Raw genomic sequence first — 47,056 nt, forward strand, 5'->3', positions numbered from 1 at the left:
ACAGTAAAGAAGTTCGGTTTTTGATAGGGACTCGTAGTCCTCAAGGCTTTGTTCGAACTTTCTTTCACTCTTCACTATAATCTAAAAATAGAAAATAGAGGAGAACATCATTCGTCAATGATGTTCCCCTCTAATCTTAGTATGTTTTACTCGTTTATAATTTTCATCGAAGTATTTTCCGCTACGGATATCATCAGGCATGCCATCATATGGCGCTTCACTAATGACATCTTCATTGTCTATACCTGCATCACCCATATAAGTGATGGTAGCAAATTCAGGAACAAGTAATTTTGGATAAGTTTCATATTTTTCACGAGCTGCTTCCATTTCTGCGATATGTTCATTTTGGAAAGTAACAGTGATTTCTGGATGTTCTTCAACCCATTTAGGGAAAAAGATCATTCCGTGAAGTTTCTTTTCATTTGGCATAAAGTCTAATGCCACGTCTGTCCCTGTTGGTTCTGTCCAAGTAATTTTGAATACGCCATCTGTCAATTTAACGATATCAGCTTCTTGGTCTTTTACCCAACGACCTTTGACCATTCCGCCGTGGATACGGTAATCGACAGTATGGTCATTTTTTGCATACCATTCATATTCCCAACCGTTGTCATACGTATAAATAAAGTGAGTTCCAATAAAATCTTCCAATTCTTTAAATTCTTTCATGATTAAGCATCTCCCTCTAAATTAAAACATGTAATAAACTACATGTTTTTGATTACTCGTTTATGATAGAATGGATTTAAAGATTTGTCAAGGAGGAAAAACTGATGGCAAGAAAAAATACACTTCGCTATATTTTATTAGGGTTATTAAGTAAGAAGCAGATGACAGGATATGAATTGAATCAATCATTCAAAAATGAAATAGGAGAATTTTGGCAAGCAAAACATAGTCAGATTTATCCTGAGCTGGCAAAAATGGAAGAGCAAGGAATCATTCAACATCAAGTAGAGATCACAGGCGAAAAATTGGAAAAAAAAGTTTATGAATTAACAGAAGAAGGGAAGGAACAATTAGCAGAGTGGATTCATACACCGACCAATGAACTGCCGGTTAATCGAGACGAATTCGTTTTAAAATTGTATTTCGTCAAAGACGTGAATGATCCGGCATTAGTAGAAATTATCCAGCAGCAGCGTGATCTTCATGAAGAAAAACGCATTCATCTATTAGAGCGAAAAAAAACAATCTTTCCTACAGAAAAAGAAAAACATGAAAATTACGGACATTACTTGATTTTAGCGCATGCGATCAATCGGGAAACAGAATATGCAAGTTGGCTGACAGATGTATTGGAAGAAGAAAACAACCGAAAAAAATAAACTAAAAAATATCCGAACAGTGATGGATGCTTCCTTTCTATATGAAAGAAATGCAGATCACCGTTCGGATATTCTTATGTTCAAACAGGCTTTTTCTAAGTGTTATATGTATCATCTACTTTTTAAAAAGTCTGATGTTTAGGAGATTAGCGGAGCTTAGAGTTCTTTTAACAGCTGCTCGTAGTCAGCTTTTTCATCGACAGGAAGGAGTTTGTAAGACAATTCGTCTGTCTCGTTGTCATGAATGATGTACATCTTCGCATTCTCTTCTTTGAAGTTGCCAATTTGTAAAATCGTATAGCGTTCGTCGATCAATTCGATATCTTTGATTGCTTTTGAAAAAACTTTGCGGACATGATGCATTTTCTTTTGTCGGATTTCTGCCTTTTCTGCAGCTTTAGATAAGGTAAATCCGTCATCTAAGTATTTTTTGATCAGTTCTACTTTTATAACTGTAGGCAAACGATATTTTCTAGGACAATTCGCATCAGCTTCGATCGAACGAATGAATCCCTTTTGTTCCCAATACCTTAATTGACGTGGAGACACACCGACGATATCACTTAATTCACTGATGCCAACAACCAATTGATCGTTTTCCAACAAACGTTTAAGGGAAGCCCCAACCATTTTTGTCACTCCTTTTGTCCTCTTACTTTCCTTAATTATATCTGTATTAACTAATGTGTCAAGTAGGTTGACAAATGGCGGATTTAGGACTAAAGTATTCTAGTAGTTTCAGAAAAAATTCAGAAAGAAGGAGAAATATGAGTAACAACCAACCCGTAGATATTTACGGAAAACCATATAATCGGACACTTTTAGTTGTTGTCTTATTAATTGGTACATTTTGTACCGTTTTGAATCAGACCTTATTGACGACAGCTTTTCCTACATTGATGAAAGCTTTCGATATTTCAGCGTCTGATGTGCAATGGTTAACGACTGGTTTCTTGCTAGTCAACGGGATCATGATCCCAATAACAGCATGGCTGATCAATAAATTCAGTTCAAGAAATTTATATCTTTCTGCCATGACGATCTTTTTGATCGGAACGATTACTTGTTTTACAGCACCTAATTTTAGTACATTACTAATCGGTCGCTTGATCCAAGCTTGCGGTGTGGGAGTATCGATGCCATTATTGCAAAATATCATGTTGTCTATTTTCCCACCAGAAAAAAGAGGATCAGCAATGGGGATGTCAGGAATCGTTATTGGGCTTGCTCCTGCTTTAGGCCCTACATTATCTGGTTACATCATTGATAACTACCATTGGCGTGACTTGTTTGGTATGGTACTGCCAATCGTTGTTCTTGTCTTGGTTTTAGCATTCTTCCTAATGAAAAGTGTTATTCCACTGTCAAATCCTAGCATTGATATTTTATCAGCTATTTTGTCAACGATTGGATTCGGTAGTTTGCTTTACGGATTTTCTAGTGTAGGTGATGATGGCTGGGGAAGCTTGAAAGTAATTGGTTTCTTAGTCGTTGGTGTGATTTTCATCGCCTTGTTCTCATGGCGTCAATTACATTTGGAACATCCATTCTTGGAACTTCGCGTATTCAAATCATCTACATTTACGATTGCAGCTGTTTTAGCCGGTGTAACGAATATGGCGATGGTAGGGGCAGAAATGGTCGTGCCGTTGTATATCCAAAACATTCGCGGAGAATCAGCATTCCATTCTGGCTTGATGTTGTTGCCAGGTGCTTTGATCATGGGGGCTATGATGCCCGTTACGGGTGCGATTTTCGATAAATACGGCGCGAAACGTTTAGCCATTACAGGGATGTTCATTTTAACAGCCGCAACTGCACCATTTGCTTTCTTGACAAAAACGACTCCAGTTTTATATATCGTGATCCTTTATGCGATCCGTATGTTTGGGATCTCCATGGTCATGATGCCGGTAACGACTTCTGGTATGAATGCATTGCCAAATAACTTGATCAGTCACGGGACAGCGGTAAATAATACATTCCGTCAAATTGCAAGCTCGATCGGTACAGCTATTTTGATCAGTGTGTTGACGAATGTGACAAAAGCAAATATCCCAAGCAAATCTGTATTGGACAATACACCATTAGCTTATAAAGATCAGGCAATCAATGCCACACTGTCAGGTTACCATGCCGCGTTTATCGTAGCGATCATCTTTGGGATCCTTGGCTTTATTATTGCCTTTTTATTGAAGAAAAAAGAACCTGTTCTAACGAAAGCGGGGGATAATGCATGATTATTGGAGTTTTGATTGTCAGCTTGCTTGCTTTTGCTTTAACGAACGTGTTCGCTAAAAAAACATGGCAAACCTTTTTATCTTTGATTTTCGGACTAATCTTCGTCGCTTCACTAAGTTTGATCGTCGCTAATTTGTCCAATCACTTTGGAATGGAAAAAGTAACGGAAACGAAAACAGAAAAAATTGTTTCCAGTGCTGATTCCCAAGGAGCAGATATGCTTTTGTATAAAGCTTTAGGGAATGGAAAAGAAAAAGTGTATCTTTACCGAACGAATGAAAAACAAGAGAAACCAAAAGCAACTGGTACGGATAACGAAACAAATAAAGTAGAAAAGACGGACGGCGATGCTGAAAAAGTGACGAAAACTACTTATTGGGAATACAAAAACGACATGTATAAATTCTGGTTCAATATTGCTGATAACAATCACGAATATGACAGCCGAGTGAATACATTCAAAATCCCAGAGACATGGGTAGAATTAAGTACGGACCAAGCATCCAAGTTAGCTGAATTAGTGAAGAAACAGCAAAGTACGATGGAAAGTGAAGCAAAAGCTTATGTGCAAGACGGTATGGTAAAAGCAATGACTGAAAATCCGCAAATGAGCAAAGCAGAACAAGAACAACGTACGAAAGCCTTAACTGCTGAATTCCAACAACAAGCATTCGCGAAATTAGTGAAAGAAGCAAAAGGCGAATAATATTTTGAACATCGTGTAGGAGGTTGTGAAAAAGCTGCTCTGCATCAAGCAGTAAGAACAATCAGATAAAAATAGCACGCCATATTTTTCATCTGATTGGGCTTAGTGCCGTAGATGCAAGCTTTTGAACACCGTTTAAGGAAGAGGTTGTGAAATCAGTGTTTTGACCTGAGTATTAGAGAAAAAAACGGAAAAATAGTTCCTCATATTTTGCCGTTTTTTGAGCTAATGCCGAGGGTCAGCTGGTTGAACACCGTTTAAGGAAGAGGTTGTGAGCCTGCCGTTTCACTCTGAGTCACAAGGAGCAATTTCAAAAAACAGCTTCTCATGTTTGTTGAATATTGTGACTTGTGGCCGAGGAGTTGGCAGGAGAACACCGTTTATTCAAAAAAAGGGAACTGCGACAAGACTTTTGTCACAGTTCCTTCTTTTTTTGCTATGCTATACTAGATATAAAAAATAGGAGGAATAAAATGAGGAAAACTTATTCTTTTGAATCAAAAATCTATGCTTCCGAAGTCGGCAAGGGTGGCGCATATATTGTTTTTCCATATGATATAAGAGAAGAATTCGGTGCTGGAAGAGTGAAAGTCCAAGCAACTTTTGATAATGTGCCGTACGAAGGCAGTATCGTGAATATGGGAGTGAAAATTTAGATGGTTCGGTCTGCTATATCCTTGGACTACGAAAAGATATTCGTAAAAACATCGGAAAAGATATTGGTGATATCGTAGCAGTTACAGTGAAGCAAAAATAAAAACAAGAGGTTATGACAAAAGATGTGTCACAACCTCTTTGATAAACGGTGTTCAATCAGCTGACCCTCGGTATTCGCTCATAACGCTGATTTCACAACCTCTTCTTTCATAATGGTTTTTCACCATCTTTATAATAAACGGGTTCTTTGATATGGAAATCTGTTTTTTCCAACCAATCTAAAATCTTGTAACCTAACTCTTCTGACATCGGAAAAGAAGCGTTGATTTGTGCATTGGAGATATGGTCAACATGGATACCGGAAGTGATCGTACAGCTTCCTGGAACGGCATTTTTGATGACCACAGCTATTTTTTCGGCTAAGACATCGTCTTTGTGGAAACGACCATCGTGGCTAGGGAAACGTACAGTTTGGATCTCTGTATCACGAGAAAATGTAGTGACTGTTCCGATATGTGGTGTATCTCCGCCTGTTAAAGTAATCAATAAGTCTTTACCGATTACTTTAACAGCGGCTTGGATCGTGAAACCTAGTTTTGTTACTTCAACTATCGTTTCTTTTTCCATATTAATCACCTTGCCAACGTTTTGAATGTTCATTTACAATCCCAAATTGATCCAAAAGTTTCATTGTATGGTGATCAACAAGATCTTGGATCGTTTGAGGCTGATTATAAAAAGCAGGGATCGGTGGTATGATTTGCACACCTAGTCGTGCTAATTTAGTCAAGTTTTCCAAGTGAATGGCATTTAATGGCGTTTCACGAGGGACAATGACTAACTTTCGTTGCTCCTTCATTGTTACATCAGCAGCACGTGCAATCAGGTTGTCGCCTAAACCAACAGAGATACCTGCGACTGTTTTCATACTTGCCGGTACGATGATCATTCCATCGGTCAAAAATGATCCGCTGGCGACAGCAGCACCTAGATCTTTGTTTGAATAATGGTAATCAAACAGGCTTTCGAATTCATTTAGGGATAAGTCGGATTCCAGCTTTAAGTTCTGTTTTGCCCATGGACTGATGATTCCGTGTGTTTCTACCATCGGATATTCTTTTAGTTTCTTCACTAGGTTGATGGCATAAATGGTGCCCGAAGCGCCACTTACACCAATCACGATTTTTTTCTTCCGTTGTGCCAATTGTTCCATTTTCCGCACTCCTTTTTATGATGTCAAAACAGTTGCAGATCATTCATTATTTCAAATATTTTTCCCAATCTTCTACTTCTTGGAATTTTGCACGTACAAAATGTTCTTTCATATCGAAAGGAACTGTACCGTCAAAGATAGTTTTTGCACTCATCCCACGGAAACGAATAGAGCCAGGATTATATTCTGGTAATTCTGATGGGTCCAATGGATGGTTTCTCATTCCTGGGAGCACAATAATGTCTTTATCTCCTTGGAAACGAGTGTTGAAAGTCCAAACTACATCGTTCATGTCGAAAATATCAACATCTTCATCGACTAAAATGACTGTCTTCAATTCTTTGAAGGCTGATAAGGCAAGAATAGCTGCTTGGCGTTGAATACCTTCATCCGCTTCGTTTTCTTTACGAATCTGCATGATGGTCATCAATTTACCGCCACCTGCAGGAGGATTGTAGACATTTACTACTTTTCCTGGAATAGCTTTATCAACCAAGGCAAGAATACTTGCTTCTGTAGGAATACCGGCCATAGATACGTGTTCTTCACTTGGACCAATCGTTGTTTGCATGATTGGATTGTCTTTTCGATGAGTAACTGCTTTGACTTTTACTACTTGTACAGCTGGATTAGCATCCCCAGTATAACCAGGAAATTCTGGCATTGCTTTCCCTGAGTTCGTGTTGATATCTTCTTGCATTGTTTCATTTGGCATGATTTCTGCTTCAATGATGAATTCAGCACGAGCAATACCCACTTCATCGACTACTACACCATCAACGATTTGAATAGGTTCGTTACGCAAAGCTCCTGCACACCATAGTTCGTTGTAGCCAAGTGGAGTGGTAGGTGGTTCGAAAGTCGTACCAATGGCAATTGCTGGATCTAAACCAATATTGATAGTGATAGGCATTGGTTTATTCAATGCTTCAAATTGTTTTTGGAAGTGACCAATGTGGCGCCCACCAGGCATGATGTACATACCGATCGTATCTTTGTCTTCTAGGACCATACGATGGATCGTTACATCGCTCATTGTTTTTTCTGGATCTGATCCTAAGACTACACCCATCGTGATGTATGGACCTGCATCTTCAGGAGTATTTGTAGGTGCAGGCAAAATGTTGCGAATATCGAAGTCTGCATCGGTAGCTAGATGAACCACTTCTTGTGCTGGAGCGTCTGCTTTGTCTACTTTCACAGGTTTGATTGGATTTTCTACAGCGTCTTTCAAGAAACGGCCAAGTGTTCGATAATCATGGTGCAAAATTTCACCTACACGTTTACGACTAGCCATTGTCCCGATGTTCACACGTGTGCCGGGGAAACCTTTGATATTGTTGAAAGTCATAGCTGGTCCTTCTTGAGTCGGACGTTTTACTGTACCGCCAGCACCGATATAACGGTAAACACCAGATAATTCTGCTTCAGGATCGATTTCAATATCTGTTTCGTGATATTGACCTGGAAGTGTTTTTAGTTCTTCGATGACTTTTCTTAAATCATACGGTTGATCTGTCATGAAAAATTCCTCCTTAGTTGTCTTTACCTATCTATAGTAAAAGGTACAAAGGAGGAAAACAATTCAACTTGTTTGATAAAATATTCCTTAATGGAATGGATACGGTTTTTTGATAATAGAATAAATTATGATATACTTACAACAATAAGAAAGCGCATACTAAATCCTAATGGAAGGAAAGTGAAAAAAATGGAGGAGTCATTTCCTAAAGCAGTAAAAGTAGAAAATATAGCGAATATTTTGAAAGTTACATTTGAAAACGGGGAAGTAAAATACGTGAAATCTCATTGGACAGAAGAGATAACCGATGCCTTGCAATTTGGAAAAAAAGGAAGAGGAAAAAGAAAAAATCTTCTCGCTTTGTCTACTAATATGTGGATTGGGACTGAAGTAACGATTGAAGCAGATGGAACAGTATTCATAAATGGAAAAGACAAATATACACCGCAAGAACTGTGGCTCAAAGGGGAAAACCATATTCCAGAATTATAAATAGGCAAGAGGTTGTGACAGAAGTGGTCAGCTTCAAGAAATAAGAAGGAATGTACGAAAATTGCTTCTCAAATTTTTGTGACATTTCGGCTTATTTCCGAAGAAGCTACTTCAGGAACACCGTGAATCAGAGGTTGTGACCGAGGAGTTGGAAGGAGAACGCCGTTTATCGAGAGGTTATGAAAAGCTGTTTATTCAAAAAAAGGGTGGTGACAACAATTTTGTCACCACCCTTTGTAGTAATTGGAAAAAACGAATAGCTTTATTCTGCACGCAAAGCGATAGCAGCGTCTTTTTTCGCTGCCATTCGTGCAGGAAGATGACCGCCAAGCATCGTCAATACAGTAGAGACAATCACTAGAATGATCGCATGGACAGGATTTAGTTGCGCAACATTTTTTAGATCCGTCATGCTGTACAAGATGCTATTGATAGGGAATGTAGCTAGCCAGGCAATAAACACACCTAGTATCCCAGAAGAAATACCTAAAATACACGTTTCTGCGTCAAATACGCGAGTGATGTCTTTTTTCCGTGCACCTAAAGCTTTTAGTACACCGATTTCTTTTGTCCGTTCAATCACAGATGTATAAGTAATGATACTGATCATGATCATACTTGTTACTAAAGAGATCCCTGCAAAAGCAATGAGGACATAAGTGATAGCATCCATCAATCCGCCAGTCAGTTCAGTCATCGTTCCAGCTAAATCAGTATAAATGATTTTATCTTCATCTGATTTGCCTTTATTGTAATCATCTAAATAATCCAAGATTTTTTCTTTGTCTTCAAAATTGTTCGGATAAATCATGATACTTGAAGGCAAGCTGTCTCCGCCTAAATAACTAAGCAATGTTTGTTTGGCATTTTCGTCAACTTTTTCAGTAGTTAAGACATTTACATCACTGTCTTTTTGGGCTTTGACGATTTCTGATTCTTTGTTCTCATTGACGATTTGAGTCGTTAATTGATCACTATAAGCGATTCCTGGCGATAAGAGATTCATTGTAGAAGAAGACTTCACGCGTAGGATTCCTGAAATCTTCAATTCATCTGAAGAATTCTGGTACATCGAATCATAATCTGTATTAGGAATGAAATTCCCAGTTGGAAGTTTTGTATAGTAAGTATTGTTGTTTACTAACTTGAATGTTGTACCGACGATCTCATCGAAATCAAGTTTTTCGTCTTCCTTCACATCAAATCCAAGATTTTTCAATGCATTGATATTAGTATTATTGTTGCCGTCTACGATCAGCACGACATCTGTTGCTGAGGCTGGATAACTTCCGGCAAGTAAAGAATAATTGTCTTTTAAAAAGTTTTCTTTGCTAGTGTCAAGCTGTGTAGGGAAACTTGACACTCCCACACCTGTCATTGCTGACATCGTACTAGACAAGGAAAGAGATTCCGCATCAGGGTTTTGATTCGAGAAGCTGACAGGCTGTACTTTGCCATTTACATCACGTAAAAGATTGATTCCTGTTGTACGAGTAAACCCAATATTATTACTTAAATTAGGATCGATGTCTGTTACATAATCGACGTAGGTTTGATCGATCTTATTCGTATGCTGTGCTTTGTCTTCTTCGCTGACTTTTGCTGTGATCGTTTTGCTGTCTGGATACTCTGCTTTGCTTGCACCTAATCCAGCATCGTCACGGGTCTGGTTAGTCGTTACCTTAGAAATAGTGATCGGAAATTTCGCCATCGTTTCAGCTTGCGTGTTATCGATTTGCTTTTGGAAACCAGAAGAAAGGGAAAGGACGATCGCGATTCCGATGATCCCGATACTGGAAGCAAAGGAAGTCAAGAAAGTACGTCCTTTTTTTGTTCGGATATTGTTGAAAGAAAGCTTCAACGCTGTCCAAAAACTCATCTTCGTTCTGCGTAGGTTAAATTGATCATCTTTTGGTCGTTCGATGTGAGGATGGGAATCCGTTAAGATCTTACCATCAGAAAATTCAATGATCCGGTCTGCATATTGATTGGCCAGTTCAGGATTATGTGTGACCATGATCACTAATTTTTCTTTCGATAACTCTTGGATCAGTTCCATGATCTGGATACTTGTTTCTGTATCTAAAGCTCCGGTTGGCTCATCACACAAAAGGATATCTGGATCATTGGCTAGCGCTCGAGCGATTGCTACCCGCTGCATTTGTCCACCAGATAGCTGATTTGGCTTTTTGTGCATATGATCTGTCAAGCCGACCCGATGCAAGGCATCTTCTGCCCGTTTTCGTTTTTCGTCTTTAGAAACACCACTTAATGTCATCCCAAGTTCAACATTTTCAATAATGCCTAAATGACCAATCAAGTTATAACTTTGGAAAATGAACCCGATAGAATTGTTTCGGTAGGCATCCCAGTCGTTGTCTTTGAAGTCTTTAGTAGACTTTCCGTTGATCACCATATCACCGGAATCATAATTATCTAGTCCACCAATCACATTCAGCATAGTCGTTTTACCAGAACCACTAGGACCTAAAATCGCTACGAATTCTTTTTGTCTGAAAGCGACAGATACACCATCCAATGCTTTAGTGGTGGTTTCGCCGACTTTATAATATTTTTTTATATCTTTTAATTGAAGCATAATCACCCTTCTCCCGTATTGAAATATTCGGTATACTAATAAGTATATCAGAACAATGATCGTAGTATACAAAATAAATGTTAACTGAAGATGAACTGCAAGAAAAAATCTAGAAATTTTTCAAAAAACAGAGGGAGAACAATGAATCGTATTTTAATAGTAGAAGATGATCCGCAATTACAGTTGCTTTACCGTTCTGTGTTGGAACGAGCGGGCTTTTCAGTCATCACTGCACTGAATGGAGAGGATGCGCTGAAAAAACTAGAAGCGACACGTATAGAATTGATCATTACAGATATCATGATGCCGAAAATGGATGGCTATGACTTGCTAGACTCATTACGTAGCACCAGATTTGACACACCTGTTCTGATGATTACGGCAAAGGCCGATTTTGAGGATAAGAAACGCGGGTTCAAACTAGGAGCAGATGATTATATGACAAAACCCATCGATGTCAATGAGATGATCCTACGTGTGGAAGCATTGCTTCGACGTTCAAAAATCAATTACAGCAGTAGCTTGATGATTGGACAAACAAAATTAGAGCTGGATACTTATACAGTGTTACAAGATCAGCATTCGTTGATTCTGCCTCAAAAAGAATTTCTGCTTCTGTATAAATTACTGTCTTATCCCAACAAGATCTTCACTCGCCAACAGTTGATGGATGACATTTGGGGATTAGATACGAATACAGAAGAACGAACGATCGATGTACATATCAAACGTTTAAGGACCCGTTTTGAAAAGACGGAAGATTTTCAAATCATGACAGTACGGGGACTAGGCTATAAGGCGGTTATTTAAAGATGAAAAAAAAGCTATTTTCACAATTATGGATCTATTTTGCCAGTATTGTCTTCATTTCGATCTTAGTGACACTGCTGTGTTTTCTTGGTTTTATTTTCTTATTGTCTCGGCATTCTATCTCACCTGCTGAATCGGCTGGAAAACCAACGCTATACCCGTTATTCGTCTTTGCAGGGTTCAGTATGATCGTGGGTACAGGAATATCGATTTTTGTTGGGCGGCGTATTCTGCATCCAATCAGTGCACTAGGGACAAATATGAGTCTGGTAGCAACGGGAGATTTTTCGATTCGAATGGATGAGCAGCAGAAAGTAGCAGAAGTACAGCAACTGTATAAAGATTTCAATGTTATGGTCCAAGAACTCAATAGTATCGAAACATTGAGGAATGATTTTGTGTCCAGTGTATCCCATGAATTCAAAACACCATTAGCAACGATCCAAGGATATGTACAATTGTTACAAGCCCCAAATCTCTCTGACGAAGAACGCCAAATATTTTTATATCGGATTATCGAAAGTATCACGCAGCTTTCACAATTAACAGAGAACATCTTAAAATTGAACAAACTGGAAAACCAGCGTATCCAACTGGAAAAAAAAGAGTACCGATTAGATGAACAAATTCGAGAAGTAATCGTTTTTTTGCAGCCTAAATGGGAGAAAGAACAGCTAGAATTGGATATCGAACTGGCTGCAGTAAATTACACAGGCAATGAAGAGTTTTTGTACCAAGTGTGGTTGAATATCATGGATAACGCCATAAAGTACAATCAAGTCAATGGACAGATTCATATCAAACTATTTGAGACAGCCACAGAGATTGTACTGGAAGTGACCGATTCAGGTGTAGGAATGAATGAAGAGACCAGAGATCGAATGTTTGAAAAATTTTATCAAGGAGATACAAGCCGTCAAATTTCTGGGAATGGGCTAGGACTTTCACTGGTCAAAAAAATTCTAGAACTGCATGATGGTCGTATTGATTATAGCAGTATCGAAGGAGTAGGAACGACAGCAATGATACGGTTAAGTAAACAATAGGAAAAAGAATAACCCCCCCTAAAAATTCGATTGAAGGTTTTTAGGGGGGGAGTCGTTTTTTTGTGATGAGGGAAATGTTCTTACGGTTCTTTCGACATAAAATCGCTGCTTTCTTATTGAACTACGAGAAATGATAGATGTGTCATTGAAACAAGGATATGATGCAAAAAAGAGAGCGAAAGTCATGAGTCGCTCTCTTTTTTGGATGGATTGATAGACAGAAAATGAAGGGCCTAGTTCTCTTCTTGTTTCAAATACTCCCAAAATGTGTCTGAAGCCAAAGAATGTTCACCGATTTTACGCGTAAATGCGAGATAACTTTCTTTTGTTGGAGAGATGGGGAGGATCACAGTATTTTCTTTTAACAGATTTTTGACTGTTTTTTCCATAACAATAGCAATCCCCATGTCATTTGCAATCATATTGATGATCAAGTCGGTCCTAGATCCTTTATAAGAGATTCTCGGTTCAAATCCAGCTTCGCGACACAAGTCCAGCACAGGTTGATACAAGTTCGTAGTAGGGCCAAGAACCAAAAAATTCTCCTTTTTCAGTTCACTTAGATCCAATTTCTTTTTAGCAGCTAAAGGATGGGTTTTAGGCAGAACTGCTACAAAATCGTCTGTTTCAGTAGGTAGCCACTCAATCGAACTTGGTGGGGCCTGGAAGCTTCTGGCAAAGTGGATCGTATCACTATGTTCATTTGTATCGTCATAAGTCAGTTCGATACTTTCCACTTCTTTCAACTGGACCGTAAATTCAGGATGACGTTTCAAAAATTCGGTAATCTTGGAAAAGCCTTGGTAATTGATCATGGTTGGTATCGTTAAGATATTTAATGAAAGATTGTTTTCTTGCGTATAGGTTTCAAGCACTTCTTGCATGGCATGGTATTGTTCTACGACATTTTTTACATAAGGGAGCAACAAGCTTCCAGCTTCGGTCAACTCGATTTTTCTATGGGCACGTTCGAATAATTTTACGTCTAGTTCTGTTTCTAACGAAAGAATCTGTTTAGAAATGTTTCCTTGGGTGGTGAATTGTCGTTCAGCAGTTTTGGTGAAATTCATTGTTTCGGCTAAATCAAGAAAAACTTCAAATTTATGGATATCCATCATATTCCTCCTACTTATTCCAATAAAGAATACTTTAACACAAAAAATGAATTGGTGTAACCTACTCTGTCTGGTACAATCTTTCTTGCAGTGAAAGCAGTGATTGCAGAAAATTTTCTGTAATAATTTTCGCTTTATAGAGAAAGAGAGGAGTTTTTTTGATGCCAACTGGAGTTTTGATCAATGTAGGTTCCGTTTTGCTTGGCGGACTAATTGGCGGATTAGTAGGAAATAAACTAAGCGAACACTTTAAAGCGCAGCTGACGATGGTTTTTGGTGTGTGTTCAATGGGGATGGGTATCTATTCCATTGCGCCAATGAAAAATATGCCAGCTGTTATTTTTGCTTTGGTGATAGGAACAGCGATTGGACTGATTGTTCATTTAGGTAATGGGATTAACAAGGGCGCTGCGTTGATGCAAGTGCCTATTTCTAAAATCTTTCCTAGTGAAAAGCTTGGTATGACCCACGATGAATTTATCAGCACATTAGTGACGGTCATTGTTTTATTTTGTGCAAGTGGTACGGGGATTTATGGAAGCTTAGATTCTGGGATGACTGGAGATAGTACGATTTTGATTTCTAAATCTGTCCTTGATTTTTTCACAGCAGCAATTTTTGCATGTAATTTAGGATATGTCGTTTCCGTAGTAGCGATTCCCCAATTCATTATTTTTTATATCTTGTTCTTATTGGCAAAATTTATTTATCCATTGACTACACCAGATATGATCTTAGACTTTAAAGCTTGCGGTGGATTCTTGATGGTTGCTACCGGTTTTAGAATGATCAACGTGAAAATGTTCCCAGTAGCTGACATGATACCAGCAATGATCGTTATCATGCCACTAAGTTGGATGTGGACGAATTGGATCATGCCACTGTTATAATAATAATCAAAGAGAAGCCATTTTTTGCTGACTAAAAGGGATCAAACCTTTTAGTCAGTTTTTTTTGTATTTGACAAACTGATTTTGAAACTATATTATATGATGTATAATATAGATTGTAATAAAATATTACACTTGAGAATAGAAGGTGACGTAATGCACATCCAGATTCCAACTGTTCTTCTTGATGGCACTGTGTTAGCAGCATTAAGCAAAGAAGATATGTATGGTTATGCCTTAACAAAAATCGTACAAGAAAGTCTCTCAGTCAGTGAATCTACACTTTATCCGGTTTTGAGAAGATTGAAAAAAGAAGGGTATCTTGAGACCTATGATGAACCTTTTGAAGGTAGGAACCGTCGATATTACTCGTTGACACCAATAGGAAGTCGTCATTTAGAAGAAATTATTGATGAATGGATTGTTTTTCGAGATTCTTTAGACCGGTTATTGGAGGAGAGCACAAATGAATGATTATTTGAATGAAGTTGTGGATCATCTTCAAGAAATTCCTGAAGACGATCGTTTTGATTTGATCCAATATTATGAGGAATATTTTTTAGATTCCGGAAAAACATTAGATCAGGTCATTGATGAATATGGTACACCAAAGCAGTTTGCTTTAAAATTAAAAATCAGTTACTTTTCAGAAGAAGAACAAGCAGAAGACGAGTTAGTGAGGAGTCCAAAAAGACAAATGCGTCTGATTTGGTTAATCATTATCGGTTTATTTGCTTCTCCTGTCCTCATTCCACTAGCATTGGGGTTTATATTGGTTATTGGGGGACTATTGATTGCTTTGCTGGCGCTCATTTTTAGTATCTATGTTCTATGTATCAGTATCTTAGGTATTGGCTTATTCATGATCATCTCAGGAATCAGTGTGTTTGGTCAATCGATTCTGAGTGGGTTATTCTTTATCGGTGTTGGTCTGTTCGCCACGGGAAGCGCAGTATTTATTTCGCCACTGTTGCTGAAAGGAACAAAATGGCTTTTTTATGTCATGATGAACTTTGTTAAATGGATGGGACGGCGTTTTATTACAAAAAGAGATCTGCATTCAGCGGGCGCTTGAAGGAGGACAGATAAATGAGATTGAAACATTTTTTGATTACCGGTATTATCCTGATGGTTACTGGCGGACTCCTAGCAGGTGCAACTTATACATTAGGCGCTCAAAAGAGTCTGACTTGGGATGATGGCCCTCGATTGATCGATATGGTGACGGAGACGAAAAAAATCAAAGAGGCAAACAAAATCGTCATCCATGCAGAACATCAAACAGTGTCAGTCATACGCGGGTTGGATTTTGAGATAAAAACGACCTACGATAAGACAGAAAAGCCAGAAATAAAGGAGAAAAATGGTGTATTGACCGTGAATGCAGTCAAAAAATCAGAAGGTGCGATTATTAGTTTGGAAGACACCAGTGCACAAATCACTATTGTTGTCCCTGCAGATCAGGAATTATCTGAATTGACAATCGAAGGGAATAATAGTGCAATCGACATCAACGAAGTATCGATCAAAAAAGTAAATACTATGACACACGATGGTTGGGTATCATTCAATGAATTTACGGGAGGAACAATAACGGCGAAAGATGAATTAGGTTCTCTTCGTTTAGATGAAGTCAAGGTGGATAACTTGACCGTCATAGGAGAAAGCAGCAATTTACATCTAGAAGACAGTTTGGTCAGCAAAGAAGGAAACGTCACTCTAAACAATAGTAATTTATCTTTGCATGAGATGGAAAACAGTGGCTATACTCTCCAAACATCTGGTGAATCTCATATTGAAAAAGACTACCAGCCAATAACAAATACGTTGTTAGAGCAAGGACAGAAACGGCTGAAGATCACTGCCAAAGACACTTCGATCAATATCACGACAGATCAAGAAGACGATGAAACAGATTGATCTAGCAAACAACTGGATAGTTTAAGAAAAAACAGCAAAGATCGGAAGGATCTTTGCTGTTTTTCATCGCTTAACACACATAACTATAGTAAAATAAGTAAGAACATATCTATAAAGAAAACAGGGTGAAAAAGTATATGAAGGCAGAAGAAGGTCAAAGAGAAAAGTTAAAAATAGAAATGGAAAGATTACATACTTATATCACTCAACTAAGTCAAACCTTTTATGATCCAGATAAAGAAAAAGTGATGGTCAACTATCCGAACAATTCAGAAGGTCGTCAATTAGAGCAAGTGTACCATGAAGTTTTCAAACATTTATTGACGGTGAAGAAAGAACTGGACTATTATTCTTTACCGATTATCGATACAGGAATATTGAAGTATGATGGGGAGAAGGAACGATTTATCTTTAAATCTGTTCGGGAAGACTTGCCTCTTTCAGCAGGAATGGATCTAGAAATCTTGGTAGAAGACTATTTTACAGAAGAAAAACACTGGGTTCGAACAAGATTGGATTATTTGCCGCAAGCAGCCGGAGGAACACAAGCAAGCGGTTGGTACATCACTGAAGACAAAGATTTGGAACTAGAAGGTGCAATGGCGCGAATTCGAAAAAAGGATTAAAAAGCAACACTATATTTATTGAAGGATAAAGGAGCGCAGAAAGTAGAATGAGAGAAAAAAGAGCAATTTATATCAATGGTTATGCAGGAATCGTCAGTTTGGTCGTATTAGCTTTAGTTGGTTTATTTTTCTTCTATTTAGGCATGTGGCAAGCGAAAGTTTGGGCACTATTTTTAAGTATTTTTCTTTGGCTGATCGCGTTACTGTTGCTAAGTTCGGCAACTGTAGTCAGCCCTAATCAAGCAAAAGTGATTTTGTTTTTTGGACAATATTTAGGTACGATCCGGGAAAATGGCTTTTTCCTTACGATTCCTTTGGCACAAAAAATGACTGTTTCGTTGAAAGTTCGGAATTTCAACAGTTCTGTTTTAAAAGTCAATGATTTAGACGGAAATCCCATCGAAATCTCAGCAGTAGTCGTGTTTAAAGTCATTGATACAGCAAAGGCATTATTCGATGTAGCGTATTATCAAGATTTTGTAGAAATCCAAAGTGAGACAGCCATCCGGCATATCGCTAGCCAATATCCGTATGATACCTTCAATGATGATGATTTGACGCTTCGAGGAAACACTACGGCAGTGTCTGACGAGTTGAAAAAGGAGTTGCAAGAGCGTTTAGCAGTAGCAGGTGTCGAAGTAATCGAAACACGATTGAATCATTTAGCCTATGCAACAGAAATCGCCAGTGCCATGCTGCAACGTCAACAAGCAAGAGCTATTTTGTCTGCTCGACAAACCATTGTTGAAGGAGCTGTCACGATCACTCAAATGGCTTTGGAACAAATCGAAGAAGGACAAGAAATCAATTTCACCGATGATCGAAAAGTCCAATTAATCAATAATTTACTTGTCTCAATCATTACAGACAAAGGAACGCAACCCGTTATCAATACAGGCGATATGAAAGACCGTAAGTGATATAGTTTTTGTAAGATAGGAAGAAGGAGTTTAGGACGATTGTCTTAAACTCTTTTTTAGTTGTTCAATGAAAATGACAAAATTGAAAGAAGAATGATAGATGATTCGAAGGCATAATTGTTCGTTTTTTTCTATAATCAATATATAAAGTAAGAGAGAAGGGGAAAAAGTGAAAAAACTTCTGATCGGACTACTTGTTTTCATCGTTGTGGCACTTGCAGGGGTGAAAATCGCAGATTACGTAGTGATGGGCGGAGAAGAATACTATGTACAGATTACGACAGATGGTGCAAAAACAGTCTCCAAAGCAGACTCTGGACAAGAAATAGTCAACTATAGATATATCCTGCCTGGTTATACGAAAGAGGGTAAGGAAAAAGAACTAGATTTCAATGGGCAATTGACTCGACCGCTTCGTAAAGGAGCATATTTGAAAATCACCTGGAACAAAAAGAAAGGTGTCACTTCATATGAAGAAGTCGAAAAAAAAGATGTGCCGAAAACAGCACTAGAAAAACTAATTAAAGGGTAGGGAAAGAAATGAACAAAATAGTCGAAGTACAGAATGTAACAAAAGTATACGGGAAAAACAATGAGAAAAAGACGCAAGCATTAAGCGGCATCAGCTTCGATGTAGAAAAAGGTGAATTTATTGGCATCATGGGTGCTTCCGGTTCAGGTAAATCAACGCTTTTGAATATTTTATCCACATTAGACAAACCAACAGATGGACATATCCGAATCAATCAAAAAGATGTGACGACATTAAAAGGAAATCAACTAGCAGATTTTCGTGCGAATGAAATCGGCTTTATTTTCCAAGATTTCAATTTATTAGAAAGTTTGACAGCACAAGAAAATATCGCTGTTCCTCTTTCTTTACAAGGTGTCAGACCAAAAGAAATCAAGCAACGTGTCCAAAAAATTGCAGAACGTTTATCGATTGCTCATATTTTGGAAAGCTATCCTTCTGAGATTTCTGGTGGACAAAAACAACGAGTCGCTGCCGCACGTGCGTTGATCACACAACCAACGATTTTATTAGGGGATGAGCCTACAGGTGCGCTGGATTCTAAAAGTGCCCGTGATCTTTTAGATACGATGGACGAATTGAATACAAAAGATCATGTATCGATTCTTCTAGTGACACATGATCCGTTTTCTGCAAGTTATTGCCAACGTATTTTATTTATCAAGGATGGCGGTATCCATCAAGAAGTGAAACGTGGAGATCAAAGCCGGGATTCCTTCTATCGGGAAATACTATCTATTCTTGGAAACTTGGAACAGTAGGGGGAGATTGACTATGCTTTGGAAATTATCACTTACTGGGATCAAGAGCCGTTTAAGAGATTACTTGGTATTATTCTCAGGATTAGTTATGGCATCTGCTATTTTTTACATGTTTGAATCAATGGCGAGCAACGAAGCCTTTTTGAAAAGCAATACGGTCGTTGCTGCTACAGTTATCATTTTCCGACTAGGTTCTGTTTTACTAGGGATCATCACATTCGTTTATATTTTATACGCGAATTCCTTTTTGATGACGATGCGACAAAAAGACTATGCCATGTTTATGATGCTAGGAGCAAAAGGCAGAAAAATCGCACAGATGATTTTTTCTGAAACATTCGTAGTAGGGATCGCGGCTACCTTAGTAGGTTCAGCTGTCGGTGTAGGATTGACAAGTATCGTCCACCGATTATTAGTGGATCAGTTAGATATCAATATTTCGCATTTTACACCTTTTAGCATTCATGGGTTGTTGATCACCGTTTTGTTTTTTGCTATTTTGTTTTTATTAGCAGCTATTGTCAATGCTTTTTCGATTGTCAAAAAACCGATTTTAGCATTGATTCGTGCGGATCAGACACCAACAAGAATCAAGCAGCATAAATTCTTGTTCTTCCTTGAAGTAGTACTAGGGATTGCTTTTCTAGGCTGCGGTTATTATATGATGAAACATGTGGGGACCTATCAAGTTTTTGGTATGGGAGTAGCTCTAGTCACGATCGTATTAGGAACTTATTTCATTTTCCACTCTGTGATCATTTTCTTCTTATCATTACTAAAGAAATCAGAACAGATTTCATTGAAAAAATTGAACAATTTCACATTGTCACAGTTAAGTTTTCGTATTCGTGAATATACACAAATGCTCTCCATGGTTGCTATGCTGTTTGCTTTAGCACTTGGTGCTTTGACAGTAGGTCTAGGATTTAGAAATGAAATTTCGGAAATGACGGAAAATGCTGCTGGTTATGACCTAGTGATGAATAATCCTCGGGCAGAAGATCAGCAAAAAATCAAAGAACTATCACCAACACTTTCTGCTTCTTATACTCAAAAAGAAGATGCGGGAACGATTTACTATAATGCAAGTGAATTTGCGGCTCAACCATTGATCATGATAAAACATGAAGATGGGACACCGCCGAAAATCACGAAAGAAAAAGTTCCTGCTGAAAAAATGAATGAACTGACTGTACAAGATGAGCTTCGTGGCTATGAATTGCCTGAACAGCAAGAAAAAGAAATCAAGGTAGTCAGTCAATCGGAATTTGATCAACTGAGTTTGCCACAATCCACTTTACAGCTAGTTCAGGTCAAAGACTTCCAAGCAAACTTGGAACCAATCAAAGCACTTGCTACACAAAATAAAACGAACAATCCATCTTTGCAAAAAGTAGAGTACAGTAACCAGAAGTATGAAATGTATGAAGGATATAATAGTCTATTCTCTGGTTTTGAATTTATGGGATTCTTCTTAGGTTTAGCTTTCTTGACTATGCTTGCTAGCTGTTTGATGTTCAAGATCTTGTCAGGAAGCAAGAGTGACATCGCTCGTTATGAAATGCTTGAAAAGATAGGAACACGACGCGGATTGCTTAAACAATCGATCCGTAGAGAAGTAGGTGTGTTATTCTTAGCACCAGGAATCTTAGGTGTAGTCCATGTCTTATTCGGATTACAAATGTTTGGTCTATTCATGCAAAATCCATATAAAGATATTTGGGTGCCATTTACGATCTTCTTCGTATTGTATTTCATCTACTATGTACTGACGACATGGTTGTATACTGGAATCGTATTGAAAAAGAGGTTGTGACAGAAGTGATCAGCTTCAAGAAATTTCGGCTTATCTCCGAAGAAGCTACTTCTGGAACACCGTTTGTTCAGAAAGAGGGACTGTGACAAGTTTTTGTCACAGTCCCTCTTTCGTGATCTTTTATTAGAATATAGTAAATTTTTTCTCGTTACTCACGGAATAAGCTGTTAAGAAAACGGTTTCCATGTATACTGGAATCAGTACAAATGAAAGAAAAGAGGGTGCAAGGAACATGGAAATCAATGAACAAAATTTTGACGGAAACTATCACTTGATCACGATCACGAATCAAAATGGGACATCTTTGTCTGTCAGTGATCTAGGTGCACGAGTCGTCCATTTTCAAACAATGATCGATAATGAAAAACGAGAGTTGGTTCTAGGCTTTGATGAAGCAAAAGAATATCTGGAAAAAGATCCTTATATCGGAGCTTCAATCGGACGTATGGCTGGACGGATCACGGATGGCACATTCAAATTAGATGATGAAACATTCAAAGTAAAAACAGATCCAGATACTGGCCATTGTTTACATGGCGGTGCACCTAGCTTTGAAGCCAAGCAGTGGCATTATACAGTTATTAATGGTGAGAACGAAGCCTCAGTCATTTTCTATCAGACTAGTCCAGACATGGAAAATGGATTTCCTGGCACTTTAGACGTAGAAGTACGGTATACACTGACGAATGATGATACATGGCGAGTGACAGTCCAAGGGATCAGTGACCAGAAAACAGTATTCAATCCGACGAATCATGTTTATTTCAATTTAACTGGTGATCCAACACAGCCAATCGACGAACATACGCTTTGGTTGAACAGCCGATTATTCGCTACGCTCAATAAAGATACGACGCCTACAGGAGAAGTGATTTCAGTAAGCGGTACAGCATTTGACTTTCAACATCCTAAAAAATTAGGTGAGGTATTCGCCAGTGATTTTCGCCAATCAACGATGGTAGGCGGTATCGATCATCCATTTTTATTAAAAAAACAGGCTGATCTGCTAAATGCAGCGGAATTGACGAGCCCTGATGAAAAAGTATCAATCCAAGTAAAAACGGATGCTTCAGGAATTGTGATTTTTACCGCAAATTTTGGAGAAGATGGGCCAGAAATGCGTGGAAAAAAATTAGTAGATCATGGCGGTATCACATTTGAGACTCAAGAACTACCAGGAGCAGAGCGACTTGAAAGTTTTGGAGATGTCACTCTGGAACCTAACCAAGTACGCGAATTTGTAACGGAATACAAAATAAATAAATATAAAGAAATAGAATAAATTAAAAAAGGGAATGTGACACTGTCACACGCCCTTTTTTATTTATTCTATTTCTTTAAAGGCAGATCAAGCCAGAATGATTTGTCTAAACTTAACAAAGTTAGTACAGGAACAGTTGCAGCTTTAACTGTACGAGTAGTTGTTTCTGGTATCTGTCTTGCCGTGAACGTGTTCCACAAATCCCAGATTGAAGCGACACGGAAGATGGAAGAAGCATTGTTGACGCGTTTTATCGTTGAAAATTCTAATCCTGTGATTGGCACGCCATCTGTTGTCCATTTGATTGGCACATCGAATCGCTTAGACATATGGAGAATTTCAGTATTTGCTTCTTCAGTTGTTGTTGCTTCTTTTTTCGGTTCATCATATTTTGTCAGGTCGTACGCTTCGATGATCGCGTTCAATTTTTGTGAATATTGGCGATCTGTAGCATAACGTCCTTCCAAATATTTGGTTGCTTCTTTGTAGTCTTTTGTTTCTGACTTCCAAGTTGGTTTGTAGAAGTCAGGATTGCCAGTCAGTCCATTTTTGATCAAGTCGGCATAGTCTTCCAAACTTTCCTTGTAAGAAGGATACTTACGGAATTGGGCGCGGATTTGGTAGCTTTGTCCCGAACTATCTTGTTCAAGTGTATTGAAGGTCACGCTGCTTTCTTTATACGATCCTTTGATACCAAAAAGGTTATGATTTGGCTCGCTTGATAATAAGCTGTTTCCAGATCCACTTTCAAGGATAGCTTGAGCCATCATGACTGATGCGTAGATTCCTTCTTTTTGGCCGATTTCCTGTGCATCATCTGCAATCTTTTTCAGGAACTGATCAGTTGTTTGGTTTTGACTGAAATGGAACGAGCCATCTAATCCATCTAAAATAGATGAGCCGCCTGTCAGCGAACCTGAAGCAGCAGGTAAACCTGCTAAGTTTACTCGGACAGCAAAATCAGGCGTGAAATCTGAAATAGAAGTTACTCGAACTTTATCTCCTGGTTGGGGCGCATGGATAAATTGTCCGTTCCCAATATAGATACCTACATGGTGAGTAACACCGGAAGAAGGTCCCCAGAAGACGAGATCGCCAGGTTGGGCCTGACTTACTGGAATCTGCGTACCTGCATATTGCTGTTCGCCTGTCCAGCCACCGATATAATGACCGGTTGCTTTCATATATACGTAATAAGTCAAACCAGAACAGTCAAAAGTATTTGGACCTTTTGCTCCCCATACGTATGGTTTTCCAAGATGCTTGAATGCTTCTCGAACGATTGCTTGTTGGACATTTGTTTCATTTGTAGGCAATACAGCATCAATTGGTGATTTTACAACAAAATCAGAAGAAGCAGAAGATGGATTCTCTATACCGCTTTGATTTGCTGTATTTGGACGAGACGAAGCATTGTTCGTTCCGCCATTCGATGAACCATTGTTTGGATGATTTGGTTCTCTCTGAGTATTTCCATTGTTATTCGATCCAGATGGGTTTGTTTGATTCGAAGAATTCCCGCTGTTCGAATTATTGTTATTATTATTTGAATTATTTGAACCATTATTATTGTTGCTATTGTTGCTATTGTTGTTATTACCCTCATCTGGTTTATTTGGCGTTTCCGGATCTGGTGTACTAGGGACTTCTTCACTAGGATCAGTTGGTTCCTCTGTTGAAGTATCCGGTACAGGTTCAAATTCTGCAGTAATAGATAAATTGTTCGTACCTACTGTAAAAGTCTTTGCCTCATAGTTCACTTCTTTAGCACCATTCACAGCGACGGAAGCAATTTGTTCACCTTCAGCTGGCGTAATAGTGTAAGTCACCTTTGTTCCTGCTGATAAACCTTCTACCGTTCCGCTTTCTGTGATATTCAAAGGTTGCTGTTCAGCGGTATCCTCTGACGAAGCAGTTAGTTGGATCTTCCCTATCAAAGAAGGAGCAATCGTAAGGTTATATGTCTCGGCTGGTTTTTCATTTTCTGATGGATCAGCCGGATCAGTTGGTTCGGACGATTCTGTTGATGAGTCAGTTGTTCCGGTTGTGCCTTCTGTAGAAGAATCCGTAGTTTCGCTAGTAGATGAGCTGGAAGTAGACGTACCTGTTGAGACTGTTTGATCGGTTGTTTGATTATCTACAGCAAATACGGCATTAGTCGACAAAACAGTAGGAGCAATCAGCCAAGTAGCAGCTAGCAAACGCATCGTTTTTTTGTTTTTCATAATAAACTAGTCCTTTTCCTTTCATTGATTTTCTGTTTTATTCAGCATTCATAAGTTATTCGATTGAACAGATAATCGTGTCGAAAAGCTTTTTCTTTCCATGAATCTGCTTGTGTATTCTAAATAAAACAAGTTGTAAAAAAGCAACGAGCAGTCATTCGTTGTGGTTTGATGTTCATTTTATTGCATAAACCATCTTTGTTTGGGGATAAACAAGTGGGGATAAAAATGGTCATGCATATGTAAATTATACCAAAGATTGGAGAGCATCACAAAAAATTTATAAAAATAACGATCCTAAAAAAGAAAAAAACTGAAATATGTGATAAGCATCTCATACTTCAGCCTTTTTTCGTTCATTATTCGTAAGACATTAGGTCTTCATCAAACCCGCTAACAAGGGTGGTGATCATTGCTACGACTAGACTAACAGCCAATCCTGCTAAGTACCAGAAAAAAGTACCGGAAATAAAGGCTGGCAATGTGGTCAGACTACCAAATACAAAAGCGATCGCTTTCACTTGAGCAAATCCCATGACAGCTCCACCAGCAGCTGCACCGATGCAAGCAGCAACAAATGGTTTTTTCAATGGAATCGCGATTCCGTAAACAGTAGGCTCGGTCACTCCCGCAAGTAAAATCGAAGCGAAAGCAGAACCAGAAATCGAACGTGTTTTTGAACGTTTACTTCGGAGGAATACCCCTAAAGCTGCACCAGCCATTCCAAAATTAGCTGCTCCTGTCAACGGAACGATACGGTCGAACCCATAAGCTGAGATATTGCTGATCATGACAGGATTTACAGCCCATTGGATACCAAATATCACCAAAATGTTCCAGCCTCCAGCGATGATTGCTCCACTGATCGGTCCGTTAATATCCATCATCCAAGTAATTGCTGCAGCTAAACCTTCACCAAGATAAACACCGGCAGGTCCGAAGACCATTAATGTCAAAGGAACCGTGATGACTAATGAAAGTAAAGGTACAAATACTAATTGCATGTTTTCACGAATATATTTTTTAAGGAATCTTTCGACAAAAGAATAAAAGAAAATACCTAAAATCGCCGGCATGACAGTAGACGTGTACTGCATCAGCACTACAGGAATCCCCAGAAAATCAGTAGCTGCTTTACCACTATCTGAAAGTAAAGAGGTCAAATTTGGCTCAATCAGCGCTGCAGCAATGACAGCCGCGATATATCCATTCACTTTAAACGTTTTGGCGGCAGAAAAAGCGAGAAAGATTGGCAGAAAATAAAAGACAGCATTCGACGCAGCAGACAAAATATGATAAGTCCCGCTCGTTTCACTAAGCCAGCCAATCGTAGTCGCTAAAACAACCAGACCTTTTAATATACCAGAACCGGCAAATAGGGGAATGATTGGCGTAAAGATTTCCGATATCAAACCAAATAGTTTTTCGATCGGATTTAGCTTTTCTTTCGGAGCTGTATGATCAATTTGACGTGTCAATTCCTTATAAGCAGGAGCCAATCCCTGATCCATAATTACTTCTGCATATCTATCGAGTAAAATGAAATATTTGATGGAAGGGATTTGCTGCTTTAATTTTTCTACATTTGCTGCTGGCTGTTTTTGTAATTTGATACGAAGCCGAGTCGCACATGGGAGGACAGAATCAATATTGTCTTTTCCCCCTAACTGATCAATCAGCAGATGAATCTGTTCGGACAGTACCATCTGTTCAGGATTCATTGTCGTTTCCATTAGAAGACCACTCCACTCACTAAGATAATATTGGCATAAGGTGTCATCTCGCCTGTACGAATAAATGCATGGCAGTTATTCAAATCTTTTTTCATTTCTTCATGTGGGATAAAGCTAATCGGTGTATCTGGTAACAGTAATTTGATTTTTTCCAATATTTCCGGATTCATTGTCTTTATTTCTTCCGCCAATTCAATGGATTGTACTTCAAGTTCTTCTAAAACGTTTTCTAAAACAGATAAAAAACTTGGAAGTCCGTTTGAAACAGCTAAATCTATTTTTTCAGTACCAAAGGGAACAGGCATGCCTGCGTCCCCGATACTTAATTTGTCAAAGTGTCCCATTTGTGCGATTACTCGCGAAATATCTGAATTGATGACTTTTCCTTTTTTCATGTTTGTTTCTTCCTCTCGTTGTTAATTTATGACTGCTGATTGTTCTAAAGCTTCACGGTAAGGGATAGAAGGTTGCGCACCATAAGACTGTACGGCAATAGAAGAGGCTAGATTTCCATAAAGGATCGCTTCTTTCAAGTTACCAAGGTCTGGCTGAAGTGTGCTGCTCAATGCCCCAATAAATGTATCACCTGCGGCTGTCGTATCGACAGCATCTACTTTAAAAGCAGGGACGATACCGTGTTCTTTTTCTGTGTGGTAGAAAGCACCGGCACTGCCCAATGTAATGATTACTGTTCCAATGCCTAATTCATGCATTTTTTCAGCTGCTGCGACCAAACTGTCATGGTCTGTAACTCTGATTCCTGTAATAATTTCTGTTTCTGTCTCATTTGGTATAATGATATCTGTCTTTTCGAGTAGTTCAGTAGGAATGGTTTCTCTAGCTGGTGCAGGATTCAGGATCGTTGTTTTTCCTGCGTCTTTTGCAATAGAAAAAGCTAGGATCGTCGCATCTAAACTACTTTCGAATTGAGCAATAATAAAGTCACTGTTTGTAATCAATTCTTTGTTCTTTCGAACTTCTTGTTCATGGAAAGCATTATTTGCGCCTGCATGAATCAAGATACTGTTTTCTCCTGCGGCATCCACCATAATCATTGCTTGTCCGGTTGCGGCGCCCTCAATTTCAGCAATTCCAGATGTATCGATGTTTTCTTTCGTCAGTAGATCCAACAATTGCTGTCCTTCACTGTCAGTTCCAACACCTCCAATAAAAGATGTTCGTGCGCCTGAACGTTTGGCTGCCACTGCTTGGTTGGCGCCTTTGCCTCCGCCAGCGTGAAAAATCTCATGTGCATGCATCGTTTCTCCTGGTTTTGGCATTTTGGTTAAACGAAGGGTAGTGTCCATATTAATACTTCCAATTACTGTAACCGTGTTCATTTCACAAACCTCCAACTATCTCATTTATTTTGATGGGAAGAATTATTTTTTTAAAACGTTTTAGTAAAACGTTTTAATAGTTCGATAAAAATATAGCACACCTTGAAAGCTATTTCAAGGGTGCAGTCGAAAATCTTTTTTCTAGTCGTACAGGTAGCCGTTTTTCTTCCCACTCTTTTTCTGGGAATTGGATTCGATCTAACAATAATTGGGCAGATGTTTGCCCCAATTCGAAGATTGGTTGTGCGATTGTCGTCAGTTTTGGCTTGATATATTCGCACATATCTATATTATCATAGCCAATAATGCTATAGTCTTCTGGGATGCTTTTTCCAGCTTCCTCTAATCCGCGATATAATCCAAAAGCTAATTCATCATTTAAAGCAAACACACCAGTTGCAGCAGAATCAAGAAGTTTGGCTGTGATTTGGTAGCCGCCTTGTTTTGAGAACTGTGTAGGCAAGAGGATCAGTCGGTCATGAGGGATTTGGTAAACATCAAGAGCAGATTTAAACCCATCAATCCGAGCGTGGACATTTTCTGGCAGATTTTCAGGATAGACAAGGGCGATCGTTTGATGTCCTAGACTAAGTAGGTGCATACCTGCCAGATAACCACCGCGAAAATCGTCTGTTCGTACGGCATCACTAAATCCTTCAGATTTTTTTTGATCCAAAACAATGAAGGGCCGGCCTTGTTTTTTCAAATTTTCGTTGATTGCATTCGTAGAGACAGCAGAAGTCGCAATAATGAATCCATCCACACCTCGACGTGTGAGCTCGGCTAGGTACTCGATTTCTTTTTGATGATCAGAATCAGCATTACATAATATCGTGACGAAGTTCTGATTGTACAAGATATCTTCAATTCCTCGCATCAATGTACTGAAGAATGGATTCGTGATATCAGGAACGAGTACGCCAATCGTTTTCGTTTCCTTGGTAATCATTTGTCTAGCAAAATAATCAGGTTGATAGCCTAATTCTTCTTTAGCAGCTAAAACTTTCTGAACGGTTTTCGGACTGAATTTCTCCGTATTTCCATTTAATATCAAGGAGACAGTTGTGATTGAAACACCGGAAAGTTTAGCGACTTCTTTGATTGTGATCTTTTTTTTCACCATGTTCATACTCCTATCTAAATCCTGTGGTTATTTTCCCATGAAATCAAAAAGAAGTAAATGAAAATCACATACGCTAGTACCCTATTTGCTTTGTTGGATCGCTTCGATTATTTGTTTCGTTGAACGTACTCGTGCAGTTTTCGGAAATATCTTTTTTATGAACAATTGATGCGATTCTTTGTCGCGATCACTACAAGCATCTTCAGCAAGCACGACATGGTACCCGTGTTGAAAGGCATCTAATGCAGTAGCATATACACCGTTTGTTGTCGCTACACCGCTTAAAATGATGGTTTCGATTCCACGACGGCGAAGTTGAAGATCAAGAGAAGTACCAAAAAAAGCACTTGGATTGTATTTTGTGATAGTCAACATATTGTCTGTATCTTTCAAAGAATCCTTCAAAAGTAAATCAGTGAATTCTGGAGGTACAGAAGCAGCAGTCATTCCACCCATATCAGTTTGTTGACTCAAATAAGGGAAAGTGGAGATGTCTACATTCACTAAAACTTTCAAGGCAGCGGTACGTTTCAATGTTTTTGCTAACGAATCATTGTTTGTCAGAATAGATGCTGCAGTGTGTGGAGAGAGTGTACCGTTATTTACGATCCCTTTTTGCATATCGATCGCGACAAAAGCAGTTTTTGATAAATCAAAAATCATATTTTTCTTTAAATCATTCATGATGTTCCTTCTTTCAAATAACAATGTTTTTTATGTAAGTAAATCATAAATCGTTTATTTGTCAACTAAATAAAGAATTCCTTTCTTTAGTCTAGAGAAATTCAATGGTAAAATGAATAAGTGTGAGAAAACGCATTCGATGCATAGATATAGCGAGAAATATCGTGAAAATGGAGGAATCAGAGTGAAGTATGTCGAAGTAAAAAATGAATACAAACGATACAAGATGGGAGAAACGACCATTACAGCAAATGACGATATTTCTTTTTCAATTGAAAAAGGCGAATTAGTGATTATACTTGGCCCTAGTGGAGCGGGAAAGTCAACGATTCTTAATATTTTAGGTGGGATGGACACACCTGATGAAGGGCAGATCATTATTGATAACACAGATATTGCACAATTTTCAGACAAGCAGCTTACTGCTTACCGACGAACAGATGTAGGGTTCGTCTTCCAATTCTACAATCTCGTTCCTAATCTAACAGCAAAAGAAAATGTGGAATTGGCAACGGAAGTTTCCCCTGATGCGCTTGATCCTGTCGAAGTATTGACGCAAGTGGGCCTAGCTCATCGATTGAATAACTTTCCGTCCCAATTATCAGGAGGCGAACAGCAGAGGGTTTCCATTGCTCGAGCATTAGCCAAAAACCCTAAACTGCTTTTATGTGATGAGCCGACAGGTGCACTGGATTTTGAAACAGGAAAGCAAGTATTGAAATTATTGCAAAATGCTAGCAGACAACACGGCAATACTGTTTTGATCATTACACATAATTCTGCTTTAGCGCCCATCGCTGACAGAGTTATCCACATCAATGATGCGAAAGTAAGGTCAGTTGAATTGAATGAGCATCCTTCATCCATTGATGAGATTGTATGGTAGGAGGATTTTATGAAAACAAAAACATATCTTAAAGCAGGTTTTCGCGAAATCCGGCAATCTAAAGGGCGGTTCATTGCAATCATCCTTATTGTCATGCTAGGAACACTTTTATTCGTAGGTGTCAAAACTGCTGGACCTGTCATGCAAAAAACGATGGATCACTATGTTGATACAGCAGGACTTTCTGATTTGCAAATCGTTTCTACTGGTGGTTTGACACAAAAAGATATCGCTCAAGCAGAAAAGATCCCAGATACAAAAGTAGAAACAGGGAAACAGTTCTATTATTCCAATACTGGCAAAAATGAAGTGATTCAAATCTTTTCTTATAACAAAAATAGCAGGCAGAACAAGCTACAATTAATTGATGGAAAACGCCCGGAAAAATCCAACCAACTTTTATTAGATGAAAAAGCGGAGAATGAAGGGTATAAAATCGGTGATGTCTATCAGATTGATTCAGATGAATTGAAAGAAAAAGAGTATACCATCACTGGCTTTGTCCGTTCTCCATTGTTCATCAACAATTTGGAGAGAGGATACGCGAATGTCGGAAATGGTAGCGTGGATTATTTTGTCTATTTGCCTGAATCCAATTTCAAGACGGATATTTATTCTGTCTTATATCTGGATTTTACGAACGTAAAGAATTTGAATACGTACAGCAAAGCTTACAAAGATAAAATGGAGCAAAATCAAGAAAAGGCAGAAAAGTATTTACAAGATCGACCCGAAGAACGCTTAGAAGAGCTGAAAAAATCGGCAAACGAAGAATTAGAACCAGCACAGCAAAAAATAACAGAAGGCAAAGCACAAATAGCACAGGGAAGAACACAGTTAGAAGATGCTAAAAAACAGTTAGCGCAGCAGTCAGCAGCTATCCAGCAGCTTCCTGAAGCGCAACGGACAATCGCTGTACAAACTTTGTCTCAACAAGAAGCTCAACTCGCTGAACAAGAAAGGCAGTTAGTTGAGAAAGAACGAGAACTAGCTTCTGCAGAGGAAGAATGGAACGAAAATGCAGAAAAAATTGAAAATTTAACTAAACCATCATACCTATACAATGAACGTTCAGAAAATGTCGGGTTTCAAGAATTTGGTGATCTGGCTGAACGTATCGCAGCAATCGCCAATGTTTTTCCTGTTTTCTTTTTCTTTATTGCCGCATTGATCACCTTTACGACAATGACGCGTATGGTAGAAGAAAACCGCAGGGAAATCGGAACATTGAAGGCGTTAGGTTATACGAAAGTTGAAATCGCAAAAAAATATGCAATCTATGCAAGTCTAGCCTCAGGAATAGGCATTGTTTTAGGAACGATATTAGGAACGAATCTTTTACCAAGGATCATTTTTGAACTATCTAACGAGCGATATGACATTGGGAGTGCCCTTGTTTTTTATGACTGGCCACCTATTTTACAAGCAGCTGCCGCATTCTTCATTGCCACATTTGGCGCTGCAATGATTGTTTTGTTCAAAGATTTAAGAGAACGGCCTGCTGCACTGCTTCAGCCGAAAGCACCGAAGCCAGGGAAACGTATTTTTCTTGAATACATCACTCCGCTGTGGTCACGCCTTAGCTTTAATCAAAAAATCAGTTATCGAAATCTCTTCCGATACAAGTCAAGAATGCTTATGGCGATTATCGGAATTGCTGGATGTTCCGGTCTGATGGTTGCGGGCGTGGGATTGAAAGATTCTCTAAGTTCTGTCTCAGCCAAACAATTTGGACCGATCATTGACTATCAAGCAATTGTTACATTAGATTCATCCACGGAAGAGAATCATCAAAAAGCAGCGGATATGTTGCAGCAGCAAGAAAAAGTAAATGAGATCCTAGCTATTCATACTCAAACCGTAGAATTGAGAAAAAAAGGGCATGCTTCACAAAGTCTGACAGTGATCGTACCGAGTAAAACAGCTGATTTTGATCGTTTTATCCATTTAACAGATCTTGAAGAGAACCCACGTTCCTTACCTAAAGCAGGAATCGCTATTACGCAAAAAGCAGCAGAACTATTTGACTTATCTACAGGAGATCATATATCGCTTTATGATGAAAATCAAAAAGAATGGAAAGTCGAAGTAAAAGAAATCGTGAAAAACTATCTAGGCAGCTTTATTTATCTGTCCCCTGAATATTATGCTTCAGTGACTGATCAATCGATGTCGGATAATGCATTTTTGCTGCGTACAGATAAGATGACAACGAAAGAAGAAGAAATGCTTTCCGAGAAACTGCTGGCTACAGACGCTGTGACAAATACGTCTTTCATGTCCAAACAAATCGAAACACAAAAAGAATCAATGGCGAACTTAGACTCGGTTGTATTAATCTTTGTCGTATTGTCAGGATTGCTGGCTTTTATCGTCTTGTATAATCTAACTAATATCAATATTTCTGAACGTGTACGCGAATTATCTACGATAAAAGTCCTTGGATTTTTTGATAAAGAAGTCACGATGTATATTGTTCGAGAAAATATCATCTTTACTCTCTTAGGGATCATTGGAGGATTTGGTGTAGGATATGTATTGACTGACTTTATCTTACAACAAGCATCTATGGAGAATGTCATCTTTCCATTAGTGATTACATGGTGGGCTTATGTTTTATCAGCAGGATTAACCATCGTATTCACGGCTATTGTGATGATTGTTACCCATTTCAAATTAAAGCATATCGATATGATTGATGCGTTGAAATCGAATGAATAAAAATAGAGGTTGTGAGTCTGCCGTTTCACTCTGAGTCACAAGGAGCAATTTCAAAAAACAGCTCCTCATATTTTTCATTTGAAAGGACTTATTGTCGTAGATGCCAGCTTTTGAACAACATTTATAGAAGAAACAAGAACTTTAAACAAGAGACTAGACAAATACATGTCTGATCTCTTGTTTTTTATTGGACAACACCCTCTTAGGAAGTATAAAGATAAATTTTACAAACGCTTTCGGTTCAGTTATAATAATAAATGATAACTTGTATATATAAGTTGTGTTAAGTAAGAAATCAGTTGAATGGAGGCAAATATCCATGACATTTAAAGACAAAGTCATTTATCAAATCTATCCCAAATCTTACAAAGACAGTAATGGTGATGGAATTGGAGATTTAAAAGGAATTAAAGAAAAACTGCCATATTTGAATGATCTAGGGATCGATATGATCTGGCTAAATCCTATTTATCCCAGTCCTCAAAAAGACAACGGTTATGATATCTCTGATTACACAGCCATCGATCCTATCTTTGGTACGATGGAAGAATTCGAGCAACTAATAGCTAAAGCAAAAGAATACCAAATAGAAGTCATGCTCGATATGGTATTGAATCATGTTTCGACAGAACATGAATGGTTCAAAAAAGCACTAGCAGGGGATCAGTATTATCAGGACTTCTTCATTTTAAGAGAAGAACCAACGGACTGGGTATCAAAATTTGGTGGAAGTGCTTGGTCGCCTTTTGGAGATACAGGGAAATATTATCTGCACTTATATGATCAGACACAAGCTGACTTGAATTGGCGGAACCAAGCAGTAAGAGAGGAATTATTCAAAGTAGTTCGTTTTTGGATGGAAAAAGGGGTAAAAGGATTCCGTTTCGATGTTATCAATGTTATCGGTAAAGACGAGCAATTGAAAAACAATAAAGAAAATGATGGTAAACCTGAATATACGGACAAACCAATCACCCATACGTATCTAAAAGAATTGAACCAAGCAACGTTTGGGACGGATTCCACTATCATCACAGTCGGTGAAATGAGCTCTACGACGATCGAAAATTGTATCTTGTATACAGAACCTAGTAGAGAAGAATTATCAATGGTCTTTAATTTTCATCACTTGAAAGTCGACTATGAAAATGGCAATAAATGGTCAACTCCTCCATTTGATTTTGCAGAATTAAAGCGACTGTTCCATACTTGGGGAGAAAAGATGAGTGATGGTAATGGCTGGAATGCTTTATTTTTTAATAACCATGATCAGCCACGTGCGCTCAATCGGTTTGTAGCTATCGATCAGTATCGAAAACAAGGAGCAGAGATGCTAGCAACCATGATCCATTTAAATCGTGGAACACCATACATTTATATGGGAGAGGAAATCGGCATGATCGATCCAGACTATTCCTCAATTTCCGACTATATTGACGTAGAAAGTTTGAATGCTTACAAGTTGCTCCTTGCACAAGGATGTACAGAAAAAGAGGCGTTCCGTCGAATCAAAGCAAAATCTCGTGATAACTCTCGAACACCCATGCAATGGTCCGATGCAGAACAAGCAGGTTTTACTACAGGAAAACCTTGGTTAAAAGTTGCAGGTAAGCTAGAAGAGATCAATGTAGAGAAAGAACGATCTTCTGAGGATTCTATTTTGTCCTATTATAAGAAATTGATTCGGTTGAGAAAAACATATCCAATCGTTGCACAAGGCGATTATCATGCTTATGGAGCAGATCATCCGCAAGTTTATGGCTATCTTCGCCAATTTGAAGGGCAGAAGCTACTTGTATTAACAAATTTCTATGATAAAGATACAAGAATCACCATTCCAGAAGGATTCACAGAAGCCGCTATTCTTATCGATAATTATCCCGATACTGTTCTCCATCAAAACCTGGAGCTAAAACCATATCAGGCAATTGCTTTACTGAAAAACTAAAATAAAAAAGTATAAAACGCCGATCCTACGAGCTATTCTCGTGAGATCGACGTTTTGTGTTTTATTTAAAATAATCTTCTTCAGAAAATGAAGAGTGTTCATACTCTCCTTTGTCGCCATAAAATTTATTGTAGCGTTGTTTGAATTTACGGAAAATAAAAGTAACGAGTAATTTGACTAACGTATAGATAGGAATACCGAAAATAACGCCCACAATTCCCATTAGATCACCCATGACAAGCAAAACAATCAAGATCGTAATCGGATGGATCTGCAAACGATCACCCATTACTCGAGGAATCACCAAGTCACCATGGAGAAGTTGTACGGCAAACCAGACAATGACAAATTTGACAGCCATAAAAGTAGAGTCTTGGAATGCAATGATCAAACCCGGGAAAAAAGCGATAAACGGTCCAATATATGGAATAATACATAATAACCCAGCAGAAATAGCTAAAACACTGGCAAATTCTAATCCGATCAGTAAGAAACAAACCCAGTAGACTGCTCCAAGGATAAATGAAGCAATGATCTGCCCCTTTAGAAATGAACCCAATTGTTGATTAGCAATCTTTGTCAAATTTTTAAAATCTGTACGAAAGGCTGGTGGGACAATCGCTAAAACTGACTGATAAAATTTTTGAGGATTTCTCAAAAGGAAAAAAGTGACAATGGGCCCAGTAAATAAAGTAATGAAAATAGCTGTAACAGTTGAAAAAATATTGCTGATCCGTTGTGCGCCGCTTTCCCAATAATTTCCAATAAAGCCAGCTATATCAGACGTCACGTCATCAATAGAAGTAAAAAATTGATTAAATGAATCGGCAAAAGGTGTTTTCTCCAAAAATTGACGGAGACTCTCTTGGAAATCTTGAAATAAATCTGGCAAACTGCTAATCAATGTTTTTGTCTGTTCTTCAAGAAAAGGAACAAGCCATACGCTTCCAAGCCCCAATAAAAATAAAATAATCACATAAACAATAATGACTGACAGGTTCCTCGAAAGGTGCTTGCTTAAACGCTTGATGACTGGTTCCAAAAGATAATATAAGATCAGCGCAAACAATAATGGGGGCAAGATAGTAGCGATAATAATCCCAACAGGCTTGAATATAAATGAAATCTGATGGAAAAAATAAATGATCAGTGCCAGCAGGATCACCATACCTAAAACATAGTAAGAGGTTTTGCCTCCCAAAAAGCGGATCAAACGATTCGTTGTATCTGTTTCTTTTTTCACTCATTTTCCTCCTTTGTCTATAACTTTATTATAGACAAAAGAGGGGATAAAAGGAAAATGATAGAGGTTGATTGAAAAAATATCGTGAATCATCCATACAAAAGTTCTCCTCAATTAAAATAAGAAAACGCTTGACAGCTCTTTTAACCCTATGATAAATTAAATTCTGTTGCCAAAACGTAACTATTACGATTTGCTAGAGGCGAATCGGAACATTCAAATGAAAGAAGATGAGAAGGAGTGTTATAAATGAAACGACTGATAGGTATATTGGCTACACTGGTTTTAACAGGTATGTTAGCTGGTTGCGGGGCAAGTGGAGAAGCAGGGGACAGTAAAGAAAAATTGAGCGTGATGACGACCTTTTATCCTATGTATGATTTTACAAAAGCAATCGTCGGGGATGAAGGAGAAGTAGAATTATTGATTCCAGCAGGGACTGATTCCCACGATTATGAACCTTCTGCTAAAGACATGGCAAAGATCAAAGATACAGATATCTTTGTTTATAATGATGAAAATATGGAAACATGGGTCCCCGCAATCCAAAAAACATTACAAGAAGGCAACGTCCATACGATAAAGGCGACAGAAGGTATGCTTTTACTTCCGGGAAGTGAAGAAGGACATAATCATGACCATGAACACGGGGAAGAAGGCCATACACATGAGCTAGACCCACATGTATGGCTAGCACCAAGTTTAGCAATCAAGCAGGTAGCAAACATACGTGATCAGCTGATTGAAGCTTACCCAGAAAAACAGGAAGTATGGACAAAAAATTCAGCAGCCTATACCGAGAAACTTCAAGCACTCCATCAGCTTTATCAAGAAACATTTAAGCAAGCAAAACAAAGATCTTTTGTCATGCAACATGCTGCATTCAACTATCTGGCATTAGAATATGGATTGAATCAAGTATCTATTGCTGGTCTTTCTTCTAGTGAAGAACCGTCTGCGGCGAGAATCGCTGAACTGAAACACTTTGTTAAAGAACATGGGATCAACTATATTTATTTTGAAGAAAACGCCAAAGATAGTATTGCTAGAACGTTAGCAAACGAAGCAGGTGTATCTTTAGAAGTATTGAATCCTTTGGAGGGGTTGACGAATGAACAAATAGAAAATGGAGAAAACTATCTTTCTATCATGGAAGCAAACCTCGAAGCGTTGAAAAAAACGACAGAGACAGAAAACCCGTTAGAAGATACTTTGACCCCCAAAAAAGAAAAGAGCGTCTATAACGGTTATTTCGAAGACGAGGATGTACAAGATCGCTCTCTTTCAGATTGGTCAGGAACTTGGCAGACAGTAGATACGTATGTAGAAGATGGGACATTTGATCCTGTTTTTGAATATAAAGAAAAATTGAATCAGGATAAAACAGCACAAGAATATAAAGAATACTATACGAAGGGCTATCAAACAGATATTGCTTCAATCAAGATCGGTGAGAAAGAGATGGCATTTACGTTTAAGGATGGAACAACGAAACGTTCAAATTATCGTTATGTAGGGAAAGAAATCTTGACCTACGAAGCAGGAAACCGTGGTGTAAGGTATCTATTCGAAGCAGAAGATAAGGAAAGTGGCGCGTTTAGATATATTCAATTCAGTGATCACACGATTGCACCGGCTGACTCCGAACATTTTCATTTATATGCAGGAAATGAAAATCAAGAAGCATTGCTAAAAGAAATGGAAAATTGGCCAACATTTTATCCAGACACAATGGATGGCCGTGAAATTGCACAGGAAATGCTTTTGCACTGAGAGACAAAAAGAACCGAAGGGTTTGGATCGGCTGATTATTTAGTCGGTCCAAACTATTCGGTTCTTTTTATGAAATTAACTTTTTTAATCCACGGATAGAGACAGGGATAGTCTCACCGTTTGCCAACGTGACTTCTCTGGTTTTTTTATTAATCGACCGCACGTTTTGTGTGTTGATAACATAAGATTTATGGCAACGAATAAAATTCCGATGCATTTTCTCGATTTCTTTGATCTTCTCGTAGAATTGCAATTGAGCATGAGTCAAATGAACTTCCAATTTATGTGGTGCGCCTAACGAAGTAGAAAAATATTGGATTTCTTTGATCGGTAAAAATTTGATCTCATCATTGAACTCTATTTTGAAGATATCTTTTTGGATCTGGAACATTTGAAAATCTTCAAAAATTTTGCTCAGGATCTGCTCGACATTTTCTTTTAAATCATAAAGGTCTTCTTTCACAATATAGTCAGTCGGCTCAATGTTGCTTTTTAAGATTTTCATCGACATTTCCGTATGAGAAGTCACGTAGATGATTTTTCCTAAAGGATCTAATTCACGGATCAATTTACCAATCGCTACGCCATCCATTTCACTGTCTTCTAATTCAATATCTAAAAAGTAAATACCAAAAGAAGAAGTTCTGATCTTGGCCGCATTGAGAAGTTCTTCCGGATCAGAGGTAGAAATATGAACATAACTGTCTAAGTTTTCAATCATGATCCTGTTTTTGATCACCGTTGATAAAACTTCCAATTGTTTTGGATCGTCTTCACAAATATAAATGGGAATCATATCATTACTCCTTTATTTTATTTGTATATAAATCGTTTGAGAAAAACGTTGGTTTTCAATTGATGTTTCAAGGAAAAGATAAGGGTTTGTCTTTGTCAATTCATCCAAGATAAACAAGCCAAGTCCTTCGTTTTTTGGATTTGTTTTTGTTGAGAAACCTTTTTGTTTCAACTGGTTTAACGGTAATGTATTGGTTGTTGTATTGATTACACGAATCATCACGGAATGATTTTTCTTGATGATTGTCAATTCGATCTTTTTCTTCTTTGCAGCACTAGCTCCTTCAATCGCATTGTCCAAGATAATACCAAGCATACGTACAAGGTTTACCGTATGTTTCGTATCCAACTCGATTGGCTTAGGAAAATGAAGCTGGACGATCAATCCTTTTTCCTGTGCCATCATAAGTTTTAATGACAGCAAACTGCGTATTTCAGGAACTTTCATATTATCCAACATACTTATATTGGCCGGGAAAAGGTTCATCATCTGGCGTGTAGGCAATATCGTTTGGTCGTAGTACGACCGTAATCCTTCCAAGTCGCCTTCTGCAATATAGCTGTGAAGAGAAAAGAGCAGATTTTGGTAATCATGTTTGAATTCTCTCAAGTCTTGATAGTTTTTTTCCAGATCTTTGATATAATCCTGCTGCATCCTGACTTGTTGCTCTAACAACTGATCAGCTAATTTCTTATTAGAGATTTTCCAATAATAAACCAAGATGATCAAGCCGACACACAGATAGAGAATAAAAAAACTAGTATTCAAAGCTAAGACATCAGGTGTTTCACCAGAAAAACGGGTATAAAAAATAATGATATAGTATGTAAATAATATCAACGTCCCAATCGTACCGATCATACGGCGGTCCACTGTGTGAAACCAAGTCTCTAACGATTTTTTAAAACAAAAAGCTAATAAAGCAGATAAAAGAGCGGATAAGGCAATGTGAAAATACTGCAAGGAATCTCCTGGTTCAACAACCGCAGATTTCAAAACAAAAAAATCGCCGATGCTTGTTAAATGATCTCCTAAAAGCGACGTCAATAATCCAAAAGGAAGCGCGTAAACTAATTGTTGACGCGAAGTCGAAAAGAAGAAAAAAGTAAGCATCAGCATTCCTATAGCAATTAGAGCAGTAAAAATCCCTAAAACTGAGTAGACCCATCCAATCAAAACGCAAGAAATCAGAGTGACTCCTGCAAACAGATAATTGTATCGGATATGATGGTCAATCAATAAGATACAAATTGTGTAAATCAAATATTGCAACGCTATGGACCATAAAAACATAAAGTACAGCTCCCATTGATTTTTACCAAATTATAGCACAATTAGCGTATTATTTTTTTAATTTTTCAGGGATTTTGAATTCAGAACTCATACCAAAGCAGCAGCCAGATACAAAAAAGTCAGATAAGTTAGTTAATTGTTTAATGATTGTTTTTTTCATGAAAGATTCCTCCAAAATTCATCAAGTAGTTTGTAATAGGAAGCAACGTAGCTATTTCTAAAACAATCCCAAGTAGCAAATAGGTAGAAAAGTAAGAAGCTGAGAAAAATAAAGTGATGAGAGAAAAAATTAGAAACATGCTGATCGCCTTCTTTAATAATGGTGGACGTTTCTCGGGTTTAATGGGATTGATGGCTGTACCTCTTGATCCATAGCGAAGCAGTAACAAAAAGCAGCTGATTAACAAAAAGACCATCATTGGGAAGGAGATAGTCAATTGCAGATGTTTCATCACCAAGGGAACGCCCCATAAATAAAGCAGTGTCCACAGCAGACAAACGAATTCAGAGTCGGAATGCAATCCATAAGCATATCTGCGGATGCAGATATAGGAAAGAAAGGTGATTCCTGTTTCCGCCCATGAGCCCGTCACCAGAGAAAACACTAGAACGACCGCTAGTTTTCCAAGGTTGTTCAATAAAACTTCTAAGGCAAATTTTACTTGGACATACACCATATCTTCTTCCGATTTGTCTCCGCTGAATAAGGTTTCTAATAATTTGTTCACAACTTTATCTTTCATCTCATACGTACCTCCACCACAAATTCTATGCTAAAAAAAATAAAAAACGTGTTTTGTTTCATAAAAAGTGGTTTTGACATCAAAACCGTCATGATTTCCTTAAAAAAATCTTCATTTTTTTAAATCCTTTCCAAAAAAGGTGACAGTTTTGATACGAAAAGTACATTTTATGACAAGTTTGTGTTTTTTCGAGTATTTTATGTTAAAAATTTACTGACCTTAGAAAAGGTGATGGAGGGATTCTTATGGAAAATGAACAATTGTTTGAAGTCGGCGAAACATATGCATTTAAATCTGATTTATTTGAATCACCAATAAAAGGAAAAATAGAAAAAATCTATGAAAATAGCGTGATGATACGTGTCATGAATTGCGCAGCAGAAGACAATGATACCGCTCATAATCTGCACTGGCAGTTAGTCGTACGCAAATCAAGTACAATAGAAGAATAAAAACAGATAAAATGTTGAGAGCATAAAAGAGTAGAAGTTCATCCATTCTACTCTTTTATTTTCATGAATAGGCGTGACTTCTAGCTACTATTGGCGAAGCAGCCTTTAAGGAGCAGATAAAGTCAAGGCTTTTATTTCTATAAATGAAGTAGTAAAATGAAGAACAGATTTTATTACAGGAAGGATGCCGATAATTGTGATTATTGTTGCAGGAACGATCGGTGCAGGGAAAAGCACACTGACTGAAATGCTTGCCCAAGATTTAGAAACAAAACCTTTTTATGAGAACGTGGAGGATAATGAAGTATTGCCACTGTTTTATTCTAATCCGGAAAAGTATACTTTTTTATTGCAGATATTTTTTTTGAACAAACGTTTTTTGGCGATTAAAGATGCTTTCAGCCATGATGACAATGTACTAGACCGCTCCATCTACGAAGATAGTATGTTGTTTCATCTGAATGCCGATTTAGGGCGTGTTTCTGAAGTAGAAGTAAAGCAGTATGAGGGTCTTTTAGAGACGATGCTGAAGGAATTAGAAGAAATTTCGCCGCAAAAGAAACCGGATCTACTGGTTTATATTCGTGTATCCTTTGAAACTATGTTAGCAAGAATCAAAAAACGAGGTCGGGAATATGAACAGCTAGAGCAAGATCCTGAACTCTATTCCTACTATAAAGAACTCAATCGACGTTATGAAGAATGGTATGAACAGTTTGATATATGTCCCAAAATAGTAATCGATGGGGACAAATACGATTTCGTAGCCGATCCAGCATGTGGAGAACAAATCGTACAAGAAATCAAGATGCGGGCAAAGAAAATGACAGAAGAGGCAGATGGCCAGTCGATCCGCTACACTACAAATAACCCGAAAGCAAAGGGTATCTTTACAACTAAATAATAAAAAAACTAAGCAAAATGCTCACTCACAAAATTTCTTTGTGAACAGCATCCTGCTTAGTTTTTTTGATTCAGGGGAATCAAAAGGTGAAACGGTTCGTATGATAAAACTGCCATAACTGAAATGTCTGAGTGAGGGCCATGATCAAGAATAAAATAGAAACGACCAAAATCGAATGGGCGCCAAACAAATGATGACAGAATACAAGGACAATAGCCCCTGCGATAAAGGCAAGAACGACAGTTAAATAGTGGAAAAATCGATCAAAATCTGCTTTTTCTTTAGAAATACAATAATCATATAAATTTGTTGCTACCCCTTTTAAATTTCCTGTTGTGAATAAATTGGTGTAGGCGCGCCCGTTGATTTTATCAAAAGCCACCCACTGGATCGAGGCCGTAAAAGCAATTAAAATCGTTACTAATGCGGGATGCTCATGGACAGGTGCCAAACTGACAAAGAAAAAAATCACCGCTTCATAATATAGAACAAATAAGCGCCAGAAATGTTTTTCTTTTTTTCTAAAATAATCAATCAAATACTTTGTTAGAAGAATCCCTAAGAAAAAGAAAAGGGTAGACAATACTTTTTTGCCAACGCTTAGCCACTCTCCGTCAAAAGCTTGGATGATCGATAGGATGATATTGCCAGTTTGAGCAGAGGCAAAAGCACCATACTGGATATAAGTATAACTGTCCATTGCTCCTCCGATAAATGTCAGCAAAAGACCTATTGTACGCCCTTCGTGAAAGGAAGTCTGCATTTTTTTCATCACCTTTTATGAATATAATTTTGTCTTCCTTATCTTAGCATAAACGATTGAAAAAAAGGAAAAATTTTCAGAAAACTAAAATCATCTCGCTCCCCATTTTCATTTTTAGAAAGGTCTGTTAGTATAAAGAAAAAATAGACAACGAGATTTTAAATAATCAAATTGGAAGAAACAACTTCAAAGAAGAAAGATGGGAAGGAAATCAATCAGTTGGATGAAAAAGAAATTCTCCGATTACAAAAAGAACTGAATCGTTGGGAGAACAAATATAAAAAGCTTCAACAAGTCTTTCGGCTACAAGAAGAAATCATTGCTACCTATGAAGCGGCTTATGGAGAAGCCCCTGGACTTATTGAGGAAGAAATGCAGGAAAAAGAAAGCAAAGAAAACAACTCTTTCTTTAAAATGATGGAGAAACGTTCTTATAATCGCTTCAATCAAGAACAAAAAGCAGCTATCACATACGATATGCAGAAACATCTTCGAATCATAGCGGGAGCTGGGAGCGGCAAGACGCAAACAATCTGTGCAAAAGCGGTGTACCTGATGACACAAAAACAAGTAGACGAAGAACGCATACTGATGATTACTTTTACACGGAATGCTGCAAATGAACTAAAAAAACGAGTAGATAATTTCAGCCAAAGGAAAACTGCTGTCCATATCGGAACATTCCACAGTATCTTTTTTAGGATATACAATGAGATTTGTCGAAAATTCCCTGATGTGGCAATGCAAGGGATACAAGGAGACTTTTCAAAAGATACTGCGCAAAAAGTAAATGCTGTTTTGCAACAGCTGATACGTAAATATAATCTTTATCTTTTTGATCAATATGGAGAAAAAACGATTGCTTCTCGCTTAGACTATTGGCAGAATATGAACCTATCAATAGAAGAAATGATCCAGTTAGTTAAAGAAAAATATGATTCCATTGATAAGAATGCAAGACAACCGATATCAGAACGACTGTATGGATTGCTCACAGAACTCCAAGAACAAAAAAGAAGGCAGCAATTGTTAGAGTTCAATGATGTACTCCAAAATTTGAAAAGCGCTTTGGAGAATGACGAGATTCAGCGCTATATTGGACAGAAATATGATTATCTATTTATTGATGAATTTCAGGATACTAATCCACTTCAATGGGAAATCGTGAAGCGGATGACAAAGGAAAACGGGATCAAGTTAATCGTTGTTGGAGATGATGACCAAAGTATCTATGGATTCAGAGGATCAGAGCCAGCATATATCAAGAACTTTGAAAAAGAATATCCTACTAAAACTCTTTTCTTATTAACTAATTACCGCTCTCGGGCAGCTATTGTCCAAGGAGCGAATAGATTGATCAGCTATAACAAAAATGATCGGATACCAAAGGCGATGATTCCAGCACAAAAAGAAGCGGGCATTATGGAGGCTTATTTGTTCTCAGATACAAAAGCAGAAAGCCAGTGGCTGATAAGTCAAATTCAGTCATTTATTCAAAAAAATGGGAAATATAAGGAATCGATCATATTATACCGATCGGCTTCGCAAACACAGCAACTTGTCCAATCTCTGCTGAAAACGAATATTCCTTTTGTACTGGAAGCAGATAGTCCATATGAAGGTATCTTTGGCATCAAGTCTTTCCAACAGTTCTATCAAAAAATCGTTCATTGGCAAACAGCACAGAATCCGCAAAAGAAACATCAGGCCTATCAGCAATTGCTGCGGCAGCTGATGGTAGACTGCTATCTGAAAAAAAGTGAAGGTGATCAATACTTTTCTCCTAAATGTCAAAATACAGCCATTACGGATTATATTTTGTCGGTAAGACCTAATTTAAAATCCAAATCTGCAGAAATCCGCCAGTTTGAGGAAGCGTTGCGTAAAACAGACCAGCATCAAGAAATCTATTCGCTTGTACAAAGCTATCTTCATCTGCCACGTATAGCTAAGGAAATCGATCAGAGTGATCAAGAATGGATACGAGAAGAAGTAAAGCAACATGCTACTTTTAGAAGTATCCAAGCCTTATCGCAAGAAACCCAAGCAACAGCTAAAGAATTAAAAACCCGCTTGATTGCTTACAGACAAGGAAAACTTGATGCGCTATGTATCCAGAGCATTCATAAAAGTAAAGGTCTTAGTTACAGAAATGTCTTTTTAATTGGCTGTAACGAAGGAAGTTTGCCTTATAACGGAGCAACAGAAAAGAAAGTCATTGACTCTAATGAAATAAAAGCAGAACCAGCGACGACGATAGAAGAAGAACGAAGACTATTTTATGTTGCGATGACTAGAGCAAGAAATCGTCTGTATCTATGTGTACCTCAAATGAAAAATACAAGAAAATTGAAAGTATCGAGATTTGTCAAAGAAACCGGTAGTCGTATGAAAAAAGGAAAGTGATGGAAAAGAGGTTGTGACAGGAGTGGTCAGCTTCAAGAAATAAGAAGGAATTTACGGAAATTGCTTCTCAAATTTTTGTAAAATTTCGGCTTATTTTCGAAGAAGCTACTTCTGGAACACCGTTTATTCGGAAAAGGGAGGTGTGACAAGATTTTTGTCACACCTCCCTTATTTATTTTTGAAAAATGAGAATACTATTATTAAAATAGGGAATAAATAGAATAATTCTCATTATTTAAACGCAAATAATCGATTTTTTTTCGACTTTTTTTATTTTTTATTAGCTAATAATTGGTATTTTAAAAGAAATTGCTGTAGAATTGGATTATAATTAAAAAGGAGTGAGAAAATGATAAAAGTATATACTTCGCCTAGCTGTACTTCCTGTAGAAAAGCAAGAGCATGGTTGCAAGCGAATCAACTTGAATTTGAAGAGAAGAATATTTTTGCCGAACCGTTAACAGAAAGTGAGATCAAAAAGATCTTAGCAGCGACTGAAGGAGGAGTTCAAGATATTATTTCCACTCGGTCGAAAATTTACGAGAAGTTGGGAATAGATTTTAACGAATTAACTTTAAAGCAAATGATCGTCCTATTCAAAGAATATCCTTCATTATTGAGACGGCCTATTTTGATTGATGAAAAAAGAATACTAATCGGATTCAATGAAGATGAAATCCGGTCATTTGTCCCTCGTGAAATTCGGTGTGTTGCTAGAAACCTAATCTATTTACAAAACAATAACATCTTAAATTCATAGGGAGGGAGTCTTCGTGGAAGTGAAAGTCTATGGATCGGCGCACTGTGTAACCAGTCTGAAGGCGAAACAATGGTTAGAGTACCATCAATTGCCTTATCAATTTGTTGACTTAGAAGAACGCGATCTAAGTACAGAAGAAGCAGAAGAATTATGCAGTTTTGAAGAAGTGCAAGCAGAACAGCTATTTGCGACTTGGTCTGAGGCTTTTCATAACATTGCGATAGACCTTTCCTCTGTAGGTAAAAAACAACTGATTTCTTTATGTACACAACATACAAAACTCCTCAGACGTCCGTTGATCATTATTGATGAAGTTCTATTTATTGGATACAATGAGCAGTTGATGGAGCAACTTATCCTAAATAAATAGTCTTTACCTATTTTAATCAATTTCTGAGCGCTTCGTACAGTTGGAACAGTCGAACACTTAACATCAAGTGTGTTATGTGTTCTTTTTTTTGTCTTTATTTTTCTACTATAAAAGATATGCTCGATTTATTTGGTCAAAATTCAAATGTACGAGGGAAAATAGGCTGAGAAATATATTGACATGTGTAAATTTACATGATATATTCATTTTTGTTGTTTTAAGTAATACGCAAATAAAGCAGCATTAAAAAAACTTGAAAAATAGTTATTGACATGTTGATGATGACATGATAAGATAACTGAGTCGTTAAAAAAGAACAGCTTACGAAGCTTGATTCTATCGAAAAAAACTTCGAAAAAGTTCTTGACAAATAACAAACGATAAGTTATGATAAATGAGTTGCTGAAAGATTTCGAAAAACGAAATCGAAAAAAA

General features: G+C 37.9%; 43 protein-coding genes and 1 pseudogene. 26 read left to right on the top strand and 18 right to left on the bottom strand.

Annotation, left to right across the window (positions count from 1 at the left end):
- Positions 1 to 114: 114 nt before the first annotated feature.
- Positions 115 to 672, bottom strand: a complete 558-nt coding sequence (locus KFO35_RS11130; protein WP_002336071.1) for a phenolic acid decarboxylase — start codon at positions 670 to 672, stop codon at positions 115 to 117.
- Positions 673 to 776: 104 nt separating this feature from the next.
- Here KFO35_RS11130 and KFO35_RS11135 point away from each other — a divergent pair, with 104 nt between their 5' ends.
- Positions 777 to 1,331, top strand: a complete 555-nt coding sequence (locus KFO35_RS11135; protein WP_002315936.1) for a PadR family transcriptional regulator — start codon at positions 777 to 779, stop codon at positions 1,329 to 1,331.
- Between the two features lie 156 nt (positions 1,332 to 1,487).
- On the opposite strand, the gene KFO35_RS11140 is transcribed toward KFO35_RS11135, so the two are convergent.
- On the bottom strand, positions 1,488 to 1,961 hold the full coding sequence (locus KFO35_RS11140) for a MerR family transcriptional regulator (RefSeq protein WP_002293203.1): 474 nt from the start codon (positions 1,959 to 1,961) through the stop codon (positions 1,488 to 1,490).
- Positions 1,962 to 2,098: 137 nt separating this feature from the next.
- On the opposite strand from KFO35_RS11140, the gene KFO35_RS11145 reads away from it, so the two are divergent.
- The 3 genes and pseudogenes from KFO35_RS11145 (at position 2,099) to KFO35_RS11155 (ending at position 5,035) form a co-directional block, all read left to right on the top strand.
- Positions 2,099 to 3,571: an MDR family MFS transporter gene (locus KFO35_RS11145; RefSeq protein WP_002293204.1), complete on the top strand. Its 1,473-nt coding sequence runs from the start codon at positions 2,099 to 2,101 to the stop codon at positions 3,569 to 3,571.
- Positions 3,568 to 4,278: a DUF4811 domain-containing protein gene (locus tag KFO35_RS11150; protein WP_002293205.1), complete on the top strand. Its 711-nt coding sequence runs from the start codon at positions 3,568 to 3,570 to the stop codon at positions 4,276 to 4,278. The genes KFO35_RS11145 and KFO35_RS11150 overlap by 4 nt, the downstream gene beginning before the upstream one ends.
- A 473-nt stretch (positions 4,279 to 4,751) precedes the next feature.
- Positions 4,752 to 5,035 (top strand): annotated as a pseudogene (locus tag KFO35_RS11155) (DUF1905 domain-containing protein).
- 107 nt (positions 5,036 to 5,142) lie between these two features.
- Here the strand turns inward: KFO35_RS11155 and lpdD are convergent.
- The 3 genes from lpdD to KFO35_RS11170 are packed head-to-tail and all read right to left on the bottom strand — an operon-like array spanning position 5,143 to position 7,670.
- Entirely contained in the window at positions 5,143 to 5,562 is a 420-nt protein-coding gene (lpdD, locus tag KFO35_RS11160) for a prenylated flavin chaperone LpdD (protein ID WP_002315934.1), read from the bottom strand.
- A 1-nt stretch (position 5,563) separates the two neighbouring features.
- Positions 5,564 to 6,148 carry a UbiX family flavin prenyltransferase gene (locus KFO35_RS11165; protein ID WP_002293209.1) on the bottom strand — a complete coding sequence of 195 codons (585 nt, stop codon included), beginning with the start codon at positions 6,146 to 6,148 and terminating at the stop codon, positions 5,564 to 5,566.
- A 46-nt stretch (positions 6,149 to 6,194) separates the two neighbouring features.
- The gene (locus KFO35_RS11170) at positions 6,195 to 7,670 is read right to left on the bottom strand and encodes a UbiD family decarboxylase (protein WP_002315933.1); all 1,476 of its coding nucleotides are present in this window, start codon (positions 7,668 to 7,670) and stop codon (positions 6,195 to 6,197) included.
- Between the two features lie 180 nt (positions 7,671 to 7,850).
- Here KFO35_RS11170 and KFO35_RS11175 point away from each other — a divergent pair, with 180 nt between their 5' ends.
- Positions 7,851 to 8,162 carry a hypothetical protein gene (locus KFO35_RS11175; RefSeq protein ID WP_002320403.1) on the top strand — a complete coding sequence of 104 codons (312 nt, stop codon included), beginning with the start codon at positions 7,851 to 7,853 and terminating at the stop codon, positions 8,160 to 8,162.
- A 262-nt stretch (positions 8,163 to 8,424) separates the two neighbouring features.
- Here the strand turns inward: KFO35_RS11175 and KFO35_RS11180 are convergent, their stop codons facing one another.
- Positions 8,425 to 10,761: an ABC transporter ATP-binding protein/permease gene (locus KFO35_RS11180; RefSeq protein WP_070704502.1), complete on the bottom strand. Its 2,337-nt coding sequence runs from the start codon at positions 10,759 to 10,761 to the stop codon at positions 8,425 to 8,427.
- Positions 10,762 to 10,902: 141 nt separating this feature from the next.
- On the opposite strand from KFO35_RS11180, the gene KFO35_RS11185 reads away from it, so the two are divergent.
- Positions 10,903 to 11,571: a response regulator transcription factor gene (locus KFO35_RS11185; RefSeq protein WP_002315931.1), complete on the top strand. Its 669-nt coding sequence runs from the start codon at positions 10,903 to 10,905 to the stop codon at positions 11,569 to 11,571.
- A gap of 2 nt (positions 11,572 to 11,573) precedes the next feature.
- On the top strand, positions 11,574 to 12,617 hold the full coding sequence (locus KFO35_RS11190; RefSeq protein ID WP_025477355.1) for a HAMP domain-containing sensor histidine kinase: 1,044 nt from the start codon (positions 11,574 to 11,576) through the stop codon (positions 12,615 to 12,617).
- Positions 12,618 to 12,850: 233 nt separating this feature from the next.
- On the opposite strand, the gene KFO35_RS11195 is transcribed toward KFO35_RS11190, so the two are convergent.
- Positions 12,851 to 13,732 (bottom strand): LysR family transcriptional regulator, encoded by an 882-nt coding sequence (locus tag KFO35_RS11195; protein WP_002293221.1) that lies wholly within the window; start codon positions 13,730 to 13,732, stop codon positions 12,851 to 12,853.
- A 161-nt stretch (positions 13,733 to 13,893) separates the two neighbouring features.
- Here KFO35_RS11195 and KFO35_RS11200 point away from each other — a divergent pair, with 161 nt between their 5' ends.
- The 10 genes from KFO35_RS11200 to KFO35_RS11245 all read left to right on the top strand — a co-directional run bounded on the left by KFO35_RS11200 (position 13,894) and on the right by KFO35_RS11245 (position 22,479).
- Entirely contained in the window at positions 13,894 to 14,622 is a 729-nt protein-coding gene (locus KFO35_RS11200; protein WP_002293223.1) for a DUF554 domain-containing protein, read from the top strand.
- Between the two features lie 156 nt (positions 14,623 to 14,778).
- Entirely contained in the window at positions 14,779 to 15,096 is a 318-nt protein-coding gene (locus KFO35_RS11205) for a PadR family transcriptional regulator (RefSeq protein WP_002293224.1), read from the top strand.
- A complete protein-coding gene (locus tag KFO35_RS11210) occupies positions 15,089 to 15,697 on the top strand; it encodes a DUF1700 domain-containing protein (protein ID WP_002293226.1) in 609 nt (202 codons plus the stop codon). Before KFO35_RS11205 ends, KFO35_RS11210 begins: the two co-directional genes overlap by 8 nt.
- A gap of 14 nt (positions 15,698 to 15,711) precedes the next feature.
- Positions 15,712 to 16,542 carry a DUF4097 family beta strand repeat-containing protein gene (locus KFO35_RS11215; RefSeq protein ID WP_002315929.1) on the top strand — a complete coding sequence of 277 codons (831 nt, stop codon included), beginning with the start codon at positions 15,712 to 15,714 and terminating at the stop codon, positions 16,540 to 16,542.
- A gap of 137 nt (positions 16,543 to 16,679) precedes the next feature.
- Positions 16,680 to 17,168, top strand: a complete 489-nt coding sequence (locus KFO35_RS11220; protein WP_156272341.1) for a DUF5348 domain-containing protein — start codon at positions 16,680 to 16,682, stop codon at positions 17,166 to 17,168.
- A 47-nt stretch (positions 17,169 to 17,215) separates the two neighbouring features.
- The gene (locus KFO35_RS11225) at positions 17,216 to 18,088 is read left to right on the top strand and encodes an SPFH domain-containing protein (RefSeq protein ID WP_002315928.1); all 873 of its coding nucleotides are present in this window, start codon (positions 17,216 to 17,218) and stop codon (positions 18,086 to 18,088) included.
- Between the two features lie 169 nt (positions 18,089 to 18,257).
- Positions 18,258 to 18,620, top strand: coding sequence for a YxeA family protein (locus KFO35_RS11230; RefSeq protein ID WP_002315927.1), 363 nt, complete (start codon positions 18,258 to 18,260; stop codon positions 18,618 to 18,620).
- 8 nt (positions 18,621 to 18,628) lie between these two features.
- Positions 18,629 to 19,381: an ABC transporter ATP-binding protein gene (locus tag KFO35_RS11235; RefSeq protein WP_002312797.1), complete on the top strand. Its 753-nt coding sequence runs from the start codon at positions 18,629 to 18,631 to the stop codon at positions 19,379 to 19,381.
- A 13-nt stretch (positions 19,382 to 19,394) separates the two neighbouring features.
- Positions 19,395 to 21,197 (top strand): FtsX-like permease family protein, encoded by a 1,803-nt coding sequence (locus tag KFO35_RS11240; RefSeq protein WP_025477354.1) that lies wholly within the window; start codon positions 19,395 to 19,397, stop codon positions 21,195 to 21,197.
- Between the two features lie 232 nt (positions 21,198 to 21,429).
- Positions 21,430 to 22,479 (top strand): aldose epimerase family protein, encoded by a 1,050-nt coding sequence (locus KFO35_RS11245; RefSeq protein WP_002315925.1) that lies wholly within the window; start codon positions 21,430 to 21,432, stop codon positions 22,477 to 22,479.
- Positions 22,480 to 22,526: 47 nt separating this feature from the next.
- On the opposite strand, the gene KFO35_RS11250 is transcribed toward KFO35_RS11245, so the two are convergent.
- The 6 genes from KFO35_RS11250 to KFO35_RS11275 form a co-directional block, all read right to left on the bottom strand.
- Positions 22,527 to 24,683 carry a glucosaminidase domain-containing protein gene (locus KFO35_RS11250; protein ID WP_002315924.1) on the bottom strand — a complete coding sequence of 719 codons (2,157 nt, stop codon included), beginning with the start codon at positions 24,681 to 24,683 and terminating at the stop codon, positions 22,527 to 22,529.
- Between the two features lie 359 nt (positions 24,684 to 25,042).
- Positions 25,043 to 26,416 (bottom strand): PTS transporter subunit EIIC, encoded by a 1,374-nt coding sequence (locus KFO35_RS11255; protein ID WP_002341010.1) that lies wholly within the window; start codon positions 26,414 to 26,416, stop codon positions 25,043 to 25,045.
- Positions 26,416 to 26,811 (bottom strand): D-ribose pyranase, encoded by a 396-nt coding sequence (gene rbsD, locus KFO35_RS11260; protein ID WP_002293242.1) that lies wholly within the window; start codon positions 26,809 to 26,811, stop codon positions 26,416 to 26,418. Before rbsD ends, KFO35_RS11255 begins: the two co-directional genes overlap by 1 nt.
- A 21-nt stretch (positions 26,812 to 26,832) precedes the next feature.
- Entirely contained in the window at positions 26,833 to 27,756 is a 924-nt protein-coding gene (gene rbsK, locus KFO35_RS11265; protein ID WP_002315922.1) for a ribokinase, read from the bottom strand.
- Positions 27,757 to 27,865: 109 nt separating this feature from the next.
- A complete protein-coding gene (gene rbsR, locus KFO35_RS11270) occupies positions 27,866 to 28,879 on the bottom strand; it encodes a ribose utilization transcriptional repressor RbsR (RefSeq protein WP_002293245.1) in 1,014 nt (337 codons plus the stop codon).
- A gap of 81 nt (positions 28,880 to 28,960) precedes the next feature.
- Positions 28,961 to 29,563: an isochorismatase family protein gene (locus KFO35_RS11275; protein ID WP_002293246.1), complete on the bottom strand. Its 603-nt coding sequence runs from the start codon at positions 29,561 to 29,563 to the stop codon at positions 28,961 to 28,963.
- A gap of 184 nt (positions 29,564 to 29,747) precedes the next feature.
- On the opposite strand from KFO35_RS11275, the gene KFO35_RS11280 reads away from it, so the two are divergent.
- The 3 genes from KFO35_RS11280 (at position 29,748) to treC (ending at position 35,118) form a co-directional block, all read left to right on the top strand.
- The gene (locus KFO35_RS11280) at positions 29,748 to 30,449 is read left to right on the top strand and encodes an ABC transporter ATP-binding protein (protein ID WP_002310780.1); all 702 of its coding nucleotides are present in this window, start codon (positions 29,748 to 29,750) and stop codon (positions 30,447 to 30,449) included.
- A 9-nt stretch (positions 30,450 to 30,458) separates the two neighbouring features.
- Positions 30,459 to 33,170, top strand: a complete 2,712-nt coding sequence (locus KFO35_RS11285; protein ID WP_156272339.1) for an FtsX-like permease family protein — start codon at positions 30,459 to 30,461, stop codon at positions 33,168 to 33,170.
- A 319-nt stretch (positions 33,171 to 33,489) separates the two neighbouring features.
- The gene (treC, locus tag KFO35_RS11290) at positions 33,490 to 35,118 is read left to right on the top strand and encodes an alpha,alpha-phosphotrehalase (RefSeq protein WP_002315920.1); all 1,629 of its coding nucleotides are present in this window, start codon (positions 33,490 to 33,492) and stop codon (positions 35,116 to 35,118) included.
- Between the two features lie 61 nt (positions 35,119 to 35,179).
- On the opposite strand, the gene KFO35_RS11295 is transcribed toward treC, so the two are convergent.
- Positions 35,180 to 36,361: an AI-2E family transporter gene (locus KFO35_RS11295; protein ID WP_002293256.1), complete on the bottom strand. Its 1,182-nt coding sequence runs from the start codon at positions 36,359 to 36,361 to the stop codon at positions 35,180 to 35,182.
- Positions 36,362 to 36,610: 249 nt separating this feature from the next.
- On the opposite strand from KFO35_RS11295, the gene KFO35_RS11300 reads away from it, so the two are divergent.
- The gene (locus tag KFO35_RS11300) at positions 36,611 to 38,134 is read left to right on the top strand and encodes a zinc ABC transporter substrate-binding protein AdcA (RefSeq protein WP_156272337.1); all 1,524 of its coding nucleotides are present in this window, start codon (positions 36,611 to 36,613) and stop codon (positions 38,132 to 38,134) included.
- Positions 38,135 to 38,201: 67 nt separating this feature from the next.
- On the opposite strand, the gene KFO35_RS11305 is transcribed toward KFO35_RS11300, so the two are convergent.
- From KFO35_RS11305 to KFO35_RS11315, 3 genes are all read right to left on the bottom strand, one after another.
- A complete protein-coding gene (locus tag KFO35_RS11305) occupies positions 38,202 to 38,930 on the bottom strand; it encodes a LytR/AlgR family response regulator transcription factor (RefSeq protein ID WP_002315916.1) in 729 nt (242 codons plus the stop codon).
- 12 nt (positions 38,931 to 38,942) lie between these two features.
- Positions 38,943 to 40,223 (bottom strand): sensor histidine kinase, encoded by a 1,281-nt coding sequence (locus KFO35_RS11310; RefSeq protein ID WP_025477353.1) that lies wholly within the window; start codon positions 40,221 to 40,223, stop codon positions 38,943 to 38,945.
- A gap of 140 nt (positions 40,224 to 40,363) precedes the next feature.
- Positions 40,364 to 40,966, bottom strand: a complete 603-nt coding sequence (locus KFO35_RS11315; protein WP_002315914.1) for an accessory gene regulator B family protein — start codon at positions 40,964 to 40,966, stop codon at positions 40,364 to 40,366.
- A gap of 245 nt (positions 40,967 to 41,211) precedes the next feature.
- Between KFO35_RS11315 and KFO35_RS11320 the strand changes: the two genes are divergently transcribed.
- The gene (locus KFO35_RS11320) at positions 41,212 to 41,418 is read left to right on the top strand and encodes a hypothetical protein (protein WP_002293266.1); all 207 of its coding nucleotides are present in this window, start codon (positions 41,212 to 41,214) and stop codon (positions 41,416 to 41,418) included.
- A 184-nt stretch (positions 41,419 to 41,602) separates the two neighbouring features.
- Positions 41,603 to 42,322, top strand: coding sequence for a deoxynucleoside kinase (locus KFO35_RS11325; RefSeq protein WP_016853096.1), 720 nt, complete (start codon positions 41,603 to 41,605; stop codon positions 42,320 to 42,322).
- 79 nt (positions 42,323 to 42,401) lie between these two features.
- On the opposite strand, the gene KFO35_RS11330 is transcribed toward KFO35_RS11325, so the two are convergent.
- Complete coding sequence (locus KFO35_RS11330; protein WP_002315912.1) at positions 42,402 to 43,085, bottom strand: YoaK family protein; 684 nt, start codon at positions 43,083 to 43,085, stop codon at positions 42,402 to 42,404.
- Between the two features lie 219 nt (positions 43,086 to 43,304).
- Between KFO35_RS11330 and KFO35_RS11335 the strand changes: the two genes are divergently transcribed.
- From KFO35_RS11335 to KFO35_RS11345, 3 genes are all read left to right on the top strand, one after another.
- Positions 43,305 to 45,491, top strand: coding sequence for an ATP-dependent helicase (locus tag KFO35_RS11335; protein WP_002315911.1), 2,187 nt, complete (start codon positions 43,305 to 43,307; stop codon positions 45,489 to 45,491).
- Between the two features lie 349 nt (positions 45,492 to 45,840).
- Positions 45,841 to 46,251: a Spx/MgsR family RNA polymerase-binding regulatory protein gene (locus KFO35_RS11340; protein WP_002286258.1), complete on the top strand. Its 411-nt coding sequence runs from the start codon at positions 45,841 to 45,843 to the stop codon at positions 46,249 to 46,251.
- Between the two features lie 13 nt (positions 46,252 to 46,264).
- Positions 46,265 to 46,621 (top strand): Spx/MgsR family RNA polymerase-binding regulatory protein, encoded by a 357-nt coding sequence (locus KFO35_RS11345; protein ID WP_002315910.1) that lies wholly within the window; start codon positions 46,265 to 46,267, stop codon positions 46,619 to 46,621.
- Positions 46,622 to 47,056 lie beyond the last annotated feature (435 nt).

It is taken from the genome of Enterococcus lactis (assembly GCF_015751045.1).
GTDB lineage: Bacteria > Bacillota > Bacilli > Lactobacillales > Enterococcaceae > Enterococcus_B > Enterococcus_B lactis.

What these genes read in the sequence shown, in the direction of transcription:
- KFO35_RS11305 (WP_002315916.1), bottom strand. Translation starts at nt 38,930, where the DNA reads ATGATTCCCATTTATATTTGTGAAGACGATCCAAAACAATTGGAAGTT.
- rbsD (WP_002293242.1), bottom strand. Translation starts at nt 26,811, where the DNA reads ATGAAAAAAGGAAAAGTCATCAATTCAGATATTTCGCGAGTAATCGCA.
- KFO35_RS11325 (WP_016853096.1), top strand. Translation starts at nt 41,603, where the DNA reads ATGCCGATAATTGTGATTATTGTTGCAGGAACGATCGGTGCAGGGAAA.
- KFO35_RS11135 (WP_002315936.1), top strand. Translation starts at nt 777, where the DNA reads ATGGCAAGAAAAAATACACTTCGCTATATTTTATTAGGGTTATTAAGT.
- treC (WP_002315920.1), top strand. Translation starts at nt 33,490, where the DNA reads ATGACATTTAAAGACAAAGTCATTTATCAAATCTATCCCAAATCTTAC.
- KFO35_RS11185 (WP_002315931.1), top strand. Translation starts at nt 10,903, where the DNA reads ATGAATCGTATTTTAATAGTAGAAGATGATCCGCAATTACAGTTGCTT.
- KFO35_RS11165 (WP_002293209.1), bottom strand. Translation starts at nt 6,148, where the DNA reads ATGGAACAATTGGCACAACGGAAGAAAAAAATCGTGATTGGTGTAAGT.
- KFO35_RS11255 (WP_002341010.1), bottom strand. Translation starts at nt 26,416, where the DNA reads ATGGAAACGACAATGAATCCTGAACAGATGGTACTGTCCGAACAGATT.
- KFO35_RS11235 (WP_002312797.1), top strand. Translation starts at nt 18,629, where the DNA reads ATGAACAAAATAGTCGAAGTACAGAATGTAACAAAAGTATACGGGAAA.
- KFO35_RS11215 (WP_002315929.1), top strand. Translation starts at nt 15,712, where the DNA reads ATGAGATTGAAACATTTTTTGATTACCGGTATTATCCTGATGGTTACT.
- KFO35_RS11330 (WP_002315912.1), bottom strand. Translation starts at nt 43,085, where the DNA reads ATGCAGACTTCCTTTCACGAAGGGCGTACAATAGGTCTTTTGCTGACA.
- KFO35_RS11140 (WP_002293203.1), bottom strand. Translation starts at nt 1,961, where the DNA reads ATGGTTGGGGCTTCCCTTAAACGTTTGTTGGAAAACGATCAATTGGTT.
- lpdD (WP_002315934.1), bottom strand. Translation starts at nt 5,562, where the DNA reads ATGGAAAAAGAAACGATAGTTGAAGTAACAAAACTAGGTTTCACGATC.
- KFO35_RS11315 (WP_002315914.1), bottom strand. Translation starts at nt 40,966, where the DNA reads ATGAAAGATAAAGTTGTGAACAAATTATTAGAAACCTTATTCAGCGGA.
- KFO35_RS11145 (WP_002293204.1), top strand. Translation starts at nt 2,099, where the DNA reads ATGAGTAACAACCAACCCGTAGATATTTACGGAAAACCATATAATCGG.
- KFO35_RS11300 (WP_156272337.1), top strand. Translation starts at nt 36,611, where the DNA reads ATGAAACGACTGATAGGTATATTGGCTACACTGGTTTTAACAGGTATG.
- KFO35_RS11320 (WP_002293266.1), top strand. Translation starts at nt 41,212, where the DNA reads ATGGAAAATGAACAATTGTTTGAAGTCGGCGAAACATATGCATTTAAA.
- KFO35_RS11245 (WP_002315925.1), top strand. Translation starts at nt 21,430, where the DNA reads ATGGAAATCAATGAACAAAATTTTGACGGAAACTATCACTTGATCACG.
- KFO35_RS11240 (WP_025477354.1), top strand. Translation starts at nt 19,395, where the DNA reads ATGCTTTGGAAATTATCACTTACTGGGATCAAGAGCCGTTTAAGAGAT.
- KFO35_RS11195 (WP_002293221.1), bottom strand. Translation starts at nt 13,732, where the DNA reads ATGGATATCCATAAATTTGAAGTTTTTCTTGATTTAGCCGAAACAATG.
- KFO35_RS11275 (WP_002293246.1), bottom strand. Translation starts at nt 29,563, where the DNA reads ATGAATGATTTAAAGAAAAATATGATTTTTGATTTATCAAAAACTGCT.
- rbsK (WP_002315922.1), bottom strand. Translation starts at nt 27,756, where the DNA reads ATGAACACGGTTACAGTAATTGGAAGTATTAATATGGACACTACCCTT.
- KFO35_RS11220 (WP_156272341.1), top strand. Translation starts at nt 16,680, where the DNA reads ATGAAGGCAGAAGAAGGTCAAAGAGAAAAGTTAAAAATAGAAATGGAA.
- KFO35_RS11225 (WP_002315928.1), top strand. Translation starts at nt 17,216, where the DNA reads ATGAGAGAAAAAAGAGCAATTTATATCAATGGTTATGCAGGAATCGTC.
- KFO35_RS11170 (WP_002315933.1), bottom strand. Translation starts at nt 7,670, where the DNA reads ATGACAGATCAACCGTATGATTTAAGAAAAGTCATCGAAGAACTAAAA.
- rbsR (WP_002293245.1), bottom strand. Translation starts at nt 28,879, where the DNA reads ATGGTGAAAAAAAAGATCACAATCAAAGAAGTCGCTAAACTTTCCGGT.
- KFO35_RS11130 (WP_002336071.1), bottom strand. Translation starts at nt 672, where the DNA reads ATGAAAGAATTTAAAGAATTGGAAGATTTTATTGGAACTCACTTTATT.
- KFO35_RS11285 (WP_156272339.1), top strand. Translation starts at nt 30,459, where the DNA reads ATGAAAACAAAAACATATCTTAAAGCAGGTTTTCGCGAAATCCGGCAA.
- KFO35_RS11200 (WP_002293223.1), top strand. Translation starts at nt 13,894, where the DNA reads ATGCCAACTGGAGTTTTGATCAATGTAGGTTCCGTTTTGCTTGGCGGA.
- KFO35_RS11250 (WP_002315924.1), bottom strand. Translation starts at nt 24,683, where the DNA reads ATGAAAAACAAAAAAACGATGCGTTTGCTAGCTGCTACTTGGCTGATT.
- KFO35_RS11310 (WP_025477353.1), bottom strand. Translation starts at nt 40,223, where the DNA reads ATGTTTTTATGGTCCATAGCGTTGCAATATTTGATTTACACAATTTGT.
- KFO35_RS11210 (WP_002293226.1), top strand. Translation starts at nt 15,089, where the DNA reads ATGAATGATTATTTGAATGAAGTTGTGGATCATCTTCAAGAAATTCCT.
- KFO35_RS11340 (WP_002286258.1), top strand. Translation starts at nt 45,841, where the DNA reads ATGATAAAAGTATATACTTCGCCTAGCTGTACTTCCTGTAGAAAAGCA.
- KFO35_RS11150 (WP_002293205.1), top strand. Translation starts at nt 3,568, where the DNA reads ATGATTATTGGAGTTTTGATTGTCAGCTTGCTTGCTTTTGCTTTAACG.
- KFO35_RS11190 (WP_025477355.1), top strand. Translation starts at nt 11,574, where the DNA reads ATGAAAAAAAAGCTATTTTCACAATTATGGATCTATTTTGCCAGTATT.
- KFO35_RS11205 (WP_002293224.1), top strand. Translation starts at nt 14,779, where the DNA reads ATGCACATCCAGATTCCAACTGTTCTTCTTGATGGCACTGTGTTAGCA.
- KFO35_RS11180 (WP_070704502.1), bottom strand. Translation starts at nt 10,761, where the DNA reads ATGCTTCAATTAAAAGATATAAAAAAATATTATAAAGTCGGCGAAACC.